Annotated in this window: 51 protein-coding genes and 3 pseudogenes (2 of these 54 cut by a window edge); 30 read left to right on the top strand and 24 right to left on the bottom strand. The window is 66.2% G+C overall.

All coding sequences use genetic code 11. The features are described 5' to 3' along the window. The 5 genes from AMYAL_RS0145000 to AMYAL_RS0144980 all read right to left on the bottom strand — a co-directional run. Positions 1–649, bottom strand: the beginning of a protein-coding gene (locus AMYAL_RS0145000) for a TrbL/VirB6 family protein (RefSeq protein ID WP_245193365.1). 1445 nt of this gene lie to the left of the window's left edge; only the first 649 of its 2094 coding nucleotides appear in the window; it begins with the start codon at positions 647–649; the stop codon falls past the left edge of the window. A gap of 89 nt (positions 650–738) precedes the next feature. Continuing rightward, complete coding sequence (locus tag AMYAL_RS49750; protein WP_020637884.1) at positions 739–894, bottom strand: hypothetical protein; 156 nt, start codon at positions 892–894, stop codon at positions 739–741. Positions 895–934: 40 nt separating this feature from the next. Further along, the gene (locus tag AMYAL_RS0144990; RefSeq protein WP_020637883.1) at positions 935–1258 is read right to left on the bottom strand and encodes an Mbov_0395 family pilin-like conjugal transfer protein; all 324 of its coding nucleotides are present in this window, start codon (positions 1256–1258) and stop codon (positions 935–937) included. Positions 1259–1455: 197 nt separating this feature from the next. Further along, complete coding sequence (locus tag AMYAL_RS47615) at positions 1456–2397, bottom strand: hypothetical protein (RefSeq protein WP_020637882.1); 942 nt, start codon at positions 2395–2397, stop codon at positions 1456–1458. Positions 2398–3059: 662 nt separating this feature from the next. After that, positions 3060–3242, bottom strand: a complete 183-nt coding sequence (locus tag AMYAL_RS0144980) for a hypothetical protein (protein ID WP_093976660.1) — start codon at positions 3240–3242, stop codon at positions 3060–3062. A 1-nt stretch (position 3243) separates the two neighbouring features. Here AMYAL_RS0144980 and AMYAL_RS0144975 point away from each other — a divergent pair, with 1 nt between their 5' ends. The 11 genes and pseudogenes from AMYAL_RS0144975 to AMYAL_RS49045 all read left to right on the top strand — a co-directional run. After that, a complete protein-coding gene (locus tag AMYAL_RS0144975; RefSeq protein WP_020637880.1) occupies positions 3244–4035 on the top strand; it encodes a hypothetical protein in 792 nt (263 codons plus the stop codon). Between the two features lie 68 nt (positions 4036–4103). Next, the gene (locus AMYAL_RS47610; protein ID WP_020637879.1) at positions 4104–5171 is read left to right on the top strand and encodes a TRM11 family SAM-dependent methyltransferase; all 1068 of its coding nucleotides are present in this window, start codon (positions 4104–4106) and stop codon (positions 5169–5171) included. A 163-nt stretch (positions 5172–5334) separates the two neighbouring features. Beyond that, positions 5335–5874, top strand: a complete 540-nt coding sequence (locus AMYAL_RS47605; protein ID WP_051137620.1) for a VUT family protein — start codon at positions 5335–5337, stop codon at positions 5872–5874. Beyond that, positions 5871–6755, top strand: coding sequence for a deazapurine DNA modification protein DpdA family protein (locus AMYAL_RS47600; RefSeq protein WP_245193363.1), 885 nt, complete (start codon positions 5871–5873; stop codon positions 6753–6755). Before AMYAL_RS47605 ends, AMYAL_RS47600 begins: the two co-directional genes overlap by 4 nt. Further along, positions 6752–7717 carry a DNA cytosine methyltransferase gene (locus AMYAL_RS49060; RefSeq protein ID WP_245193362.1) on the top strand — a complete coding sequence of 322 codons (966 nt, stop codon included), beginning with the start codon at positions 6752–6754 and terminating at the stop codon, positions 7715–7717. Before AMYAL_RS47600 ends, AMYAL_RS49060 begins: the two co-directional genes overlap by 4 nt. Positions 7718–7962: 245 nt before the next feature. Next, positions 7963–8454 (top strand): hypothetical protein, encoded by a 492-nt coding sequence (locus AMYAL_RS50250; RefSeq protein WP_209447290.1) that lies wholly within the window; start codon positions 7963–7965, stop codon positions 8452–8454. 246 nt (positions 8455–8700) lie between these two features. Further along, entirely contained in the window at positions 8701–9237 is a 537-nt protein-coding gene (locus tag AMYAL_RS49055; RefSeq protein WP_167336203.1) for a recombinase family protein, read from the top strand. Positions 9238–9425: 188 nt separating this feature from the next. Further along, positions 9426–10235, top strand: coding sequence for a hypothetical protein (locus AMYAL_RS0144940; RefSeq protein ID WP_020637873.1), 810 nt, complete (start codon positions 9426–9428; stop codon positions 10233–10235). A 269-nt stretch (positions 10236–10504) separates the two neighbouring features. Continuing rightward, a complete protein-coding gene (locus AMYAL_RS50730) occupies positions 10505–10681 on the top strand; it encodes a helix-turn-helix domain-containing protein (protein ID WP_245193361.1) in 177 nt (58 codons plus the stop codon). Between the two features lie 188 nt (positions 10682–10869). Continuing rightward, the gene (locus AMYAL_RS0144930; RefSeq protein WP_245193360.1) at positions 10870–12246 is read left to right on the top strand and encodes a tyrosine-type recombinase/integrase; all 1377 of its coding nucleotides are present in this window, start codon (positions 10870–10872) and stop codon (positions 12244–12246) included. Between the two features lie 268 nt (positions 12247–12514). Continuing rightward, positions 12515–12682, top strand: a pseudogene (locus AMYAL_RS49045) (IS110 family transposase); the annotation flags it as partial. Between the two features lie 190 nt (positions 12683–12872). Here the strand turns inward: AMYAL_RS49045 and AMYAL_RS0144925 are convergent. The 4 genes from AMYAL_RS0144925 to AMYAL_RS0144910 all read right to left on the bottom strand — a co-directional run bounded on the left by AMYAL_RS0144925 (position 12873) and on the right by AMYAL_RS0144910 (position 20473). Further along, positions 12873–13985 carry a hypothetical protein gene (locus AMYAL_RS0144925; protein ID WP_020637870.1) on the bottom strand — a complete coding sequence of 371 codons (1113 nt, stop codon included), beginning with the start codon at positions 13983–13985 and terminating at the stop codon, positions 12873–12875. Between the two features lie 10 nt (positions 13986–13995). Continuing rightward, positions 13996–17514, bottom strand: coding sequence for an NB-ARC domain-containing protein (locus AMYAL_RS0144920; RefSeq protein ID WP_143267942.1), 3519 nt, complete (start codon positions 17512–17514; stop codon positions 13996–13998). Positions 17515–17524: 10 nt separating this feature from the next. After that, positions 17525–19627, bottom strand: a complete 2103-nt coding sequence (locus tag AMYAL_RS47585; RefSeq protein WP_020637868.1) for an ATP-binding protein — start codon at positions 19625–19627, stop codon at positions 17525–17527. A gap of 531 nt (positions 19628–20158) precedes the next feature. After that, positions 20159–20473: a CHAT domain-containing protein gene (locus AMYAL_RS0144910; protein ID WP_084702295.1), complete on the bottom strand. Its 315-nt coding sequence runs from the start codon at positions 20471–20473 to the stop codon at positions 20159–20161. Between the two features lie 568 nt (positions 20474–21041). Between AMYAL_RS0144910 and AMYAL_RS0144905 the strand changes: the two genes are divergently transcribed. After that, positions 21042–21275: a metallophosphoesterase family protein gene (locus tag AMYAL_RS0144905; RefSeq protein WP_020637866.1), complete on the top strand. Its 234-nt coding sequence runs from the start codon at positions 21042–21044 to the stop codon at positions 21273–21275. A gap of 821 nt (positions 21276–22096) precedes the next feature. On the opposite strand, the gene AMYAL_RS0144900 is transcribed toward AMYAL_RS0144905, so the two are convergent. Then, positions 22097–23353: a hypothetical protein gene (locus tag AMYAL_RS0144900; RefSeq protein WP_143267943.1), complete on the bottom strand. Its 1257-nt coding sequence runs from the start codon at positions 23351–23353 to the stop codon at positions 22097–22099. Beyond that, entirely contained in the window at positions 23271–23954 is a 684-nt protein-coding gene (locus AMYAL_RS0144895) for an AlbA family DNA-binding domain-containing protein (protein WP_020637864.1), read from the bottom strand. The genes AMYAL_RS0144900 and AMYAL_RS0144895 overlap by 83 nt, the downstream gene beginning before the upstream one ends. Positions 23955–24090: 136 nt before the next feature. Between AMYAL_RS0144895 and AMYAL_RS0144890 the strand changes: the two genes are divergently transcribed. The 3 genes from AMYAL_RS0144890 (at position 24091) to AMYAL_RS0144880 (ending at position 24928) form a co-directional block, all read left to right on the top strand. Next, on the top strand, positions 24091–24318 hold the full coding sequence (locus AMYAL_RS0144890) for a hypothetical protein (protein WP_020637863.1): 228 nt from the start codon (positions 24091–24093) through the stop codon (positions 24316–24318). Beyond that, positions 24315–24611: a hypothetical protein gene (locus AMYAL_RS0144885; RefSeq protein WP_020637862.1), complete on the top strand. Its 297-nt coding sequence runs from the start codon at positions 24315–24317 to the stop codon at positions 24609–24611. The genes AMYAL_RS0144890 and AMYAL_RS0144885 overlap by 4 nt, the downstream gene beginning before the upstream one ends. A 128-nt stretch (positions 24612–24739) precedes the next feature. Further along, entirely contained in the window at positions 24740–24928 is a 189-nt protein-coding gene (locus tag AMYAL_RS0144880; RefSeq protein ID WP_020637861.1) for a hypothetical protein, read from the top strand. A gap of 145 nt (positions 24929–25073) precedes the next feature. Here AMYAL_RS0144880 and AMYAL_RS0144875 read toward each other — a convergent pair whose 3' ends face one another. Further along, positions 25074–25493, bottom strand: coding sequence for a histone-like nucleoid-structuring protein Lsr2 (locus AMYAL_RS0144875; RefSeq protein ID WP_020637860.1), 420 nt, complete (start codon positions 25491–25493; stop codon positions 25074–25076). Between the two features lie 123 nt (positions 25494–25616). Here AMYAL_RS0144875 and AMYAL_RS0144870 point away from each other — a divergent pair, with 123 nt between their 5' ends. Beyond that, positions 25617–25889: a hypothetical protein gene (locus tag AMYAL_RS0144870; RefSeq protein ID WP_020637859.1), complete on the top strand. Its 273-nt coding sequence runs from the start codon at positions 25617–25619 to the stop codon at positions 25887–25889. Between the two features lie 199 nt (positions 25890–26088). On the opposite strand, the gene AMYAL_RS0144865 is transcribed toward AMYAL_RS0144870, so the two are convergent. From AMYAL_RS0144865 to AMYAL_RS0144855, 3 genes are all read right to left on the bottom strand, one after another. Next, a complete protein-coding gene (locus AMYAL_RS0144865; RefSeq protein WP_143267944.1) occupies positions 26089–27015 on the bottom strand; it encodes a hypothetical protein in 927 nt (308 codons plus the stop codon). A 2-nt stretch (positions 27016–27017) separates the two neighbouring features. Continuing rightward, a complete protein-coding gene (locus AMYAL_RS0144860; protein WP_084702294.1) occupies positions 27018–31376 on the bottom strand; it encodes an AAA domain-containing protein in 4359 nt (1452 codons plus the stop codon). Between the two features lie 274 nt (positions 31377–31650). Continuing rightward, entirely contained in the window at positions 31651–31986 is a 336-nt protein-coding gene (locus AMYAL_RS0144855) for a hypothetical protein (RefSeq protein ID WP_020637856.1), read from the bottom strand. A gap of 591 nt (positions 31987–32577) precedes the next feature. Between AMYAL_RS0144855 and AMYAL_RS49735 the strand changes: the two genes are divergently transcribed. After that, positions 32578–32841 carry a ribbon-helix-helix domain-containing protein gene (locus AMYAL_RS49735; RefSeq protein ID WP_143267945.1) on the top strand — a complete coding sequence of 88 codons (264 nt, stop codon included), beginning with the start codon at positions 32578–32580 and terminating at the stop codon, positions 32839–32841. Between the two features lie 1240 nt (positions 32842–34081). On the opposite strand, the gene AMYAL_RS0144845 is transcribed toward AMYAL_RS49735, so the two are convergent. After that, a complete protein-coding gene (locus AMYAL_RS0144845) occupies positions 34082–35575 on the bottom strand; it encodes an RNA-binding domain-containing protein (RefSeq protein WP_209447289.1) in 1494 nt (497 codons plus the stop codon). A gap of 347 nt (positions 35576–35922) precedes the next feature. On the opposite strand from AMYAL_RS0144845, the gene AMYAL_RS0144840 reads away from it, so the two are divergent. The 6 genes and pseudogenes from AMYAL_RS0144840 (at position 35923) to AMYAL_RS49035 (ending at position 43761) form a co-directional block, all read left to right on the top strand. After that, positions 35923–36327 (top strand): hypothetical protein, encoded by a 405-nt coding sequence (locus AMYAL_RS0144840; protein ID WP_020637853.1) that lies wholly within the window; start codon positions 35923–35925, stop codon positions 36325–36327. A 219-nt stretch (positions 36328–36546) separates the two neighbouring features. After that, positions 36547–37905 carry a 3'-5' exonuclease gene (locus AMYAL_RS0144835; protein WP_209447288.1) on the top strand — a complete coding sequence of 453 codons (1359 nt, stop codon included), beginning with the start codon at positions 36547–36549 and terminating at the stop codon, positions 37903–37905. Continuing rightward, positions 37902–38567 (top strand): DarT ssDNA thymidine ADP-ribosyltransferase family protein, encoded by a 666-nt coding sequence (locus AMYAL_RS0144830; RefSeq protein WP_020637851.1) that lies wholly within the window; start codon positions 37902–37904, stop codon positions 38565–38567. Before AMYAL_RS0144835 ends, AMYAL_RS0144830 begins: the two co-directional genes overlap by 4 nt. Beyond that, positions 38564–40318, top strand: a complete 1755-nt coding sequence (locus tag AMYAL_RS49040; protein WP_084702292.1) for an ADP-ribosylglycohydrolase family protein — start codon at positions 38564–38566, stop codon at positions 40316–40318. The genes AMYAL_RS0144830 and AMYAL_RS49040 overlap by 4 nt, the downstream gene beginning before the upstream one ends. Positions 40319–40541: 223 nt before the next feature. Beyond that, a complete protein-coding gene (locus AMYAL_RS0144820) occupies positions 40542–42701 on the top strand; it encodes a hypothetical protein (RefSeq protein ID WP_020637849.1) in 2160 nt (719 codons plus the stop codon). Positions 42702–42882: 181 nt separating this feature from the next. Next, positions 42883–43761: pseudogene (locus AMYAL_RS49035) on the top strand (IS5 family transposase). 470 nt (positions 43762–44231) lie between these two features. Here the strand turns inward: AMYAL_RS49035 and AMYAL_RS50725 are convergent. Next, positions 44232–44843 (bottom strand): TetR/AcrR family transcriptional regulator, encoded by a 612-nt coding sequence (locus AMYAL_RS50725; protein ID WP_245193359.1) that lies wholly within the window; start codon positions 44841–44843, stop codon positions 44232–44234. Positions 44844–45115: 272 nt separating this feature from the next. Between AMYAL_RS50725 and AMYAL_RS0144795 the strand changes: the two genes are divergently transcribed. Continuing rightward, positions 45116–45931: an SDR family NAD(P)-dependent oxidoreductase gene (locus AMYAL_RS0144795; RefSeq protein ID WP_026467980.1), complete on the top strand. Its 816-nt coding sequence runs from the start codon at positions 45116–45118 to the stop codon at positions 45929–45931. 24 nt (positions 45932–45955) lie between these two features. Further along, on the top strand, positions 45956–46582 hold the full coding sequence (locus AMYAL_RS0144790; RefSeq protein ID WP_020637847.1) for a TetR/AcrR family transcriptional regulator C-terminal domain-containing protein: 627 nt from the start codon (positions 45956–45958) through the stop codon (positions 46580–46582). Positions 46583–46985: 403 nt separating this feature from the next. Here the strand turns inward: AMYAL_RS0144790 and AMYAL_RS47565 are convergent, their stop codons facing one another. Further along, positions 46986–47264 carry a helix-turn-helix transcriptional regulator gene (locus AMYAL_RS47565; RefSeq protein ID WP_020637846.1) on the bottom strand — a complete coding sequence of 93 codons (279 nt, stop codon included), beginning with the start codon at positions 47262–47264 and terminating at the stop codon, positions 46986–46988. Positions 47265–47374: 110 nt separating this feature from the next. Here AMYAL_RS47565 and AMYAL_RS0144780 point away from each other — a divergent pair, with 110 nt between their 5' ends. From AMYAL_RS0144780 to AMYAL_RS0144760, 5 genes are all read left to right on the top strand, one after another. Further along, positions 47375–48073, top strand: coding sequence for a response regulator transcription factor (locus tag AMYAL_RS0144780; protein WP_143267930.1), 699 nt, complete (start codon positions 47375–47377; stop codon positions 48071–48073). Continuing rightward, complete coding sequence (locus AMYAL_RS0144775) at positions 48070–49317, top strand: sensor histidine kinase (protein WP_039795061.1); 1248 nt, start codon at positions 48070–48072, stop codon at positions 49315–49317. The genes AMYAL_RS0144780 and AMYAL_RS0144775 overlap by 4 nt, the downstream gene beginning before the upstream one ends. Positions 49318–49576: 259 nt before the next feature. Further along, positions 49577–50041, top strand: a complete 465-nt coding sequence (locus AMYAL_RS0144770) for a (2Fe-2S)-binding protein (protein WP_020637843.1) — start codon at positions 49577–49579, stop codon at positions 50039–50041. Next, positions 50038–51021, top strand: coding sequence for an FAD binding domain-containing protein (locus AMYAL_RS0144765; protein ID WP_020637842.1), 984 nt, complete (start codon positions 50038–50040; stop codon positions 51019–51021). Before AMYAL_RS0144770 ends, AMYAL_RS0144765 begins: the two co-directional genes overlap by 4 nt. Continuing rightward, positions 51018–53165, top strand: coding sequence for a xanthine dehydrogenase family protein molybdopterin-binding subunit (locus tag AMYAL_RS0144760; RefSeq protein WP_020637841.1), 2148 nt, complete (start codon positions 51018–51020; stop codon positions 53163–53165). Before AMYAL_RS0144765 ends, AMYAL_RS0144760 begins: the two co-directional genes overlap by 4 nt. 67 nt (positions 53166–53232) lie before the next feature. Here AMYAL_RS0144760 and AMYAL_RS0144755 read toward each other — a convergent pair whose 3' ends face one another. The 6 genes and pseudogenes from AMYAL_RS0144755 to AMYAL_RS51010 form a co-directional block, all read right to left on the bottom strand. Further along, entirely contained in the window at positions 53233–53493 is a 261-nt protein-coding gene (locus tag AMYAL_RS0144755; protein WP_020637840.1) for a hypothetical protein, read from the bottom strand. A 94-nt stretch (positions 53494–53587) separates the two neighbouring features. Next, positions 53588–54037, bottom strand: coding sequence for an ester cyclase (locus tag AMYAL_RS0144750; protein WP_020637839.1), 450 nt, complete (start codon positions 54035–54037; stop codon positions 53588–53590). A gap of 356 nt (positions 54038–54393) precedes the next feature. After that, a pseudogene (locus AMYAL_RS47560) lies at positions 54394–55038 on the bottom strand (alpha-ketoglutarate-dependent dioxygenase AlkB family protein). A gap of 35 nt (positions 55039–55073) precedes the next feature. Beyond that, positions 55074–55574 (bottom strand): methylated-DNA--[protein]-cysteine S-methyltransferase, encoded by a 501-nt coding sequence (locus AMYAL_RS0144740; RefSeq protein ID WP_020637836.1) that lies wholly within the window; start codon positions 55572–55574, stop codon positions 55074–55076. A 286-nt stretch (positions 55575–55860) separates the two neighbouring features. Further along, positions 55861–56604, bottom strand: a complete 744-nt coding sequence (locus tag AMYAL_RS0144730) for a 2OG-Fe(II) oxygenase (protein ID WP_020637834.1) — start codon at positions 56602–56604, stop codon at positions 55861–55863. Further along, on the bottom strand, positions 56604–57671 hold the 3' portion of the coding sequence (locus AMYAL_RS51010; protein WP_020637833.1) for an aldo/keto reductase. Its footprint extends 306 nt past the window's final position; 1068 of the gene's 1374 nt are visible here — the last part of the coding sequence; its start codon lies beyond the right edge, outside the window; its stop codon occupies positions 56604–56606. The genes AMYAL_RS0144730 and AMYAL_RS51010 overlap by 1 nt, the downstream gene beginning before the upstream one ends.

The raw sequence follows: 57671 nt of genomic DNA, 5'->3' as shown, positions 1-57671 counted from the left end.
GCGACAGCGTCCCGGCGAGGAACCCGATCGCGAGCCGGGGCGCGATCTCCTTGATCGTGTAGCGGGTCTGCAGGGTCTCGTAGGCCATCAGGATCAGGCCCGCGATCACGACGACGCTGCCGTAGAAGGCGAGCATCAGCTGCCACGATTCGTTCCAGGCCTGGCCGACGCCGGGCAGCATGCTCGGGTCCGGTGTGGACAGCACCGTCTTGCCCAGCAGCTCCAGCAACGGGTTCAGCGCACCGATCACCAGGCCGCGGAAGAAGGTGTCGATGGCCTCGGTGACACACGCGACCGGGTCGGTGAACCCGCACTCGCTTTCGTCATCGCCGGGATCACGGGGTACCGGCTGCGGGATGCAGTTCGGGCCGTCGCACTGCTGGCTCGTGGGTGGCTGGGTGGGGAGATTGCCGCACTCGGGCAGCACCGATCCGGGGAAACACGACACCGGCAGCGCCGACGGGCCGGGAACCAGTGGCGTACTCGGGAGCCCCGCCGGAGGCGCAGGTCGTGGAGACGACGGCGTCGGCAGAAGGCACGCCGGTTCGGCAGAACCCGGTACGCAGCTGGGATTGGGCGGAAGCGGCAGTACCGGTGGCTGCGCGGGCGCCGGCGGCGCCGCCGCTGCCACGTGTGCGGGCGTGGGCACGGGGGAAGCCGAGGCGGTCAGCGCGATTCCGATGACGGCCGCTAACAGCGGCACCAGCACCGCGAGTGCGCGGGCCCACCGCCGTTGGGTCAGCCGGCGGCGTCTGGCGAGAGCTGCCGGTGGTCCGAGCATGAGCCGGTCGGCGCGCCCCGGCCGAGTGTCGGTGCCATCACGGTGAGGACTGGGATCGGCAGCTCGGGCAGGGCGAAGGGGCAGCGCCGCCGGGCGACGCCGAGCAGGGTCACGCGGACAGCGGGAAGGTGTGTTGCGAGGGGTGGTCATCGTTCACACCCCGCCCACGATGCCCTTGAGGATCTCGACCACGAGCGGGGCGAGCGCGGCGAGCCCGAAGCCGATGCCGGCGGCCTTGAACGCGCCCTTGGCCTTCTCGATCTCGCCGGGATCGCCCGAGGCCATCAGGTAGCGCAGGCCACCGATGGTGATGAACACGACCGCGACCCCGGCCAGGATCCCCATGATCCAGTTCCGGATGTTGTTGAGGACCTGATCGACGGTCGCCGCCAGCGCGACGTAGTGGACGGTCTCCGCTTGCGCGGCCGAGGATGTCAGCAGCGTCCCGGCGGCGGCGAGCCATCCGAGAAGCAGCACGACACGGCGACGGGTCACCTCGTTGCGAAGTCGGGTCCGCGTGGTGACAGAACGAGCACGGTGGCGTAGCCCGCCGAGGGCGGCTCTCGTCCGGGGATGTGCTTCGCCGGTGCACACGGTGGTGCTCTGGGGTCCGCGGCGGCGGGATGCGATGCGGCGAATCGGGAGGCTGGCTGGACAGAACGGGCGGCGTGGTGTCAGTCGCATGAGCTCACCTCCCGGCCGGTCCGCGCGAGCCCTGCGGAGCCGATACGGCGAGTGTGTGAACGGGGTTCCGCGGGCAACGTGGTTCCGCGCGAAGCGAGGTCCGATCGCGGACCGGTTCGCGGCGCGGGAGCGTCGGCAAGTCGTGGAAGACAGCGGAGCCAGGCAGGGATCGATAGCGGTGCCTGGCGGACGCGCGGCACTGATCCAGCAGGGTTGTCCTCGTGACCGGTCAGGTCGGAAATCAGGCGCTGTTCAGCGCGGCTGCGTACCTTCCGGATCGCCCACTCGGCGCGGCCGAGAGGCCCTCCGGTGCCCTCGATCGGCACGTCGCCGAAGCGGGTATCCCAGATCAGGGTGGCCTCCTCGAGGGTGATGACACCGTCGCGGACAGCGGCCATCAGCAAGTCCTCGGGATGCCCGCCCAGTCGCTGAGGCGGTGCCGAGCGGAAACGAGCGGATCTCGCCGAGAGTTCGTCCAATTCCTCGGTCGGCAGCGGGCCGTCGAGCGCCTCGCGCAAGGCGAGATAGCCGCGGCGGAAAGCCGCCCACCGCAGACGCGCGAGGATCGCCGGCCGGTCCAGATCGACCTCGTTCAGCCACTGCAGGAACCCGGTCAAGACGTCGGCGTGGATGTCGTGCTTGTCGCCGCGGAACCCTTTGGTCAAGGGCGTCGCGACGGACAGCAGCACGGGCAGCGCCAGCCCGACACACGCGACCGTCCACGTGCCGCGTTCGGTTCGCGCGCGGGTGATCAGGTAGGTCCACGCCGCGTCCCGCACGGCCTGCGTGCACTCCTCGGCCACCAGCGTCGCACCCAGCTCATCCAGCGGTACCGGCCGAGCGGGCAAGCCCGCGATCTCGGCGCCGTTCACACACACCGGACGCGGGCCGGTCACCAGCCACGCAAAGCTGACCGCCGCGACATCGAACACCCCGCCCTCCACGCCTGTGCCATGGCGGACAGAGACAGAGTCCGGTTCGGGCTCGACGTTCGATAACGATGAGTCCATGTCGACCACGCTCCCTAAAGGCAAAATAAGGACGCCTCGAAGAAAGCCATAATCAGCGCCTCAAAAGCGCCTCAGAACCGCTCCGTATGCGCCTCAGAAGCGCCTCAAAACTCGGAGTGGCGAGCGATCGTCGACGTGCTAGCTGGCGCGAGAGCTCCATCGCGAGATGTCGCCTCAGAAGGAAGCAAAAGGGGCTTTGAACTGCATATGCAGGCGGGTCGATTCAGGTTTCGCGCGGCGGCGCCTCAAGCTTCCGGCCCCGAAAATGCGCAGCCTGGCGACACAAAGAATTCTCGGGCGTGCAATGAAATCCTGAAAACGTTGACGCATTCGGCGCGCCGCGTGCAGGTTCGGAAAACTAATCTGAAAATTTCCGATACCACATGTCCAAAATCGACGTTTTTCGCGGAGTTAGGGGGTGACAGCGCCACACACCGAATACGTGGTGGCAACTCGTGCTCGGAGGTCCTGATGTCCCCTCGCCCGCAGCCGTCGGATGGCCGCCCCGGTCGCCGCACAGACTCAACTCGCCCGCCGCGCACCCGGCGCGGCGGCGACCGCGCTCCCTACCCCGGAGCCCGCGTTCACAGCCCCACGGCAGGCGCTGGCGGGACCGGCGGCACCTCGCGTCCCGAGGGCACGCCGACCTCGTCACGCCGGTGCCCGTCGCCGTCGCCGTCGCCGTCGCCGACCCCGCCGACTCCGGCGACGGTGTGGACATGCGGGCCGGACCCGATCGACACGCACGCGGTGTGGCCGGTACCCATCGTGGAGTCCATCACGGCGTCGTTCACAGACCCCGCTGCGCACGTCGTCCTGGTCGACCTCGACCCCGCACCGGCCACCGGCACGCGCTCCGGCACGAATGGTTCGGCGACGACCGGCGAGGCGTCGGTGGCGGCGGCACGAGAGGCGGTGCGCGCGCTCGGCCGCACCACCGACACCGTCACCTTCCACAGCGGCGACGGTGGCTCCGCCGCGTCGTCGCGGCCGTTCTGGGCCGACCTCGTCACCGACGCGAGCGACCCGGCCGCGACGCTGGCCGGAACACCGTCAGCCCCGGCACGCACCGGCGCCCCCGCCAGCGCGGAAGGACCGGAGCGCGAGCGCGGCGCGCGAGCAGATCTCGTGATCGTGTCCCTTCCCGAGCACACCGCCGAGTCGGTGTCGCTGGATCGGCTCGCGCTCCTGGCGTCGAACCGCCTGCGCCAGGGCGGCATCCTCGCGGTGTACACGCACAGCGACTGGACGCGGGGGCGGCTGGTCGACCCGACCGGTGCGATCGTGGCCGCCGCCCAGCAAGCCGATCTGCTCTACCTGCAGCACATCGTCGTGCTGCACACACCCGTGGAGAAGGGGCGCCTGCGGCCTGCGCCGTACTCGGCGGTGGCCGCCGAGTACGACCGCGCCCGGCATCACGCGACGGTCCGCGGACTGCCCTCGCCGCACCTGCGCGCACATGGCGATGTTCTCGCGTTCGCGCAACCGTCCGACCCCGGTACACCGCCCTCCGAGGCCAGTTGGGCGCAGACTCAGCCCGGTGCTGGAGGTGACCAGTGACCTTGCCCCCGCCGCACCCGGCCGGGCCGTCCCCGGCCACTCCCGCACCTGCGAAAGGCAGCGCCCTCATGTCCCACCAGCACCCCGCGACATCGACCAACCATGGCAGCGACGACCCGACCGTGCCGATCTCCCGCGCGCTCATCGACGTCCTCGACACCAGCACCACACGGACGGACACCGCGACCGGGCACGACCCGGTCGGCCCGAGTGGTAAGACCGGTGGGTTCGACATCGGTGATCTGCCGCTATCGGTCTGGGCGACCGCGCAGACAGCCCCGGCCACCCAGCGCAAAGGCCGGTATGTGCCCGAGTCGACCGCGCACCCGGCGAAGATGCTCCCGGCCGTCGCGGCGCACGCCATCCGTGCCTACACCCGCCCCGGCCAGCTGGTGTTCGACCCGATGGCCGGATCCGGCACCACGCTCGTGGAGGCGATCGACGCTGGGCGCCGCGCGGTCGGCGTCGAGTACGAACCGCACTGGGTCAGCGTCGCCTGGGCGAACCTCGACCTGGCCCGCGAACGCGGCCACGACCACGACGGCGAGATCGTGCACGGCGACGCCCGGCAGCTACCGTCACTGCTGCCGGAGAAGTACCGGGGGCAGGTCGCGCTCGTGATTACCTCCCCGCCGTACGGGCCGTCCACGCACGGGCAGGTCGTCACCGCCAGCACCGACTCGCATGACGGGAAAGTGCACAAGTACCACCACCGCTATGGCTCCGCGTTGGATCGCGGCAACCTCGCCAACGTCGGCCACCACCGGCTGCTGGCCGGCTTCACTCGCATCCTCACCGGCTGCGCGGCCGTGCTGCGCCCCGGCGGGCACATCGCGATCACCGCGCGCCCCTGGCGCGAGCACTCCGAACTGATCGACCTCCCGTCGCAGATCATCGCCTGCGGTCTCGCGGCCGGACTGGTCCCGGTCGAACGCTGCGTCGCCCTGCTCGCCCGCGTCGCCGACCACGAGCTGATCGCCCGCGGGAGCTTCTTCCAGCGCGACTTCATCCGCAAACAGCGCGAGCAGGGCCTGCCCTTGCATCTGATCGCGCACGAGGACGTCATCGTGCTGCGCCGCCCGCTCGAGACCGCTGGTTCGCAGACAGCGCCTGACACGCGGAGGGGGCGGTCATGAGCGCTCGTGCCCGGTGTCAGAACTGCGGCTGGACCGTCCGGTACCCATGGCTGGATACCGCGCGGCGCGCCGCCGCCCGGCATCGCTGCCCAGTGCCTGACCCGCTCGTCCCGGAACCGCCTCGGCCTGGCGGGCGATCATGATCGCGGCAGGGGAGAGGACGATGTCCGTGCTCCCGGCGCCGGGGCGCTGGTGGCCGCCCCTCTCGGTAACGGGAGTGCTCGCTACAGGCTTCTACTTGACCGCGGTGGCTGGCGCGAATTGGGCCAGCGCGCACCACCTGATCACCCTGGACGGGCTGGCTGTTCCCGCAGGCGCCTGTATCGCGGGGATGGTCTTCATCGCCCGCGACGCCCTGCACGAGACGCTCGGCTCGCGAGGCGTGCTCGCGGCCATCGGCGGGGGCACAGCGCTGTCGGCGATCGTGGCCTCACCCTGGATCGCAGCGGCGAGCGCGGCGGCGTTCGCCGTCTCCGAACTCGCCGACTCGTGGCTGTACCGGCGGTGGCGCTCACGGGGACGGGCAGCCGCGATCACTGGATCGAATCTGGCCGGCCTGCTCGTGGACAGCGCTGTGTTCGTGTCCTTCGCGTTCGGCTCGTGGGCGCTGCTGCCCGGTCAGCTCGCGGGTAAAGCCGCCGCCACAGCGGTGGCCTGCCCGGTCCTGGCGCTGTGGTCGTGGCGGCGGGAGGTGGCGTCGTGAAGTTCTTTCTCGGCACCCACCAGCCCGCCTGGCTCGCCCGTGATCTCGGGGTTCCGCTGCTGGTCTCACACCGGCGCCTGGCCGGGCGCCGCAGCCTGCCTCGCGCGTCGGGGGAGTGGGCGCTGGACTCCGGCGGCTTCACCGAGCTCTCGCTGCACGGCCGCTGGCGCAGCGACGCCCGCGCCTATGCCGTCTCAGTACGCCGCTACGCCAGCGAGATCGGTCGGATGGCGTGGGCCGCGCCGCAGGACTGGATGGTCGAAGCGCACGTCCGAGCGCGCACCGGACTGAGCCTGCACACCCACCTGCAGCGGACCGTGCGCAACTACCTGCAGCTGCGGGAGCTGGCGCCGGACCTGCCGATCATCCCGGTGGTGCAGGGCGATGAGCTCGCCGACTACCACCGCTGCGCCGACGCCTACGAACGTCACGGTGTCGACCTCGCCGCGCTTCCGCTGGTCGGGCTCGGGTCGGTGTGCCGGCGCCAGCACAGTGGACAGGTCGAACGCATCGTGAGGTCCCTGCACGCTCGGGGCCTGCGGCTGCACTGCTTTGGTGTCAAGACGACCGGGCTGGCCCGCTACGGAGACGCGATCCGCTCCAGCGACTCCGCCGCGTGGAGTTACAGCGGCCGCTACCAGCCGGGCTGCACCCCGAGCCATCGCAGCGAATCCAACTGCCTGACCTACGCGATGGCCTGGCACTCCCGGCTCCGGCACACCCTGCGCCAGCCGAACCACCGACCCGCAATCCGGTTCGCCGCATCACGCCCCTCGTCGTGCTCGCCGGGCCGTGCCCGACCAGGACACAGCGGCGCACGCCGCACCCAAGGAACACGCCCGCCTGCGCGGCCGGGCATCACAACAGGGGAGCGGCGATGAGCACCATGGCTGAGCGCCGCGCCGACGCTGTGGATCCGCTGCGGTTCGTCGCGACCGACGGCCCGGTGATCGGGTCGCTGTGCACCGGCGTGGCCGGGCTCGACCTCGGCGTCGCCGCCGTGCTCGGCGGCCGCATCGCCTGGTACTGCGAGGTCGACCCGCACGCGGCCGCGATCCTCGCCGCACGCCTGCCCGGCGTGCCGAACCTGGGCGATCTGCGCGCGGTCGACTTCACCTCCGTCGCACCGGTCGAGGTGCTCACGGCGGGCTTCCCCTGTCAGGACATCTCCGCCGCCGGTCGGCGCGCGGGTATCGAGAAAGGCGCTCGTAGTGGACTGTGGCACACCATCCTGGACGCCATTCGCGTACTACGACCGAGGCTCGTTGTCGTGGAGAACGTCGCCGCCCTCCGCTGGAAAAACGGTGGCCTCGACCGAGTACTCGCGGGGCTGGCCGAAGCGGGGTATGACGCGGTCTGGCGTTGCGTACGAGCCAGCGACATCGGTGCCGCCCACCGCCGCGAACGCGTGTTCCTGTGTGCCGTCCCCGCCCTGGGACGGGATGCGGATGATGCCGACCCCGCAGGCCCGCGACGGAGAACCCCGCGGCCCGGTCGACCCGGCACGGCGGCGGGCGGGCGGGCATCAGGTCAACCTCAACGACGCGGTCGACTCGGTCGTCAGGCCAACGCAGCTGTTGCCGACTCCGACGGCGGCGGACTCGCGGTCGTCGGCGATCCAGACCGTGCGGAAGCCGGGTCGCCCGATCCCGGCGGGGTGCGTGACGCTGACCGACTCGGTGCGGCTGCTGCCGACTCCGACCGCCTCGGACGCGAAGAACTGCACCCACGGCACGCACGACGGCGGGCCGTCTCTTCCCGACCGCGCCCGCGCCCTGAGTACACCGATGCCGTCGGCGGACGGGCCGTGGTGCGCCGCGGCTCACAGCGGAGGGATCGATAGCTGCCTCTCCGCTGGTGCCTGGCGCACTGCCGCCTGAAACCACGGCCCCGCCCACCGGAACTCCAGGACAGGAGGCCCAGCCCGCATGGACACTCCACGACTTCTGCCTACCCCGAGAGCGACCGACGGCACCAAAGGCTGTCCCGCGCAGCGCGGCTCGAAGGGCGATCTGATGCTGCCCTCGATCGTCATCGCCGTCACCACACCCGCACCGAAGTCTTTAGCGCGCAAGGAGGTGAAGGACCGTGACGACCGCCCGCGCACCACGCGCCCACCGCACACCACCCGGTGAATCCGGGCCGGTGAACTGGGGTGAGTATGCCGCCGCCGTGCACCGGTGGGAAGTCATCACCGGCCGCGCGGCTCCGTACCCGACCCAGCCTGGCCGGCACGGACGTCCCGTGCTCGCGCCACCGTTCGTCGAGTGGCTCATGGGCCTGCCCCCAGGCTGGGTCACCGCCGAACACCTCGGCCTGCCCCGCACCGCGCAACTTCGCGCGCTGGGCAACGGGGTCATGCCCCAGCAAGCCGCGCACGCACTGCGTCACCTGCTCGACGACCTCACTTACCTAAACCGTCCGCCCTGCCTGTCGCCGGCCAGCGCGACGCGGCGGGACAGGCGCTCCCGAGTGAGTCGACCGCCCTGGGCGGACAGGGGCGTGACGCGTCCGCCGGGCACCGCCCAGGCGACGCCCGCCGCGCGCACCCGCCGCAGCGATCCCCGCACACGGCGCTGAACCCGTGGCGCTCCGGGGCGAGGACACCACCGAGCCCGCCCTGGAGCGCCACGCTCCACCCTGCTTCCACACCCCGATTTCTCGAAGGGTTTCTTCGTCATGCCCGTACACAGCTGGACACGCCACCCAGTGGCCCATCTGCGCCGCTGGGCCCGCACCGCCCGCCATCGCCTCCGCCTCCGGCGGCGACCGAACCGAGCACTCGCCAGCCACACGCCCTCCGGTGTTCGGCCCGCGCAGCATCCGGTGACGCGACGGTCGGCCGAGGCGATCGCAGTTCTGATCCGCGAGGGCTGGAACGTTCGCCACCCGCCCTACGGCTACGCCGCGATGACCGTGACTGGAGCACGAAGCCGCCACGGAACACCTCGCACCCGCCTGACACCGGATCCGCGCCGCGCTCTCGTGGTGCAAGACGTCTTCTACTGGCGCGCGATCACCGGCTTGTCGGTCGAGCACATCACCGCGCGGCTCGACGCCGACCCTGGCCGCTATCCACCGCCTGGGACACACACCGCCTGGCCACTTGCGGCGGTCGAGACGATGTTGACCGATGTCAAGTACACCGGCTACCAGGCCACCGGTACTCGCGACGAGAACGGCGCTTTTCGTCCCGTCGAGCAATGGGTGCTCTCCGATCAGCCCGCGCACCGCGCCCTAGTTACCCCCGCGCTGTTCTGGGCGGCCCAAGATCCCGTGACCAGCGTGCGGCGCATCCCGCACCGGCTTCTCGCCCCGGTCCACGGATCCACCGCCAGCGGTGACGAGAAGGAGGTGCGGTGATCATGACATCGCCTCCACCGTCCGCGGCGCGTGCCGCCACCTCGCACCCGCCGACACGATCGTCAGCGCGCCGCGGTCCGTCCGCGACACCGGCGGACCGCCGAACGGGCACGCCGCGCCGCGAGCGTTATCCCGGCCGACCACGCGGCCGATACCTGAGCCTTGGCGCCGGCGTGCAGAGTCTGTGCGTGTTCCTGCTCGCCTGCGACGGTGAGATCCCGCCCTTCGACGCAGCCCTGTTCGCTGACACCGGCTGGGAACCCCGGCAGGTCTACCAGCAGCTCGACGCCGCACGCCGCATCGGCGCGCAGGCTGGAATTCCCGTCCTGACCGTGTCGAACGGCAACATCCGCCACGACGCCCTCAAACCCGAGTCCCGGTTCGTCACCATGCCGCTGTTCGTGAAGAACCCCGACGGCACAAGGGGGATGGTTCGCCGGCAGTGCACCGGCGAGTACAAGATCAAGCCGCTCAAGAAAGCCATCCGCCAGATCCTCGGCTACCCGCATCCCATACGCGTGCCTCGTGGTGTGTTCGTCGACCAGGCCATCGGCATCTCCACTGACGAGTTCCACCGCGCCAAGGACTCCGACGTCAACTACACGCGCAACATCTTCCCGCTCCTCGACCTTGGGCTGTCGCGCACTGACTGCCTGACGCTCCTGCGTGAGCGCGGTATGGGGACGGTCGTGAAAAGCTCGTGCATCGGCTGCCCTTACTCGGGAAACTCGCGGCTGCGGTTCATCCGGGACACCGATCCTCACGCGTGGACCGACCTGGTCGAGTTCGACAAAGCGATCCGTCACGGCAGCCCCCGCGCCAACGCCAACGGCAAACCCTTACGCGGCCAGTTCTTCATCCACCGCTCGCTCCTGCCGCTCGACCAAGTCGACCTCGACGCCACACGCGGCACCATTAACGCCGAAGAAGACGACCCGGACGGATGCAGCCCGTTCTCCTGCCGAAGCGGTCCCGAAGCGACCGCGTCGATTCCGTAGGACTAGCCGCGCGCCAACACAGACACCGTCCCAGGGGCCTGCGCGGGTCACTGCGCAGTACCGACACCCGGCGACCTCAGCCACGCTGGGCGCCCGTCGATAGCGGTCACCGCCCGCGCCCGAGAACCCCTTGCCTACCAACAAACCCACCTCACAGCGAGGAGGTTGCTGTGCACAATCTCGACCGACACCCCTCCGCCGCACCTGACTCGGTATTCACGACTGCGTCATCACCGGCGTGGTCGCGAGAATGGCTCGGCGCTCTCGGAGTGACTACCGACCTGATGACCGCCGCCCGCATGCTCGGCATCGGCCGGACAACCGCCTACAAACTCGCCCGCAACGGAACCCTCCCAGTACCTGCGGTTCGCGTCGGCCGCAGCTACCGCATCGCTGTCGCACCGCTGATCGAGCTACTTGGGCTCGGCAAAGAGCCTCGTGCCTGACGCTTCCCCTCTGTACGTATTGGAGCGTCCATGGCCGGTGTCCGAACGCGACGACCCCACGGATTGCGGGAAAGGAAAAATCCGCGATGACGTTCAAAGGCAGCACATTCAAACGCTGTACCTGCACCGATCCCGGCACCAGGAAGCAACTCGGGACTCAATGCCCGAAACTCAAGCGTGGCAACGGTATGTGGAGCTCCAATCACGGGACCTGGTCGTTTCAAGCTGAACTTCCCAAGCGTCCCGACGGGACTCGCCGCACCCGCAGGCGGCACGGGTTCGCCTCGCAGACCGCTGCGCAAGACCAGCTCGACCAGATCGCCGACCTCCTCACGCTCGGCGAACGACGCGGCGAGGCCGCGCTCGCCACGATCGGTGACCTCATCGACGACCGGCTGCGTACCGGAGAACCGTTTCCCACGCCCGAGGCGGTGGGCAAGCAGCTGGACGCAGGTAACGCCAGCCTCGACGCGATCCCGACAGTCGGTCACTGGCTGACCAGCTGGATCGCGACACGCAAAAAGATCCGGGAAGGAACCCGGTTGTCCTACCAGCGCCACATTACCAACTGGCTGCTCCCGCATCTGGGTCACTACCGACTCGACACGCTCACCGTCGAGCACATCTCCCGCATGTTCGATGCCATGGCCGAACGCAACGACACCATCACGGCCGCCAAGAGCAGCGACGACCCAGAGGTCCGGAAGAGCGCGCACGGCATGCGAGTCATGGGCGCGGCCACCATGCAGCGCTATCGCGCCACTCTGCGTGCCGCGCTGAACGCCGCCATCCGCGCCCAGAAGATCACCTTCAACCCGGCCTCCTACGTTGAGCTGCCCTCCGGGCGACGCCCGAAGGCTCTGGTGTGGACCCCGGACCGGGTCGAGCGGTGGCAGCGCACCGGACAGAAGCCCTCACGGGTCATGGTGTGGACACCCGAGCAGATCGGCCGATTCCTCGACCAGGCCGAGGGCCACCCTTATTACGCGCTGTTCCACGTCATCGCCTATCGGGGATTGCGACGCGGTGAAGCCTGCGGGCTACCGTGGTGGAACATCGACCTGGCCAGCCGATCGATCACCATCTCCACCGCGATCGTGCAGTTGGGATGGAGGGCCGAGTTCGGCGAACCCAAGAGCGAAGCCTCCGGCCGCGTCATCGCCCTCGACGAGGCCACCACACTGGTGCTGCGAAGGCAGAAGAAACACCAGCACGAACTGCGCGTGGCGGCCGGGACAGACTGGGTCGAGCACGAGCTGGTGTGCACCGAACGCGACGGCAGCCCGCTGCACCCAGCCAAGCTCACCGACGCCTTCCACAGCATCGCCGACGCCGCCGAACTCCCACCCGTACGCCTGCACGACCTACGCCACGGCGCGGCCACCCTCATGATCGCCGCCGGAGCAGACCTCAAAATCGTGCAAGAGTTACTCGGACACTCCTCCATCGCGGTCACCGCAGACACCTACGCCCACGTCCTACCGGAACTCGCCCGCGACACCGCCGAAGCCGTCGCCGCCATCGTCCCGCGCGACCAACGACACAACCGCCGCCACACCGCCTGATCCGGCTACAGGAACACTTTGAAACAAGAAGCCGGGCACGTCGTGCCCCGCTTCTTTGCGCGGGTAAGGGTGAGCAGGCGGGCGATGGCGACGCCGAAGGCTGAGACAGCGGTCACCGGCAGATCCGGGGCCGGGGTCGGCGCCGCGAGCGATGTCGGGTTCGATGACGAAACGCGGCTCACGCAGCACCCGGCTTGACCTCGACCGGCAAATCAAGGGCCCCGTGCCGGCGTGACCAAAATGCGGAGGGCCAGCTGGCCGCGCAGACCCACAGCAGCCCGAGGCGCTGCCGGTCGCGGTGGCCTGTGCCTGCGGCCACGACGTGGCCTACCTGCCTGGGCTGGCGATGCGCCGCATCTCTGACCCCTACCCAGGCAACGCTGAAACCGACGCCCGCGACGCCTATGTCATCGCTGACGCCGCCCGGACCCTGCCGTGCGGTCAACCGCACCAAACCGCAGGTCAACGGCACTGAACGGCTCCGCGGCGAGGTGCGCAAGTAGTGAGCGCTTCGTAATTCTGAGCACACCAGCTTCGACGGGCAACCTGTCACCGCACCGAGCCCACGCCGGTGTGCTGGTGATGCCTGCGGTCACCCGTTATCGCAGGCCCCAACACTGTAATCATTATCGAACTTGACGCTCGACGGTCTCGATGATTCGATCCCACAACTTCTGAAAGAATTCTTCTTTCGATATGACTTCGTCAGATCTGCCGAAGTTCGAGAGTAGCGACAGGTCGAACACCTTCACAGCCGAACGCTGCGCTTCTATGTTGTAGACCACCTCTAGTCGGGCGTTGTAACCGCTGCCGCCGTTGAAGCTGAACGTCAGTTGGTCATTACGGCCCAGCCCACTGCCAAACATAATGTCGAGCGCGTAAACGATGCTTCCCAAGCGTTCGACGCGCAGCGTGATCCGCTCGTCCGTTCGCCGCACCGACGTCGGAAAACCCGATCTGGCGAGCAGGTCGCCAGCATCTCGCAGGCTGGTCGCCAGGTACTCGTAGACGTTCAGAAGCTCCTGGAACTTACTGAAGGTCTCGGGCTGCACCTTAGGCAGCCGAACCTGCAGGGCTTCTTTCACTACCTGCCCGACGTCGTGCGGCTCCTGTCCAGATCGGCGCTGCGCACGCTGCTCGTTCAACAAATCAGCCCTGTCGGCAGGTATGCCGAAAGCCGGACCATCCTTACGGGATCCGCTGCCAGGCTGGTACGGGGGCAAGTCGGGCCGGATCTTCTCGTCGGCCTGCACGTGCAGCGGCTCGCCGAGCAACCTGCGCAGCAAGGTCTCGACACCGGCCAGATCGATGCTGGTGACTTTGAACCACGCAACGCGGTGCAGTTCGTTCGGGATGAGCGCGTCCAATTCCTCTGGCAGCAGCACGATCACAGCCTTGCGCTGAAACTCCTGCTGATCGCGGTTGAAGATGCCTTTCAGCGCGTCCATCTCGCGCACCGCACCGGCACCCTCGTCCGGCCGGTTCTCTCCCTTCCAGCGCTCCCAGAAGGCCTTGCTGCTGATCATCAGGACAGTGCCGGCCGCCTCAACGGCACGCGGACCGTACTCCGTCCAGTTCATCCCGGCATCCGTGTAGTGGAAAAGGTCCGCGTCTACATGGACGTAGTTCCCGAGCAGGTGCGCGAAGTCGTACACCATCGTCTTCCACGCCTGCGTTTGCAGGGCGGACGCTCGGTAGTCGGCGTGCGCCCATGTGATGAACACCGGCAGCTGGTCCATGTCTCGCTTCCTACGTCCAAAGTGGATCTATGAGCACCGCTCGCAACTGCTCGGTGTCGCCGACGACAACGGCCGCGGTCGCCCTCCGCAGCAGGGTCCACGGGTGATATCGGCCGTACAACGCCGCGCTTCCCGACGCGGCTTCTCGAAGGGGGATCTCCGCGTCCGGCAGCTTCGCGAGAGCAGCCAGCCTGCCGACGTTGGCCTGCCAGCAGAGCCGTTCGCCCGCGTCGAGATCGACGACTTCGTCTGCGAGCAGGTGTGTGAGCCTGCCCGCCTCCCAGCCGGGTCGTGCCGGATCCACAGGTGGCTGGCCATGCCTCGCCAGATCAGCGTCGAAACCGCCGGACTCCGCGCCGCACAAAGAGTCGAGGCTGTCGAGCAGCGGCCGAACCCCGCTGGCCCGCAACGGCCGGCCTGTCGTGTTGGAACGCAGGAGCGCGTGCCGCGCGCGGGCAAGCGAGGTGGTCGGGTGCGTGGCGCCGACGGCGGCTTCGCGCACGCGCACGGCGCGCGCCGCCACGCGAACGTCGTTCTCGTCTGATTCACCGCTACCGGCCAGTGCCCACGCGGTGTGGAAGTCCATTGAGAGAGCAGCGTGCACTCCGCGATCTCCGAAGGTCGCTGCGAGCTCCTGGGCCAGTTTTCGAGCGCTGCCAGGTGGAAGAGCGGCCACACCCGTAACCCACGCCGACTGCACTCGGCGCAGTGGAATCCACACCGACTCCGTATCGCCGTTCGCCGGGGTGAGGCGGAGGTCGGCGAGCACCGCGTCGTTGGCGGCCGCGAATTCACCGCGAAAGACCTGCAGATCGGCGAGCATCATCCGGCGAATCATCGTCTCGCGGTCGTCCTCGCCGAGCCGGTCCGCCGCGGTTTTCCAGCTGCCGTGCACCAGCTCGAACCCTTCACCGGTAAAGCCCAGGTCGTAGGCGACCAACCCCAGGTTGCACTGCTGGATCAGGACGCTGCTGTCCTGAGGCGAGTGCCGATCCAGAAGGAAGTCGAGTCCGCGACGGAGGCGTTCGTGCGCGGCTCGGAGAAACCAGGTGAGGTGCTCGGTTCTGGCGACATTGTTCCCGATGTTGTGCTCGACACTGGGATCGAGGTGGTCGAGCGAAGTCTCCAAGGCACGAGTGAACTCGGTCCTCGCGTCGACGTAGTGCCCGTTCTCCATAAGCACGAGTGCCCGGTCGTTGACGAGCTCAGTGTACTTGCCGCAGTTTTTCCCGTCCGGAAAGGACAGTTGCAACCGCAGCCCGGCGTCGAAGATTCGCAACGCCTCCTGACGCCGCGGTCCCAGCGACACCAGGAAACCGAGGTTGTCGAGGATCTCGACGCGAACGCGCTCGCGCCACGGGACATCGTCCGCCGTTTCGGGAGCGGGACCTGGCGCTCGTCGCGGCATGATCTCCAAGGCGCGGCGGCCGTACGCCTCGGCGGCGGGCATGTCCACGTCAGAGATCAGGATCGAATTCTCGTTGAGCCAGCGCGCCACTGACTGACTGCGAAGCCCGCGGGCGACCTGGCCCAGCTCCGCAGCCGGCACGATCTCCGCCGACTCGAGGTCGGTAAACGTGTCCGACACATCGCCGGACCAGTCACGTACCGCAGCGGCCGCAGCCTCGTCACCGTGCAGGGCGATTCCGAGCAGACGCGCCCGATACGCACCGCGTGCGTTTCCGCGCTCTTGGAGGTAGGCGGCTGGAAGCCACAACGCGTGGTTCGCGTACCGCTGTGCGCGATCTGCGGAGAGCAGGCGTGGCTCGCGTTCACGTTCACGCTGGACGAGCCGGGACGCTGCGACCGCCGCACTGCTCAGCCCCAGCACGCGGGACCACTGAGTTGTGTCGTCGACATCAAGTTCGCGGATAAGGTCGCCCGCCGCAGCGCCGACCTTCAGCGCGGCGTACCCGACATCGAACTCGGGATCGTCCCTGACCAGTTCGGCGAGCAGCGGGTGCACGAGCAGCGTTTCCTCGTCGGCACCGGTGCGAACCAGGTTTTGTGCACGCAGTTCGGTGACGGCGGCGTCACGTCGCGCCGTGTCCCTGCACAACAGGGTGACCTCGTCATCGGGATCTTCGCGAAGCCCGGCGAGGAGTTCGGCGGGCACCGCGCCTTTGCCCGCGCACGAAAGAATCTGCAACACGGCCAGCGCGTCGACACGGCGTTCTCGCAGGAGGCCGATGCGCACCTCCCAGGCCGAGCGCGGCGCGGACACGCGCTCATGATGGCGTTCCAACCACCCGCGCAGGGAGATCCCGTCGACGACAGCGGCAGCGGTCTGCTCCAGTGCGAACGGATGGCCGCTCACCCTCTCCGCAACGGCGCGTGCCAGGTCCTCGTCCTCCGCGTCGGTGCGCGCCAGCAGGTAATCGACGGACTCACCAATGGTGAGCGGATCCAGCTCCACGACATGGGCGGCCGACCTCCAGCGCGCCGACTGCGAGGTGACGAGCACGTGCAGCCCCGGCCTCGACGGCAGCGACGTGGCGAACAGCGCGGGCTCCGGGGCGTCGTCCACCACGATCAGGGCCGGGCCGCGCTCGACCAGCGCGTCTAAGACGTGCGCGGGGTCGTCCTCCGCCAAACCGAGCCGTTCGGCGAGCAGTGCGACGGACGTCCGCCACGCGGTGGCGTCGTCGGCGGAGAGCCAGCCGACGACGCGGTAGTTCTCCTCCAGTAGGTGACACAGCCGGACGGCCAGCGCGGACTTGCCCATACCCGATGTGGCGACGATCGCCGCGTGCACCGAACCGCGGGTGTCGGCGAAGCGCGCTACCAGGCCTTCCACCACGGATCGTCGCGTCACGTTCTCGGCGGGGCTACCCAGCTGTGGCACTACGAACACGCGCTCGATGCGGCGTGTCTCCTCGCGGGCCTCGGCGGAGAGGTCTGCGGGGCGAGGCCACTCTCGAACGATCTCGTCGACCAGCCGGCTGACCTTGGCGGTCTGGTCTGGCTGCCCTTGCCGGACCCTGAAGTGGTCCTCGAATTCCACCGGCCGCGGAATCCACATGCGGCGGAACTTCGCGTACAGAAGGCGACGCTGGTGATCAGTGGAGGCCTTACCATTGAGGACGCTGAGAACTTGCTGCGCTGACGATCTTCGATCCGCGCGCAGTATAGCGCCGACGAATTCATCTACGGTTTCCGTTGTACGTGCCGTACGCACCAACAAGCGCAGGGCTTTGATCATGGATCTCGGCACGTCCGAAGGCCCTTCGCCCACCACGGCCAGCACGGTCGCCAGGTCCAGCGGCGCGGAGTCCATCAGCTCGGCAATCACGTCGTCATCCACTTCGGCGGGCAGGACGCGCACGTTGAGCCTGCCAGGACCTGGTTTGCCTCCAGCGACGTCGATGCCGATCAATGTGCCCCCGCCCGCCGGTTCGACACACAGCCGGGCCACCGACCCTGCGAGACCAAGGACTGGGTGGCCCGTGACGAGGCTGGTGAGCGCCGCGCGCACAACGCCCAACGCGGGTTCTGGCAGCTGACCGTTCTTGGCTTTCATGCTTTCCATCGAGGTCAATCTAACCCTTTCGCGGAGCCTGCCTGGACAATCGCACCTGTACGCGATCCGCATCGTCGATTCGGTGCTGCGAGAGGAAGAGATCGTACGCCACGCGCAGCATTCGGTGTGCTTTCTCCGCGTCTCCCTGGTACGCGAGGACGTCGGCCAGATGCTCGGTGTACTCGGCCTCAGCGAAGACGTTTCCGAGCTGGTTCGCCTGTCGCACGGCTGCCGCAAAGTGCTCCACGGCCTGATCCAGGCGGCCGTCCCGGCAAGCGATGTATCCCAACGCGTCCAACGTGCTCGCTTGGCCGCTGACGTTGCCGTGCGCGCTGTGTAGCGCCAAGGCGTGTTCACAGCACTCACGGGCAAGAACAAAGTTCTCAAGCTGTGCATGCTGCCAGCCCTGCGCGTTGAGGGCGTGCGCCTCGCCGACGGGATTGCTCTCCGCCCTGTACAACTCCATCGCGGAGATGGCGTGCTGCAACGCCTGTTCGTGCTCACCCCGCAATGACAGGACCCGTTGCAGATCGTGGTGGGTGTGCGCCTGCCCCATCGCGAACCCGACTTCTTCTTCGAGGTTCAAGGCCTGCGTGAGGCATCGCCCGGCCTCGTCAAGATCGCCCGCGCGAGTGCAAGCGCGTCCGAGTTGACGCAACGACGACGCGCGCAACCGCACGGAGCCGATTGCTATGGCCGCCTCCAGTCCGAGACGCGACGACGCCACATTCTCCGCCAGTAGACCGAGCCGGTATTGGTAGGTGTCCAGGCCATGGGCGATGTGCCACATCGCCTCATACCACTTGCGGTCGGCCGCGATCCGGTGCACGACGGCAATCAACGCGTGCTCCGCACCAAACCAAGCGATCGCTGAGGGTTCATCGGTCAGGCGCAAAGGGTGGCACCCGTCAGGCAGGGCAGGAACTTCGAAGGCGTGCCGGTGCGGATACAGTAGGATATCGGCGGTCCGGACGGTGTACGCATAAAACGCCACCAACCTCTGCACTGCCCACGCCGACTCCGCCCCAGACGGCAGTTCGGCGGCGTGCAGGCGCACCAGGTCGTGCATCTGGAACCTCTGGGGTACGTGCTGGCGTACCAGATTCGCCGCCTCCAGGGAGCGAAACATCGCGGCCGCTTCGCGGGGCGGCACCGCCCACAGGCACGCCGCCGCAGCGATGCTGATCTCCCCCAGCGGCGCGACACCGAGCAGTCCGAATGCTCGCCCCAGCCGGTCGTTCAGCGACGCGGACGACCAGGACAGTACCGCCCTCAGGCTCGCCGACTCGTCGTCGGCGTCGAAGGCGCTCAGTCTCGTCGTCTCGTCTTCCAGTTCGTCGGCGAGGACCGACATCGGGAATTCGGGGTGCGCCGCAACTCTGGCCGAGGCGATCGCCAGCGCGAGCGGTAGCCCACCGCACCTGTGCGCGATCGCCGACACTGCTTCGGACTCTCTCTCGGCGGCATGGGCCGGCAACAGCCGGCTGAGCAGCGCCGAGGCGTCAGACTCGTCCATCGCCTCAAGCCGCATGAGGTGGGCGCCCCGGACGCGCAATGAGGACAGCCGCATTCTCGTCGTCACCAGCACCGCGCAGGACGGCGTTCCAGGCAGCAGCGGTGCCACCTGATCGGTGTCTCTTGCGTTGTCCAGCACGATCATCATCCGCCGATCCGCCACCGCGCTACGAAATAGCGCCGCTGCGGCGTCCGGGTCTGCGGGGATCGCGGCGGGCTCGACTCCGAGCACGGTGAGGAACCCCCGCAATACCGTGGCAGGCTTGGCTGGAGCGGCTTGCGGGTCGAAACCCCTGAGGTTGGCGAAGAGTTGTCCGTCCGGGAACCGATCTTTGCGGGAATGCGCCCAGTGAAGCACCAGCGTCGTCTTGCCAACACCTCCGGCGCCCTCGATGACGACCAGCGGTGGTCGTCCCTCCTCCAACACAGCCGTCAGTTTGCCGAGCTCACGCTCGCGTGCCACGTGCCAGCGCGGCGCCATTGGCAGTTGTCTCGGAGTCCTGAGCGGCTGTGCACCGGTCACATGCAGATCCCCATGCACGAGCCCCGCCTGAATCGCTGTGCCGATCTGGTCCGACCGAACCAGGTTGCGTATGTCATCCGCCATGTTTCTCCAGACAAGTGGCCCCAACCGTGCCTGACGAACTCCATCGTCGCGCCAGGTCGGGCGCGCCGCTTCGGCCTTTCAGGTCCCGTTCACCTCACATGGCTGGTCGACGTCCCTCCGTGACCATTTCATGGATCTCGTTAACCATTTCTGGACACTCGACTTCATGGTCTCCAACGCGACAACGCCGGCCAGCGAGGGGTTGTACGTACGGGCCTCTTCCTCAGTTATTCCATGCCTCCGGCCGAGGCAGTTGCGACGCACGGATGGCTACTGTGTGGAGACCACATGTGGCACAAGGAGATCGTCCGGCACGAAAAGATCGCCGGTCGGGCTACGGCTGGCGACCCCACGATCAGGGCGGCGTGCCGATCGCCGCTCCCTGGCTTACCGCAAGTGTGCGACGACGGCGCGAAGGATCCCGTTAGCTGCCCTCAGAGCATCCCGGTGGCCTTTGACCTACCAAGCAATCGAACGCTGCCGCGGAGCCGACATCGCAGGCTGATAGTGCGCGCGCCGACGGTCCGCCGGTCAGTGTCCGACGTGGACGTGTCCTGCCCAGTGGCTCGGAACGCCCGGCATCGAGTCCCTGACGTCGACAACGGCCGCCTGCAGGGCCGACGCAGAGATGGTGGTGTCCAGGCTGCCGGAGTCGGACAGCAAGCGGCTGTAGAAGGTCACGGCGATCGTGCGGGCCGACCCGTCGTCCACCGCCCACAGGGTGCCGATGACGTGGCGGTACCCGATCAGCTGAACCGCAGACGTGATGTGCAAGGCCTGGTCGGCCAGCTGTGGCGCAGCGTCCCCAGCTGTTCGGCGTCCAGGCCTGCGTGGCGAAGTCCTCACTCGGCACCAGCCACGCCATCATCAACCGCGCCTGGACGATCTCCACCGCGCAGGATTCGTTGACCCGAAAGGGAAGGGGCGTAGACGCCTCGATGCCCCTGCTACGCCGGTGCCCGTTCCGTGAACCAGGATACCCTCGATCGAGTGATGCTCGCCATCTATCACCTGGGCGTACGTCTTAGCAGGAAAGAATTGACGTCGCGAAAACTGCGGGTGCTTTTTGTATTATCTTCTGTATTAATCGGGCATCCTGTATACCATGACCGCCAAGACGCCCCCGTCAAAAAGGACGCAGGGTGCTACCCTCGACGCCCCGCCCGTGTGGCGATGGCTTTTCCACCTCGTGCCTGGCCCCGGCTGGGCGCTGGTCTTTCTGCTCGTGGGCATAACGGGGATTGTCGTCGTGGCAGTAGTCGCTGATCCGGTAGTAACACTTTCCGTACTCGGCGCGGCGACTGGCACTACATGGGTGAAAGCCGCGGCATCCCGGCGGCGTCAACGTTGAACACCCCGGCGACTGGCCGATAGGAACTGAGCATCCTCCTGACTTCTCGCAGACGTCCTGACTTTGACCGTCCGCGTCACATCCGACGTCCACATCGGACACCGCAAGGTCGCCGAGATCCGAGGCTTCGCCTCCGTCGACGAGCATGACGATCACCCGGCCGCGGACTGGCGGGCTGGCCTCAGGCCCGGCGATCAGGCCGGGGTCCACGGCGACGTCGTCGTCAGCATGCTGAACCGTGCTCTTTCGGTGCTCGCCGACCTGTCCGGCGGGTTCGGTACTGGTGTGGGTACGTAGGGTTGCGTGGCGGCCGTGGATGGGTGCGTGGCCATGCTGGTCATGCCGGGCCCTGGCAGCGTGGTTGGAACAGGCTCGTCGCAGGGATCTATTGCGCCGTTGCCTGGGTGGTGCCGAGCTTGGTGACCGTGCAGCGGGCGATCCACCGGGATCTGACCCGTGGTGATCGTGCTGGGCTTGAAAGCTCGCCCGCCTGGTTTGCACCTACGGTCGGCCGTGCGAGCCGTAGGGAGGCTCGCCTTCCAACGCAGGGCGCCGGTTCTCGCTTTGCTCGAGCTCCTGACACACGCCTCAGTCAGTCAGGTCCAAGCAGGCGCTGACCCGTGATGTTCGAGACTCTGCTGGTCGGCTGGAGCAAGCTGCGGTCTTGTTGATGCGGTCCGACATAGTCGAGCACTGGTACAACCGATGTTGTGCTCCAGGTTTGCAGTTCGCGGTGCTCTTGGAAGCCGCCTACCTCAGGATCTTCACATGTAAACCGAAGCAGATTGGTCTGAGGGTGCGCTATCATCCCAGGTCAGTAAGTGTGCTCCCCGCAGGCACGGGGATGATCCGATGGCCGCGCAGGGACAGGACTGGCGAACCAAGTGCTCCCCGCAGTCGCGGGGATGATCCGACGTGTACCGACGCGCCACCACCGAAACCGAAGTGCTCCCCGCAGGCGGCGTTCCTCCGCCTGCTGATGAAGGCGTGGGCTTGTGCCTTGCTCGGACACGCTGCTCAGGCCCGGCCTCTCGTCGTCCCGGCTGGCCGCCGAGCGTCGCCGTGGCCCTCCAGGTGGAGGGCCAAGCCCGATTCCCACACGCGTTTGGCGTCGCTGGTCAGAACGTGTTTTCCCGAACCTGCATGAACCCAAAACGGTGCGCCATCTCCACCAACGCCAGCCGGATCAGGCGACGTCGCGACTCCGCGTCCATTCCCGGCACCGAGGACACTGAAACGAACAGCTCGGTCAGCTGATCGGGGCGATCGGTCGGCCCCAAGGCGGCAAGGTCGAGGACGTCGGCCAGCACCAGCTGGTACGTGGCCTGCTGGTCGTGTCGCGACTCAACGCCGATCGACAGCTCGACCTGCGGAACACCGGCCCAGTGAAACCTCGTCGAGGCGCCGTTCGTGACGCCGTCGATCAGCTGCGGTAGCAGGTCGGTTGCGATGTCCCAGGCCGCCACGAAGAACTCGATCAGCTCGTCCATCGGCCAGCGCAAATCCTGCTCGGGATAACCTATGGCCTTGTCCCAAGCGCCGAAGTTCTCGACCCGCACCTCGGTGCAGGTGATGACCGCGGAACTCCGCGACGCCGGCGGCAGCGTCATCATCATCTCAGCCGACAACGCCAGCTCTCCGTCCGGCCCGGTGATCTCGAAGGTGTGGCTGAGTCGGTCGCTGGCATTGCCGTTGCCGCCCGCCCGCCACACGCCCCAGGGCAACTTGCTGCCGCGCCGGCGCGACAGGTTCGTGACGAACTCGGCCAGCGCACTGGACGGCACCCTTGGGAGCACCTCGGCCAATCGGTCGGGGGTGATCCTGGAGGTATCGGCGTCGGCGAACGGCAGGATCGCCAGCACGCGCGCCCGCAGCTGCGGCGGGTTCGGCGAACCTGTCCAGTTACGCGAGGCAGCCGACATCGTCGTGCTAACGACCGGGTCGGGTTCCCACCGCCAGTCCCGCCCACCCGAGTCGGGGTCGCGCACCAGCCGACCGCGACCCCAGCGGCCGCCTGCCAAGGGCACCGCCGTGACGTCCTGGTCGACGACAGTCGTGGCTGCGGGATCTCCAACGGGAAATCCTAGCGCGCCGAGCACGTCGCCGTCCGGAGCGCCACAGCCTTGCTCGCGCAGCGCCTGCCAGATGTCCTCGGCGACCGCGACGGGCTGGTACCGGGGCTGGGCGCACAGCACCCAGCCGGACTGCCGCCCCGGTGCCTGGAAGTGCTGGGCCACGCCGGGGCCGATCAGGTCGGTCTCGGAGACCGGGTCGCCGAGTGTCACGCCTTGCTCAGCGAAATCGTTGACGGCCTGCTTGAGAATTCCGGTCCAGCCGCGCTCCTCCGCCGACGATGTACTTCGGCTGTTCTTCACGGGGGGCCTGGATGGCCGCGAGCGCGGCGGCCAGCTTGTCGGCCCCGTCTCCGGAGTTGGCGTAGCCCAGCCCGATGAAGTGCTGGATCTCGTGCGGCCGCAGCCATGTCGTGCCGTCGCCGCGGCGGACCGGGACACCGACAGCGCTCTTGCTCACCTCGGTGTTCCCGGTCGGCGCAGGCACGGCGAACAGCTGGCTCGAGCGAGGCTGGGCCGGGATGTAGATGACCAGCACGCCCGTGTCGTTTCCGCAGTCGATCCAGTCAACGGTCACATCGCGCAGCGCGGGCAGCACCCGCGTGGCGATGACCTGGCGGTACTGGTCGAGGTTGACCAGCGCGCGTGGAATCGGGTGGAGGGCGTCGACGATCTCTTCGCCGTGTTCCTTCCTCGCGGCGAACCCCACCACCAGCAGGCCGCCGTGCGGAGTGTTCGCGAACGCTGCGACGTCCTTGGCGAGCTCTTCGGAACCTTTGGGCTTGTCGAGCAGATAGATGCGCTCTTTCACGTCGAGCCAGGCGCATTCCCGCTCGCCAAGCAGCGCCTCGGCGTCGCCCCGCTGAAGAGCCTGCCGTGCGCGTTGCAGGCCGGAAGCTGTCACGCGCGTCATCATCCCGCGCGCCCCCAGGGCCAGGCTCGCCGGGGCACCGTCGGCGCGAATCGCCGGGTCAGCTGATCGCGGCGAGAAGCTGCTGGGGTTCAACGACTACCTCGCCGGCGCAGAGCGCCTCGGCCTGGTGCAGTCCGCGCCCGAGCCGGGCGCCGACGATGCACCGCAGATCCTGCTCACCGACGCCGGGCGCGCCTTCGTCGAGCAGTTCCAGCTGGCCGAGTTGCCGGCGGGGCGCGTGAACTACTGGGCCTTATGCCACGCCTCGCTGACCGAGCCGGCCACCGCCGAGCTCGCCCGACGGTGGAGCGCCCTCCATGTCGAGCGTTCAGCCACGCAGAACGGAGCACTATGACCTCGACCGAGCACGCCTTGTCCGAGCTGCTGCGTCACGCGGCCAGCCGAGTTCGCAACGACGGCCACTTCGAGCTGCAGACCGCAGTCGACAGTGCGCAGCCCCGTGCCGTCAACGTCGGCCCGATCGCCGACCTGCTCGCCGCCGCCGCGGCCAACCTCGCACGGTACGAAGTCCGCGGCTGGGACGCGGCCAAGATTCTCGGCCGGGTCTCCGAGATGGACAGGGCCGCCGTCGCACTGGCCTGGGCGATCGTCGACCCAGACCAGTTCCGCAGGAACCACATTCAGTGAGACCAACCGCCAGCGCTGGTCTTAATCAAACTGAGTCCACGCAGGTCGCGCGAGGAAGCAGGCATCAGATGCAACGAGACAGGACAGGGGTGTCCCGGCCGGGAAAACGAGCGGTGTAAATCCCGATCATGGAAGAAGTGCACCTGATGACCGACATGATGTCCGGCGTGGAGAACGCTGAGGAGCCGAAGCCCTTGACCGGTCTGGACGGCCAGGACGAGCTGCTCATCAGGCCGTCCAGGCCGATCGCCGACGCGGTCGTGAGTGGTTTCGTCCGAGTGCGCGAAGTCCTGGGCCATTTGTCGCCGCAGGGGTAGGCCGTGTGCGCCACGTCCAAGAGGGAGCCGGATGTGTTCGACGACCCTGTGCGCGGCGCACCGATTTCTGCGACGGTTTGCGCGCCCTTGACGTCCCTGTCCGCGTGAATCGAGGGGAGGGACGTCAAGGTCGCGATCGGGCGGTTCAGGACTTCTTGCGTGGTGCACGCTTACGCTTGACAGGGGCTTCTTCGGTGACCGGTTCGGCGAGGGCAGATTCGGCGTTGTCGAACGCTTCGTAGATCTCGTTGGGAATGCGGCCGCGTTCGGCGATCGCGTAACCGTTGGCCGATGCCCAGGCGCGGACCTGTTGGTTGCGTTCGCGGTCGGTTGTCTTCGCCGTACCATCGGCTGCGGTGGACTGTCCGGTTGCAACCTTCACCTTGCGTCCGCCGACTCGCCTGCTGGCGTCGATGAAGCGCTCGAGCTCGTCGCGCAGGGCACCGGCGTTGTCGTCGGAGAGGTCGATCTCGTAGGTGACGCCGTCGAGTGCGAAGGGCACGGTCTGGGTGGCTTCGCCACCGTCGATGTCGTCGACGATCTGGACGGATACCTTTTGTGCCATCGAAAGTGCCTTCCGCTAGGTCAATGCCACGCCGCCTCGGATTGGCGCAGTGTCAATAATTCTAGGTGTATGAAGTGTCCGTCATGGAGACGGCATCGGTGCGGTGGTGTTGCGTGGCGTCAGATGGCAACCGTTGAGCAGCTTTCATGGTCGCGCGAGCAGGCTGCGGAGACTGCGTCGTCGATTGCTGGGCTCGTCTTCGAGTTCGACGAAGGTGTATCCGCCGACGGTTCTGAGTCGCTGCCGGAAAGTGACTGCGCCGTCGGCCCGCATCCGCGTTTCGTCGCCGACATCGATCACAGTGGTGGTCGGTCTCGCACCGAGCGTGGCGAACTGGGCGCACGGGTTCCCAGGGTGGTCATTGAAGACGTCCGGAAGCTCACCGGCTTGCAGTGATCACGGCGCGATCATGACAATGGTTCCCGGAGACGGCTTCAGCGCAACCCACCGGGGGAAGCATGACCGAGATGCTCACCGAGGTCGCTGAACGACTGGACGCCTACGCCCGCTAAACCGAACTTCCCTACGGCGAGAAGCGCCCGGCAGCCAATGACGAGGGGATGCTCCAATGGTCGTGAGGGAAGGGTGGCTTGTCTCAGCGTTTGCGGCGTGCCCACGGCCCTGCCGAATCCACGGCCGGCCTCGCTTGACGTGCGCTGGACTCGCCGGGCCTCGTGCGTCCCAGATCGTTGACTGTTCCGATGAAGACTGGCCAATACATGTCCACGGTATCCTCATCAGGTACGTCGCCCGGCGACTTGCGTTGCGCGTGCGGGTGCACCAGGTTGCGGATACTGCGTAATCCGCCCACGATCCGGTAGACGTCGGTGTCGATCCACCGGAGCCGGTGTGCGGCGTATATCAGTGAGTGCAGTGTGAGCTTGTCCGCAGGCGCGCGGCGCACTCGCTCGGCTTTCGCCTCGGGTTCGTCCCAGATCGAGTCCGGAATCGGACGGCTCACTGCGGCGTCCATGAGCAGTCCTTCCACCAGGCCGCCGAGGTGGATCATCGCGGCGAGGTAGCAGCCGTTCGCGCGGCACTTCTCGATCTCGATGATGCGTTGGTTGAGCAAAGGCACGAGTGCTTGGTCCGTGACGATCTCTTCGATGGAGTACTGCAACTTCTGGCGGCTGATGTCTTCGGGTATGGATTTCGGTGCGGCGCGGCCTGCCTTGATGACCGGGCGAAGGTCGTCGTCGAGTTCGACATGGAGGTTCTCGACTTCGAGCAGAAGGTTCAGGCGGTCTCGGACCTCATTCGCGGACTCGCGGTCGTGGGGGTAGTCACGGGGGTCCGCTAGCCGGGTAAGTATCCGCTCGATGGCGTTGGGCTCGTCCTGTCGGCGCAGCAGATGGGTCACTGTCCAGGATTTTCGGGTGTCCCCGTCGTACGCGGTGATCTCTTTCCATCCTGCACGGCGGAAGAACTCGGCCAGTTCGTTGCCCTTACGGTAGAACATGGTGCCGTCGCCACAGATCAGGTCCGCGACCGCCACCAAGGTCTGTTCGTCGATGGTGTCCACGTTCACGCCTCCGCCAGCTCGATCTTTTCCTTGTTCAGGGCTTGCCAGACGACGTCCAGCGCCGCTTCGGGGTCCAGGATGAAGTGGCTGTGCACGACTCGGCAGAATGGCCATCCCGCCCGGCTCAGCTCGCGCAGTGAGTCGTCATCACGGCGTCGATGGTCGGCATCCCGCCTCCGGTACTCATCACACATGACGACCAACGACCGGTCCTGACCGCGTACTACGATGTCCAGCATACGACCGCCGATGTCCACATACGGCTCCGCTGCGTAGCCACGGCGGCGAATCGCGAGGTAGACCTGCTGGACGAACAATGACCGGAACGGAGCCGCGAGCTGTTCCGATGGCATGCGTGTAACGTCCAGGAGTTCTCGGAGCGGGCCCTCCCGTTCCTGGTAGTGGCTCAGCATCCGGTGTCGGATGTCCTCACTGTCGAGGTTGTCGCCGAGCGAGGTCACAAGCAGCAGTTGGTCCTTTGCCCGGCTGGCCGCGACGTTCAGGCGCCGGTCGTATCGCGTGTCGTTGCGCATGGCCTTTGCCCGGCCCGCCGCGACGGTCGATACGATCATGATGTCGCGTTCGTCGCCCTGGAAGCTCTGTGCGGCTCCAACGCGGATGTTTCGAAGCTCGATCTCTGACGCGGGTATCCGCTTCTGGATCAGCTGATCGATCACCTTGACCTGCTTGGCGCTTTGCATCGCGATCACGCCGAAAGACTTTCCCTCGTAGGCCGGATCATCCAGGCATTCGCTCAGCAGATCGACAACCTGGACGGCTTCGGCTCTGTTGGTGAGAGTTTCGGAGCTACCGGTCGTCTGGCCATCCGGAACGAAACGGATCTCCACCGGTTCGAGCCGGTCTGCCCCGTGCTGGCGCAAGGGTACGAGGTCGTTGTCATAGAACTCTTTTGACGACCAGGAGATGATCTCGGGCATGCACCGGAAGTGCTCGCGGAGTCGGACTACTGCGGGGAAGGCGGTGCTCAGGACGTCGTAGAGGTTTCCGGTTGGCAGCAGGATCTCTCGGACATGGTCAGGGAGGTCTGGAAAGTCTGCCTTCAAGCGCGCGATCACCGGGTCCAGTCCGCGCGGGGTGATGTACGGGGTGCACTGCTTGTCGTCGCCCACTACGATGACCCGGTGTGCGAGCCAGAGCAGAAACAGTGATGTCGGCTCAGCTTGGCTGGCCTCGTCGACGATCACGACGTCGAAGCTGTTCTGCTCGGCGGGGAACAGATCTGCCACTTCGTCGACCGTCATGATCCAGGCTGGGACTGCGGACTTCGCTCCGGTGATCGCAGAGCGGGCCGATCGCTGATTCCGCGCTGCGGGTTTCCCTCTGCCGCCCAGCCGTTGCGCGAAATGCGAGTACGACCGAAGCGCGCGCCGCGCCGACAGGTCCATAGTGGACAGGCAGTTTGACCAGGCCTGCGCCGCCGCAAGCTCTTCCGTCGCGCCGCGCAGGGTCTCTTTCGCGGCTGCCAGTTCCGATTCACCCTGCGCATCCCGTCCGGGGTGGTACTGGGTGTGAACGAACCGCTCTGCCACTGCCCAGTCCCACGCGTCAGCCACGACCACGAAGCGTTCTGCCCACGCCTCATCTCCGCTGGTTTTCTCCAGAGCGGAGAGCAGATCCGGGTGTGCTTCACCTAACTGCGAGCGAAGATCGCGCAGCCGGCGGTGTCTGCTGATCGTTTCCCGGGCCTGACCGATTGTCTCGACGGCGACTCGGAACGCGGCGCTGTCTCTCGTGCGCAGCGCTTTCGCGACAGCGGTCAGCTCCGGTGCGGCTTGTGCAGTTGCAGCCATGTGCTCCCACCACGTCAGTAGCTGTCCGTGGTACTTCATGTACTTCGCGACGTCCAGTCGGTGCTTGGCCAGGCGGGCCCCGCTGCGGAACGTGGCCCAGGAGTCGCGACTCGTCAGAACCACGAGTAACTGTGTCTCGGCCAAACTGCCCCGCAGGCGAACGGCGGTGTTCCCTAGTTCGGCTAGCATTGGAAGTACCGCTTCCGCGGCTGCGAGCCAGCGAAGCCGGTTGGTCGGATCTCCAGCCGAGTTCTCCAGCCACACCACGAAACTCCACGCATGCTCGAGATCGGTCAGCGTCGCGAGAATGTCCAGCACCTCGTAGGCAGCAACCGCCGCTTCCGTCGTCCGCAGCTCGCGCTGCCGGTAACTGCATGTCTCTCGGACCAGCGCCGTGTCACGGCCGAACACCGTCAGACGGCGGAAGAGCCGAGTTCGCACCGTTCGGTGGTTCTGAAGGCCTTGCACTAAGATTTGCGCTTGCTCGTGTAGTTCCCGGAGGAGCGTGGGATCGGTCTCATGACATTGCACATCCCGGAGAACCGGATTGCGTGACCGCGAGAAGAGCTGCTCGGCGGCAGGGGGACGGTTGATGAGGTCCAGCCAGGCGTTCAGGTTGTTCCCGGCGAGCATGTCCCTGACCGCGCCATCGAGCCAGCTCTCGGGTTCCGAAGTGGCGCGTTGGTCGAGATGCCGGACGATCTCGGCTACGCGGTCGAGGTCGACGAGCCACTGGTCGAGTGTGGCTGGGGCGACACACACGCATCTGTCGGCGATCTCGCGGACCTGCGGGTCAGCGGCCGGGAGTTCGAGGTTCCTGAACAACTGAGCGATCTCGTCCGGAGATTGGACGTCCTCCGGTGGTGGCACCGACTCGTCCGCTCGATGAGGACCTTCGGGGTGTGCCTCAAGAAGATTTTGCAGCTCGGCGAGCTCATCAGGAAGCAGCGGGCAGATCGTCGGCGCGGCTGCGGGCAGCGGTGGCACCCAGCCAAACCGGTTGCGCCCTGCCTGGACCGAGGACGCGATCTCCGCCAATCGGCCCTGGTATCCTGGGGCGATCGGAGGATGCTCGATGTGTTCCGACTCCCGCGATCCGGAGAGATCGACCTCTGCGGCGAGTACCTGCCTCTGAGCCACATTCCACTGCTCGCGGCAGGCAACGACACGGGCCGCGGCCTGAGACTCGGTGGTGCTCGCCACGAACTCCGACAGTGCTCGTACACATGCTTCCAGCGCGCTGGTGCGGCCGCGCTTGTCGCCGGCGAGGGAGACGCACATGCTCTGCAGCTCTGGCGGAAGCATGTTGCGGAGTACGCTGAGCGGCTGCTCTCGCTGGCTGACTACCAGGACTCGCAGGCCTTCCGCCAGCATCGCCACCAGGAGATTGGCGATAGTGTGGGTTTTCCCGGTCCCTGGCGGCCCTTGAACAACGGCGCCGTTGTCCTGTCGTACCCTGTCCAGCACAAGCCGCTGCTCCTGGTTGTACGGCTTGACGAAGAGCGGGTTCTCTCCGAGAAGCTTCGGAGTTCCGGACGCCGCGGCCCACTCTTCCTGTTCTTCCGGAGTCAAGTCGTGAAGGATCTGGACCAGGGTCTGCGGAACCGGCGTGCGCAAGTCACGAAGCTTCTCCAGCATCTGGTCCAGAAAGCCGGCGACACTGGAACGGTCACGCTGGCGGAAGACCAGCGCCGGGGACGCCGACACAGAGAGCCTGTCGTCGCAATCGGCCGGTGGTGGCTCGGCGGACTCGTGATAGGGCGGCGCGGCTGGCAGCAGCCATCCGCTCCACTCCGCGAGCCACTTGCCCACTCCTTCGTCGATCGGCAGCAGATCCGAGGTTTCGATCTCTTTCCGGATATCGTCTGCTCTGCCCAGCCTGTCGCCGAGCACTGGCGCGAGGAATCTGCGATCCTCCATCGTCAACGGTGCCTCCGCGATTGGACCGATCACCACGCTGGAGTGGCCGCGTTCGATCCGGGCGAACATCCGTTTGACTATCAGGTGCCGGTACACGCGGCTGTCGGCGTCGTCGACGCCCGCCACCAGCCCACTGCATAGCAACAGCTCGAACTCGTCATCCCTGGTCGCCAGCCGCCCAGCGACGTCGAGCAACTGCTCGTAGAGCTGACGCTGAGGGCGGTCCCGTTCCACCGCCGCTAGCCAACTGTCACGAGCTGCCAGAGCTACGCGGCAAGCCGCCCCTAGACCCGTTCTTTCATCGAGATCGGATACCTGGGCGGCCAACTCATCGGAAAGGCCGACCTCCGCAACATCTTGGTCCTGCCACTGACGGCGATCGATATAGCTATGGAGCTCCTGCGGCAACGCAGGCGGAGGCGGCAGCGGCACCTGGTCCACAGCCAGGAGCACGCCCTCCGAATCCGGTTCGGAGCGAACCCGCACGCCCTGAGGCAGTTCGGCCAACCACCACGAGGCCTCGAAGCTACTCAGATCGCGGCTGTCCGCTCTGGTAGAAGCTGCAATGTCCCGTAAATACTCCACCAGCGTGCTCGTCTTATCGCGAGCGGTCGGGTCATTCGGACGCATGAAGTCCCTATCGCCACGCTCACCCCCTCTCGGTGAGCAGTAGGACAGAATCAGCTAGGCGCGGTCCGTGGGACAAGTCAGGAGTCGGGATGGTGCCGGAATGTCGTACTGGTTCTCACTCCCAGTAACGACATCGTGGTGGTAAATCACCGCACCGGACGACTTGTCCGCGTCCGGCGCAATCGTGGCGGCGAGCTGTGTCCGGCGGCCTGAGGGCGCGCGAATGGTGTGGCAATTGGTGGCCCCGACTGCAAGCGGAGCCACCAATCGACTGTCAGGTTTCGTCGCGACCACGGCTGATGAAAAGAGCACCGACGATCGTGCCACCGGAGCCTAGGGCGGCCGGCAAGATCAGCCGGACGATCTCGAGTGCGAAGTTCTCGGTGATGCCGTGGAACGACACGGCCAGCACGATGATCAAGAGGCTGATGAGCAGCAGGGCGAAAACGCCAGCGAGTACGCGCTTCTGCATGGACGCCTTGTGGGCGTGACGCTGTGCGGCCAGTTCGCTGACCTTGACCACCGGAGCCCGGCTGGGCGGCGTCTGGTGGGTACGACCAGACGCCGGGTCGTCGTCGCTCCAGGTTTCCTCGTCCAGGGGGCTCGTCACCTGCGCCCACCCGTCGAAGTGATCTCTTCGTCCGTGAAGACGAGAACCACTGGATCGGTGGATAGCTGCTCGTTCGGGGTGAGGCCTACCCATGTGTCGTCTTCGGGGTCACGACGAGCTTTGGCGGTGCTGAGGCGGCTTCCCTGGAAGGTCGGGGGATTGGGTTGCTCGGGGTGGGTCGTCATGCGGGGCTGTACCTGTTCCTCGTAACGGGACACGTAGTTGGGGCACGGACACCTGTCGGGGGCAGGTGCGAGCCGGCGACCGGTCTCTAAGTAACACTGAGAGTACCTCAGCCGACACTGGTACGTGTTCAGGGTGTGGTCCTGAAGTGGTGATCACATGTCACGACAGTGTGACCGATGCGTCATATGGGTGGTGGTCCCGTGGAAAAAGTGCTTGAGTATGGTTTGTGAGCCATAACGCGCAAGCCGTGTCCTGGGAGTGTCGTACCCCTGCCAGGGCACGTGGTTACGGGCGCATCGCTCGACCAGGTGTCCTCGTGGGTGGGGCCTGGTCGGCGAAGACCGAGATCCACAGGTGCCGGTATCGGGTGAGGGACCGACGCACTGACCCTGTCGAGGAGACAACATGTCCGCTGCTGCAACAAATGCGCCTCAACAGCGCGCCAACCCTGAGAAGGAGAAGACACCGCCCAAGCGCATCAATGTCGCTGTCGGCCCGGAGACCATTCAAGCACTGGAAGCAGTGATCGAACGTGAAGGCGTGAGTCTCACCGAAGCTGTCCGTCGCCTCATAGGCTATGGCGAGGTTGTCTACCAAGCCGTTAAGCAAGATGGCGCCGAGGTCTTTCTTAAAACGGGTGACTCGACCAAGCAGGTCATCATCCTCTGATAATCGCTCTACTGGAAGTGGCAGTTGCCTATCTGCGGGGAGGGGCAACAACTTAAGCCCCCTGGAGTCGCCAGGACAATGGTTCCAGGGGGCAAGTTTTGCCACGTGGAAGGCTCGGACGCAGACGCGGTCCGAGCCTTTTCGTGTACCCCAGATCAGCCGAAGTTCTCCCGATATGCGGCGGCTTCATTGCGCTACTCATGATGCCTGCTTCCTCGTCTTGTGAAGTCATGCAGTGCAATTTGCAATTGATTGGGATCGTGATGTAAAGGCGTGTTCCTGATAGTCCTCTTGTTGTCGAGGTCATTGCTTGTTCCCTCCACTTCACTTTGCCCCGGCGGACGAGTTCCGTCTAGTGTCCTGGTCGCCTATGCTTCCAGTGGTAGATCATCTTATGTCTCGCTAGTCACTGGGTCGCCGCTCGTCGCAACTGACTAGTCGGGCCGATATTTCGGATTCGCGTAGACGGTCGATTTTTTGAGGTGAGCGGTCAAATTGATGTTTTGTGCCGGACTATAAGGGGCTTGTCAACACCGGAAATGCGGATAGGGGGTTCGTTCGACGTGGATTGCTCGGAATGAGATGTGTCCGTTAGTCGCGAGCGTTGCTACTTGGAGAGAACGGGCTGCCCAGGACGACTCTTGACTGGCGTCGGCGGTGTGAACGAGTGGGAAGTTTGGCGCGGGGAGCAGTTGTCGGACCTCGGCCGGTGATCGCTGGTTCGTCGTCGCTCACGTGCTCGCCCGCGTCGCTGGTTGCGGGCCGCGGAGCATGGCGTGAAGAGCATGGACCGACACCTGGCGGCGCGCCGAGCGCTGACAAGTTCCTGTATTCATCAAGAGCGCGGTCGCAACTGTCTGACGTGGAGCAGTTCGCTTGCTTCGGTCGCCCATCCGGTGGGCAGGCTGCGGTGGCAGCGCCTCCGTCAACCACTGTTGGCGACGACCAGTGCGGCATATCCGACCCTGGGTCGCCTGGGCAGCTAGATCACAGCGGGGATATGCACCCCTTGGCGGGAGTTGTCAATAGAGATCACGTGAAGTTACTTAATAGTTATTGAATGATGCAGGCTGGATCACGCTGACGATGTGAGGGCGACCGGCATGCGGCGAGTTGTGCTGGCTGATGCATGCGGGATCATGCGGGACCGGCGCAAAGACGCCTTGCGGTGTTTGCGCCGGTCAGGGCGTCGAGACACCCGTTTGGGGGATATTAGGCATGGGGGTCGATCAAATGGCCATCAAAAGGGCGAGTCGGTGTCTGCTGCCCAGTACGGCAGGTACTGCATGAAGCGGCGCCCGGCTGCGGCGTCGAAGGGAACGATCAGGTTGGCGGCGACGGCGTCGCTGATGAGCCTGCTGGCGATCGCGGCGTTCTGCTGACTGATCCCGAAGCGTTCCCGCAGGGACGAGTTGGTGAGTGTCTCGTGGTTGACCCGGCGGAGGCAGGCGTGCAGGTAGACCGCACGGACTTTTTCGTCGCGGCTCATGCTGGTGAGGGGCTTGGGTGCGAACAGCACGACCCGTGTGTTGTCCTCAGGCAGCTCGACCAGCGGCGCGGGGAGCTGGTGGAGTTCTGTCTCGGATACGACCTTGTCCCAGCCGCTGCCGCGTTCCTCGCACATCCCGGCGCGGCGCATCAGCGCGCCGATCGCCTCGTTGCGTGATTTAGGTGGGGCGTCGACGAACCGCAGGGGGTCGACGAGGGGCCGGCCGGGGCTGGTGATCTCCAGACGGGTGTCGAAGATCTCGATCATCGGCCCGTTGCCGGTCTGGGAGAAGTCTTGGTGGATGATCGCGTTGGCGATGAGCTCCCGGACGGCCAGTTCGGGGTAAGCGCGCTCGTCGCCGCGGATCGCTTCGCCGATCACCTCGACCGAGGGCAGCATGTTGTTGACGAAGTTGACCAGGCCGGCGAACGCGGGTGCGTAGCCGTGGACGCCGGATTGCTCACGGATAGTCGATACACGGCTGTCTCCGCGGTAGCGGATGACGCGGACGGCCTTCCGTTTGAGCGATGTGAAGTCATTGATGTTCTTGGCGAACAGGACGGCGCCGAGGTTGGTGATGTCCCAGTCGCCGTGCTGGTTGCGGCGTACCAGCTCTTCCATCTCCAGGGCATCGAGGATGCCCTTCCGGTTGTCCGGCAGTGGCATCCCCATCAGGTCGAAGTACCCAGGATAGTCCAGGCGCCGCAGAACCGCGGTGGTGTCCAGGCCGGACGCGGCGGAGAGCGTCTCGAACGGCCGGGAGTCGAACGACTGCCACAGCCGCCGCGCGTGATCCGGATGGTCACGCAGCTTCTTCTTGTACGACCCGACCCGGATCCACTCGTCGCTCTGGAACCGCACCGGGCTCGCCGTCGCCGGCGAGACCTCGAGCAGCACGACTCGCTTGTCTTCCACCTTGAACTCGAGGAATTCGAAGTGGATCTGAGGTGTCAGCAGCCGGGTGAGCCAGTTGAGGAAGTCTTCGTTGCCGACCTTGCTGTGCGGGTCCATGGTGGTACCGACGATCGTGTGGTCGGTGTCGCTGACGCCCCAGACCATGTAGCCCTTGTCCTGGCTACCGAGCGCGGCGGAGTTCGCCAGCGCCGAGATGTACTGACCGATGTCCTCGGCTTTGAAGAAGTTCTCCTTGAACTCCACCCACTCGGTCTCCCGTGGCAGCGCGATCAACCGGTGCACCAGCGCGACCAGGCGAGCGTCATGTCCTGGACGCGGTTTGTCAGACACCTCGGTCCCCTCTGCTTAGCCAGCCGTTCGAGGACACAGAGTGTAGTCCCAGCGCGACCCTGACCATGGCCGCGTCAGGCGCACGACCCTCCATCCTTCAGCGGTGGGTTCGAAACCAGAAGGGCTCGATGTCGTCCCGCCGATTGAGGCGTCTCGCCACCGCGCTTGAACGCGCGAACCCTGCGGGCGCGGTTCGGACAGCCGCGGGGTCTCGCGGGGCAGGGTAGGTCGAGAGGCTGCGTTTACCCAGCGGGTCGTCGGGCTTGCTCGTCGCACCTGGTGCTCCGTCTGAGTGGTGTTGGTTCAGGTGTCCGCGGAGCTGCTGGGATATAGCCAGACTTGTTGGTGTGGCTGACGAGGAGAGCGCGCAACATGCGGTCTGCGGCGTGGCGAGCGGCTTGCTGCCGGTGCCGCGGCAACTCCCGCCAGTATTGCGAGACTTCACCGGCCGGGGCGAGCAGCTTGCCATGTTGGATGCGCTCCTGCCGACAGTCGAGAACGTCGTGGAGGGCGTGACGGTCGCTGCGGTAGACGGTACCGGCGGTTGTGGCAAGACCAGTCTCGTCGTGCATTGGGCGCACCGGAGCCAGGACAGGTTTCCCGATGGGACCTTGTACGCCAATTTACGGGGCTACGGGCCGAGTCAGGCCCTGGGCCCCAGTGCCGTGCTGGCGGCCTTCCTGCATGCGCTGGGAGCGCCGGAGGCTCAGATACCGGTCGATGTGAAGCCGTCCGGTTGCCTATTGAGGTAGACGAGCCAGTCGAGGCGTGTCGTCGTGGACTTTGCGTTGCAAAGTGCCTAATCGGGGGAGCTGATGATCGTCTTGCGGCCGTGCAGTTGCATTTCGTTTGCGCGGACTGTCGGGGTGCCGAGTACGGTGGTCGGCATGTGAGCCCGGCACACTGGGCCCCGACCCTCCGCGGAGGCGGTTATGCGGATTCTCCCGTCCGTCACACCCACCCCTGAGCAGTTGACCATCCTCGCCGACAACACCCCAGGCTTCCTGCTGATCAAGGGTGCGGCCGGTAGCGGCAAAACAACGACCGCTTTGCTGCGGCTCCGGCAGCTGTGTGCATCCTGGCTTTCCCGGCGCGACCGCCTTGGTCTGGTTGACCCGGTCCGCGTGCTGGTACTCACCTACAACCGGACCCTCGAGGGGTACATCGCCGAGTTGGCCCGTCAGCAGGTGCCGGGCAGTGAAGGTCTCCAGGTGCAGGTGCTGACCTTCGGAAAGTGGGCGCACGATGTCATCGGGAATGTCGACATCCTTGACCGCGATAAGTCCTCGGCGATGCTGCTCCCCCTGCTCAAGGACCTGCCTGGGGATCGTGCGTTCCTGTTGGAAGAGGTGGAGTATCTCCTGGGTCGCTACCCAGTCGACAGGCTGGATGAATATTTGATCAAACCGCGCACGGGCCGCGGGATCAATCCGCGGGTAGAGAGCCTGCTAAAACGACGGTTGCTGGCCGACGTCGTCGAACCGTTCGCCGCGCTCAAGGCTGAGCGTGGCGCGATGGACTGGAATGACATTGCGATCGCCGCAGGCGCCGCTGACGGTATACCGCCATGGGACGTCGTGATCGTTGACGAAGCCCAGGACTTCACAGCCAACCAGGTTCGGGCGTTGCTGCCGCATCTGGCTCCTTCACACTCCGTGACCTTTGTGATGGACGCGGCGCAACGGATCTACCCCAGACACTTCACCTGGAAAGAAGTCGGAGTGAACTGGAGCAAGATCTACACGCTTAAGCACAACTACCGAAACACCGAGCAGATCGCCGCCTTCGCCCGCACTCTGGTGACTGGAGTGCCACTGGAGGACGATGGCGAGCTACCTGACTTCACGGCATGTGACAAGGCCGGTCCGCTACCGACTGTGGTGGCCGGATCCTTCAGCGCCCAGGTGGACTACATCCTCGGCACGCTGGCGCGAAATGTGGATCTTGCCAATGAGTCGGTAGCCTTCCTGCACCCACGCGGCGGTGAGTGGTTCTCCTATCTCAAGAAGCGGCTACGTCAGGCTGGGCTGCCTTTCGTGACATTGACCCGCGCCAGCACCTGGCCCGAGGGAACTGAGCAAATCGCCTTGTGCACCCTTCACTCAGCGAAGGGACTCGAGTTCGACCACGTCATCATTCCGGGGCTTAACCAGCAGGTGACACCGCACGGAAATGAGCAAGGTGACGGCCAGCTAGACGCCCTGCGGCGCCTGATCGCCATGGGAGTTGGCCGAGCCAAGAAGTCTGTCCACATAGGCTTCAAACCAACCGACCCATCAACGATCCTCCGGCTACTGCAGCCGGGTACCTACCAGCTGGTGCGGCCGTGAACGCCGCCGCGCCGCATGAGCCGGCGCTGTCCATTCCCGACCTTGCTCGCGGGTTCGGGATCGAGGAGGTTCTCCACTTCACGACCAACCGTGGCCTGGTAGGCATCGGGGCGACCGGAGCCGTGAAGTCGCGCGACGGCCTGACGGCCGACGCATACCTGGAGCACATCTACCTGCCGAACTGTCGTAGCCGAACTGGGGACGCGGGGTGGACCGGATACGTGAACCTGTCGCTGACTCAGGTGAACGGAACTCTGTTGGGCATCTCGAAGGACCGCTGGCACGTGGCCGACGAAGTGTGGTGGTGCGTGCTGGCCTTCGACCCGGCGCTGCTGTCGCACGACGGGGTCTACTTCACAACGACCAACAACATCTACCCAGCGGTTAAACGCGGCCAGGGCGGGGCTGGCCTGTCCGCGCTGTACGCAGACAAGGTGCCGGGCCGATACGGGAACCTGAGCTGTCGCACCGCACATACGCCGAGAAACCTGCCGACTGACCCTCAGGCGGAGGTGCTCTATCCCGATCAGGTGGAGCTCGGCCTGCTGCGACGCATCTATGTGCCTGAGGACGACTACATTGACGCTGTCAAGGGGCTTGCGGCTACATTGCCGAGCCTGTCGGGCATCCCGATCGAGTGCAAACCGGAGGTGTTTGGATGAGCGCGCACGCTGGCTCGGCCGCACGCCGCGATCGCATCGTGGGCTCGATGCTGTGGTCAGCCTGGGCCGATGCGCTTGGCTTCATCAGCGAACTCACTGATGAAAGGGGCCTCCAACGCCGGCTACATGGACACAGGCTTGAAGCGCCGATCGAGTGGAGCAGACGAGTCGGCGGCCGATACGGCGTCACGATGACGCTGCCAGCCGGCAGCTACTCCGACGACACCCAGCTGCGGCTGGCCACCGCTCGCGCACTATCGTCCCGCAGGTTTGACGTCGAAGCGTTCGCCAAGGTCGAAGTGCCCATCTGGCCCTCCTACGCGCTCGGCGGCGGCCGGGCCAGCAAGGCGGCTGCCGCAAACCTCGCGAAGACCGCGACGCCATGGTTTGCCAACTTTTACGAAGGCTGGACCAATGCGGGGGGCAACGGTGTGGCTATGCGCATCCAGCCGCACGTGTGGGCTGCTGATTCCGTAGCATCAGCACGATGTCTCGAGAACATCATCGTAGACGCGGTCACGACTCATGGGCATCCTAGGGCCATTGCCGGTGCGGTGCTGCACGCGGCCGCTCTCGGCATGACCTTGGCCGAGGGGACGTTGCCTCCGGTTTCGGCGTGGAGCGACTTCGTAGGCCTAGTCGAAGCCACATATCAGCTGATGGAGAACAATTCACAGCTTGGGTCTGTGTGGTTGCCAAGGTGGGAGCACGAGATCGGCTCAAGCTTCCAAGCCGCGTGGAGCCAGACAGTCAAAGAGATATATTGGCTGATGAAGCGCGCCCGACCAGTCGTCAAAGAGCTGCGGAGGTGCCCGGATGCGGAATCTGCCGAGGCAGCCTATCGACGACTTGTCGATGAGCTCGACCTGAGTGAGCCTGCCACCAGAGGCAGCGGCACGGCTACCTCCGTGGCGGCTATGGCTCTTGCTACGGCATTGCCGGATCGGCCAGCGCTCGTCTCGCAAATCGCAGCTAGGGCATTAGGCACGGACACAGACACAATCGCAACGATGGCTGCGGCATTATGCGGCGCCGCCACTTCTGGAGATTTTCCCAAAGAAGTTCAGGATGCCGACTATCTCGTTGAGCAGGCCCTCCGTTTGGCCGATATCGCCGATGGCGCTGAAGTGGCACCATTCCCTTATCCGGACTTGCTTCATTGGAGTGCGCCGACGACCCAACTTGATGCGGTTGGCTTCGATGGCGAAAGTCTTGCGCTAGCGGGATTTGGGCACCTGAAACCTTTTGTCGATGGTGAGACGAAAACCGTGCGCTCGGAAGCGTGGGAGTGGGTTCGAGTCGATTTTGGGCAATCACTTCTTGTGAAAAGGCGAATTCAGCCGCGGTTGCTAACTGTAGGAAATATGCCGGTCCGGCTGCCTGGTGAGTCCTCTGGCGAGGTCGGCCAACAGCGAAATGGTTACCGCAAGTGGTGGACGGCTAGATCGCAGAGTAATGCCGATAAAATCGGCGATACCAAGGGAAATGCCGGTACCCTCAGCTTGAGTCCTCAGGCGGATGCGCGCCCCGTCCATGATGAGAAGAACCAGGCAAAGAAGGTCGATGTCGATCAAATGCTAGCATGGGTAAAATCTGAGGGTTATACAGATCGTGCCGTGGCCTACGCGATTCGCCGAGTCGCGCTGCTGGGAACGCAGGAACAGTATGAGTCGTTTGCGGATGGCTTGCGCCGTACACTGCGCAGTGCCGCCGCCTCGTCTTCTTCTGAAGTAGATCGGAAAGAGGGGTAGTTGTTGTCAGTTGCTTTAGGCTTCCGGAGCGTGGAAAGTTCAGTCTAATCAGGTGGCTGGCTCCGTGAAAGGTGTAGTGCGGGGTGATCCGCGTCGACGCAAATACATGCATATCGACGTAAGGCCTCAGTGCGGCCTTGCGGTGTCCGGAGCAGCTCTCGACCCGAGACAAGTGACGGGGTGAAGTGGTGGCTGTAGGTTTCGTGTGTTCTAGGGGGAATGCATGCGGGAGAAGGAAGTACAAGATCTTGTCGAGGGTCTGGTCGCTCGACAGATGCTGCTGGACCGTATCGATGGCTGGAACGAGGTGGAGCATGTCGCGCTTGATCGGCACCAGGGCGAGGATCGCCTCCTCATCTTGGACAATCTTGTTCTTCATCGCGCCGCGGACGCCGCGTTGCTGGTTCGTGACCGGCTGGTCGGCCTGATTCCGGTGTCGAGCAGCGGGAGCTCGATCTCGTTGAACCGGTCCGAGAAGCTGTTCGCTGACCTTCTCTACGAGTCGCCTGATACGGGCACTATCGTGGTGTTTGAGATCAAACGTGCCCGGGCGACAGCACGCGAGACGGTCACCGAGCTGCTGGCCTACGAACAGGAAGTGCGGAACCATCTGCCTTTCGCGGCACGTACTGATATTTGCTTCGTGGTCGTGTCCACGGACTACTCGCCCTTGCTTGATCACTCGCTGGTGTCGCTGATCGCTTGGCACGGCCTGAAGGTCTTATGTCTCCACGTCGACGAGACGCAGCGGATCACGGCGCGGCTACCTTCCGCGTGGAGCAGCCTCGGCCAGGATCTGATCCCTTCCCAGCACATCGACACCACAAGCTTGACCTTCACGCCGCATGATTTCAGCAATCCTGTCCAGATTGGCGTTCTGCTGAATAGCGCGCTCGACATGATCGCTCGGGAAGCCGACCGCTCCGGCATCACGGGATTCGGGTTCGTCTTCGAGGATGTTCGCTTCATGTACGAGAATCTGCGGCCATGCGGGCTCATAGTGGCACGTGTCAATCCGGCCGGGTTCCTCAGCGAAGCGAAAGTAGAGCACTACCTGGACGGTGGGGAACGCTCGCCGCTGCACCGGCGCATCGCGGAGCACGGCCGAACCGGCAGCTGGCGTCCCGCGTCGCCGGAGCTCGACTCGGCGACACGTTTTCTGTCGCGTTACGGTACCGTCGAGTGGTGTAGCTCGGGGACGTGGCAGGAGAAGCGCCTGGACGTGCGCCATCGCACTCCCGATGTCAGCATGGATCACTATGCTCGGCCGGTCGTGTTCAATACATGGGGGCTGATCGGCGACTACACACGTGAGCTGCTCATCTGCCCCGATCGGATGGCCACCGCGGCCAAAGAGTTCGGTGACCAGGTGGTCGAGACACGAAACCCGGAATTCGGCTTCAAGGTCGTCGATACGATCGCACCCGATGCGAAGGTGCCGGCCTATGGCGCGCAGTGGTTTACCAGGCTGGGATTCCGCCTCGCCCGGCTCTGGACCTATGTCACGGCCTACCAGCTGAACAAGGATTTCCTGACGCGGGACCGGCTACGATCCCTGCTCGCGTGGGCACGCGCGGACTTGTGCGTTCCCCTCACTGAACTGGGCATCGCGACCTCGCTCGCCGATGTCCGCGAGCCGCCACCCGCGATCATCACTGGTGCGGCCGGAGATGGCCGGCCACTCGAAGACCCTGACACTATCGGTTTACTCGTTCGCTGGGTCATTGATCACCTCATCGGTGACAGAAGCAACCGCCACGGAGTCGTGTTCGAGGCGGCATTCCACACTGGCCAGGCATTCGATGAAGGAATTTTCGGTATCGAACTTGGCATTGACCTGGAAGATATCGTCGCCCGAGCGGTGACCAATGTCTACACACTGCTGGACCTGGCGATCGCGCAGGCACCACGGAGAAACGGTGCGTATCCCGCGCTGACCGCGCACTTCGCCGCTTCGTTCGGACTTGACTGTACCTCGGACACCACCCCAACCGAGCTCGCCGCGCTCATCTGGAAGATTCCGATCGAGACGCTCTTCGACGAGTACGTCCGAGCAGTTCCAGCGGCGCTAGACATAGCTTTCCCCGCGCTCCACTTCGGCGCCGGGCACGCACCCCCAACCCTCCCCAGCGGCGCGGTCGCCGTGCTACGGCGCCGGATCCTGGAGCACCGCGCCGCAGGACGAGACCCTGGGATCTACTTTGACCCCGGTGGCGGATACGGCATCGACATGCTCGACGAGCACGCGAAAACGATGTTCCGGCGTCCCGCCGACGACGAAGTCGTCGTCAGGGACCGCTACACCACCCGCGGCGAGGTCCACCGGCTGACGACCTGGACCAGGCTCACGGACCATGACACCAACCAAAGCGGTCAGCAATGAGCAAACAGACGGGTGAAGTCTTTCGGGGTGAACGGCGCCACAGAGACGACGGGTTTCTCACCAGTATCCTTGTGCGACGTCGTGTAGTCCATGCGGGTACGACGGCAGACGACCGCCGCAGCTGTACTGACTAGGGCATGTCCTGCGGATCTTTTTCATGATCGTGTGCGGATGATGGATCGTGGTGGGTCGTGGTGAGCTGACGGATAGGGCTTGGGCAGCGATTGCGCCGTTGCTGCCTGTGGCAGACGGGTCGCAGGGGTGGGCGGTGGCGTAGTCATCGGCAGGTGATCGACGTGATCTTGTGGCATGAGCGGACGGGTGCGCCGTGGCGTGATCTGCCGGAACGCTATGGGCCGTGGAAGACCGCGCATGAGCGGTTGCGGAAGTGGGCCTCGGACGGAACCTGGGACCGGATCCTGGAGCACGTCATCGTCAAAGACGACTCGCTGGGCACGCTGGAGGACAACGTCGAGTTCGTGATCAGCGTCGATTCCACGAGTGTCCGGGCGCATCAGCACGCGGCCGGCGCCCGGAGAAAAGGGGCTGCGCGGACTGGATCGAGGACCTCGCCGTCGACGGGGAATGCCTCGGGCGCTCGCGGGGCGGATTGACCACCAAACTCCACCTGGCCGTCGACTCCGCGGGTTTGCCGTTGGCGGTGATCCTCACGCCGGGACAGGCCGGGGACAACCCGCAGCTGCTTCCGCTGCTGGATGACATCCGTGACATCGAGGTGGACGGACAGAAAATACGGGTCGGGCGGGTGCTCGCCGACAAGGCCTACACCCACCCGAGCACCCGGATAGCGCTGCGGGAGCGCGGGATCAAGGCCACCATTCCCGAACGCGCCGACCAGATCGCCCGCCGCGAAGCCAAGGGCAGCGCGGGTGGCAGGCCACCGGCCTTCGACCCCGACCTCTGCAAGCTCCGCAACGTGGTCGAGCGCTGCTTCAACAGGCTCAAACAATTCCGTGGCCTGGCAACACGATACGCCAAACGAGCCGCCTACCACCGCGCCGAGATCATCCTCGCCTGCATCGTCCTCCACCTCCGATGAAGATCCCCAGGACACGTCCTAGTCCCACAGGTCGGGTGGGCCGAGACAGGTTCCAGGCCAGCAGTCGAGCACTGAGCGTCACGAATGCTGATCTCGGAGCAGTGCAATTGTCCGCCCTCGTCGGCGACGAACTCGAGGAGCGGGTGGCGGACGCCGAGCACTGGGGGCGCTACCCGTCGCCCTATCTCCGCAGAGACGTTGCGGAAGCAGTTACGGGTCGGTGCGACGACCTCGCGGACTCTGGTGGCAGTGGTCCGCCCTGAAATGGCGCCGGATAAGTCACCCTTGCTGGCTGCCCCTTGACTCCCGACCAGGAGGTCGGGTCTCTTGGACCAGATCGACGATGCGGATGCCGGGAACTCTGTACACGGGGCTGGAGTTCCAGCGCACCCAGACTGCGATTGCTCCCACCTCGGACGCGAACTGTTTTTTCTCTCGGCTGCGTGGCCTGTTCTGGGAGTCGATCTCGATCACGAGGTCTGGCCATCCGGCCTTGGTGAGAACGAGGTCGATGAATCCGCACAGGTAGCCGTCAGATGGAATGAACGGCGGTACCAGCTCCGGAAAGGGCGTCCAAGGGCCAGTGAGATCGTGCTCCCCCCCCAAGTGCAGATCAGGCGGGTGATGGCTGAGGTCGTCGCGGCGGTACCGGCGCTGCCGCTCGCGCGTCCGGCCACCGCTGTGTCGATCGAGTCCTTCAGGTGTTTGCGCAGCGACGCCACTGTGGCGTGGATCTGCACGGTGGACACGCGCCGCGGGTTCGGCAGGTCGAGAATGTGCAGCAGTCCTTGAGTCCAGCAGCATCGGTCCCTGAACTGGGTCGGCTCGCCTGCTCTGCGGGCCCGGCGAAGCTGTAGGACCCGCTGAGCAATTCGCGGAACCCCCGATCCGGGGCGAGCGTCGTGACCGACTTCTCGAGAAACCCGGCGATAACCCGCCCACGGATCCGGATCCTGGGCGGCGTCGAGCGCTTGCTGTTCCGCGGCGGCGAACCGGGGCTCGTACACGTCGTGGATCAGGTCATCCTTCGTCGCGAACTTGCGGTACACCGTGGCGACGCCCACTTCGGCTGCTTTGGCCACGTCGGCCAGCGTGGCGTTGCACCCGTGAGTGGCGAAGACGTCGGCCGCCGCCGTGAGGATCCGGGCGAGGTTCGCCTTCGCGTCTCGTCGTGACGGGCCCCGGAGCCGGAGACTCGTCGGATCGGAGGCACGCGACTGGGGCATTGGCCGGATTTACCGGTCACCGGTGAGTCCGCTCATCGACGACTCGGCGGTCGGCCTTGACAATTTGGTCAGTGAACAAGTCTACTCGAAAGGGAGTTGGTCGCTGACCAAAATTCAAGGAGGGTGCGATATCCGGTAAGACCTGGCTCATCACGGGTGCGTCCGCGGGCTTCGGCCGGGAATGGACCGAAGCCGCACTCGAACGCGGCGACCGGGTGGCGGCGTTCAGCCGCTCGGCCGACGCGTTCGACGGCCTCGCCGAGACCCACGGCGAAGCGATCCTGCCTCTGCGGGTCGACATCACCGACCGCGCCGAAGTCCTCGACGCGGTGCGGCGCGTGACCGAGCACTTCGGCGGGATCGACATCGTGATCAACAACGCCGATTACGGCCTCTTCGGCATGGTCGAGGAGGTGACCGAACTGCAAGCGCGCGATCAGCTCGAGGTCAACCTGTTCGGCTCATTGTGGGTCACCCAGGCGGTGCTGCCGTACCTGCGGGGCCGCGGCAGTGGGCATCTCATCCAGGTGTCGTCCATCGCCGGGGTCTACTCACTGCCAGGCTTGGGGCTCTACCACGCCTCCAAGTTCGCCGTGGAGGGCTTCACCGCCAGTCTTGCGGCCGAAGTGGAGGACTTCGGCGTCAAGGTCACGCTGATCGAACCGGCCGGGTATGCCACCGATTGGGCGGGCTCGTCGGCGGTGCAGGCCGAGCGATCCTCCGTCTACGACGATTTCCGCGCGGCGATGACCCGTCCGGCCGCGAAACGAGGGGAGCCCGGCGCCACCCGCGCCGCCATCCTGCAGATCGTCGACGCCGACGAGCCGCCGCTGAGGATCTTCTTCGGGCAGGGGCCGCTGCCGTTGATCAAGAAGGAGTACGCCGCCCGGATCGAGGAATGGGAACGCTGGGACGAGGTGTCCCAGGCGGCGTTCGGCGGCTGAAGTCGTGCTCGCCGGACTTGTACGATGACCAAAACGCTTGGCGGTGAGGAGGCCGTGACCGCGATGCGCTGGACACAGGAAGACGTGATCGAAGCTGCCTTCACGACGCTGGAAGCCGAAGGGCTCGAAAAGCTGTCGCTGCGCGGTGTCGCTCGCACACTGGGCGCCCACCTCAACTCGGTCAGCTGGTACGTCAAGACCAAGCAGACACTGATCGAGACCATGGCCGACACCATCGTCGGCACGGTGCGTACCGACGACCTCCCGGCCGATCCCGTCGAGCGCGTCCGGATCGTGGCAGGCCGTTACCGGTTGGCGATGCTCGCGCACCGCGACGGCGGCCGCCTCGTCGCAGGCACCCACACCGGCACCGGTAACACTTTCCGCGTCGCCGAGACGATCGTCGGCGCTTTGCTCGAAGCCGGCCACACCGAGGCGGGCGCCGCCCGGTTGTGCTGGGCGATCGTCTACTTCAGCCTCGGCTTGACCCAGGAGCAGCAGACCCCCGCTGCCGCGTCGGCGCGCGAATTCGGGCGGCTGCTCGAAACCGGCGCCTATCCGGCACTGGCGAAAGTCGGCGAGCACCTCATGATCGCCGACTCCTTCGACGCCCGTTTCGACCACGGCATCGGTCGGCTCCTGGCCGGGTGACAGCGAGACCCAGGAGCTCGATCGACGTGAGGTGGTCACCTGAGGTCCCTCACTATGTGGACTTTGGGGCGTTGGATGACCCAAATTCCGCACCCGTTACTCGACGTCGCATTTCCCTTGCCCCTCATAACATCCACCCGGCGACCGGTCGTGAGTGTGGGTGCATCCAGGTGACATGTACGCCTCAAGTGGAGAAAGGACGTGACCGTCGCGCCCAGCCTGGTCGCTCACTGTACGAGCGACTGGAGGCCGATTCCTTCCGTCGTCGCGACCGCGGGTCAGTACGGGATGCCCGCGTCGACGTCGTCCCTGATCCGCTGGGCCAGCCGCACCAGTGTCGTCAGTTCCTCGGCGGTGGCGCGGTTCAGCAGGTGCCTTCGGACCGAGTCGGCGTGCGCCGGAGCTACGGCGTCGATGACCCGGTGCTCGGGGAGCGGGTCACCAGGCCGCGGGCTTCCATTCTGGTCGGCTGATTCGACATGCGGCTCTTCGACCAGTACGTGGCCGAGGCGAGATCTTGCTGCAGCATCGGGCCGGTGTCGGCTTCGGCGAGATGCAACAGCACGCTGTGATCCGCGGAGGACAGATCCGACACTTCCCGTACGTCGGAGGCGAAGCGGTAGCGGAGCAGCGACCGCCAGACATGGTTCTCGTCGGCGGAAAGGGCGGTGTGATCGGCCATGTCGTCAAGCTGCCCATTCAGCAGGCGCCCGCCCTCCGGAGCCGGATCACGCCGAAAGCGGACCGAAAGCGGAAGTCGCGCTTTCGTGGAACCCGGATACCATGACCGGGGTGCGGATCTTGATCGTGGAGGACGAGACGGGGCTGGTCAGCGCCTTGCGGATCGCTCTGGAGCGTGAGGGTTACGCGGTTGACTGCGCGCACACCGTGGCGTCCGCAGGGGAGAAGCTCGCCGTCACGGCCTACGACCTCGTACTGCTCGACGTGAACCTGCCGGACGGCTCGGGGTTCGACCTCGCGACCGATATCCGCCGCGGCAGGCTCGCCTCGGCCCCGAAGATCCTGATGCTCACCGCGCGTGGCGGGTTGAACGACCGGGTCCGCGGCCTTGACCGTGGCGCGGACGACTACCTGGTGAAGCCCTTCGCGATCGCCGAGCTCAGCGCCCGGGTCCGGGCCCTGCTGCGACGGGATCACAGCGAGGGGACCGCCGTGCTCACGCACGGGCCGGTCCGGCTGGACGCGGCACGGCATCTGGCGTGGCGTGGCGGCCGGGAGCTGCCGCTGACGCTGAAGGAGTTCTCCATTCTGCGTTATCTACTGGCCCGTCCCGGTTACGTGGTCAGCGCCGAAGAATTGCTGGAGCATGTCTGGGACGAGAATGCCGACCCGCTCTCCCAGACGGTTCGCGTCACCGTCGGCACCCTGCGCCGCAAGCTGACCGTGGACGGTGAGGATCCTCTCCTGGAGACGGTGACTGGGCGCGGCTACCGGCTCCGTATTCTCGCTGCCACAGAACAGCCGGTATGACACGCGGCCGGTGGGCATGGGTGCGCCCGCCGTGGCCGCGCACGATCCGCATGCGGCTCACCCTCACCTACTCGGCCCTGCTGTTCGGGATCACCGTGGTCCTGCTGTTCGGGGCCTACGTGGCGTTGTCTTGGTCGATCATCGCCGCCCCGCTGGATTCGGTACTGGTGCGAAAGTTCCAGCGGATGGGGGACGGCACCGTCGTCTACAAGCCGGGGGAGACGTTCGAGCTCTCCGACCTCGGCAGTGTGCAGCGGGCTGTCAACTTCACCGCCTTGCAGAACCTGCGGGACTACTCGTTGCTGGCGCTGGCGGTGATGTTCGTGCTCAGCATCGCCATCGGCTGGTGGGTGGCCGGGCGGGCATTGCGCCCGGTCGGCGCGATCACCGCCACCACACAGGACATCACCGCCACGGATCTCTCCCGGCGGATCAACGCGTCGGGCCCGAACGACGAGCTCCGGACGCTCGCGGACACCATCGACGGCATGCTCGAACGGCTCGACCGCGCGTTCCGGGCGGAACGCATGCTCGTCGAGGACATGTCGCACGAGCTGCGTAATCCCGTCTCGATCGTGCAGGCCAACGTCGAGGCCGTCCTCGGCAACGAGTCGTCGACCGCGCTCGAAAGACAGGAGGCCAGTGCCGTCGTCCTCGAGGCCACCCGGCGGATGCGCCGTCTGCTCGAAGACCTGCTCGCCACCGCGCGGCTGCGCTCGGAGACCTTCGTCGACCGCGACATAGACCTGGCCGCCGTCGCCGCCGCCGCGGCGCGGGAACACCGCCTCGTCTCCGCACGGCGCGGGCTGCGCATCCACGAGGCGTTGCACCCCGGCCCGATCGTGTACGGCGACGCCGACGCCCTCAACCGGGCCTTGGGCAACCTGCTGTCCAACGCGATCCGGCTGGCGCCGGAAGGCAGCACGATCACCGTCGGCACCGGCAGCCGGGACGGCTGGGCATGGGCGGCGGTGGGCGACGAGGGCCCCGGGGTTCCGGTGGAGGCGCAGGACCGGGTGTTCGACCGGTTCTCCCGCGCCGACGAGACCAGCAGGCGCAGTGCGGACAGCACGGGGCTCGGGCTCGCGATCGCACGGCAGATCGCGGAAAGCCAGGAAGGGAAGCTCGTGCTCGGCCGCAGCGGCCCCGACGGCAGCACCTTCGTGCTCTGGTTGCCCGACCGGGCGCTCGACGGAAGCCGTCCGCGCTCGGCCGTTCCGCCGGCCGGGGACCCGCTGCGGTAGTCCGGCGCACGTGTCCGAAAACGATCGGAAAACCGATCGAAAGCGCACCGAAAGACCATTTGCCGAGGCCTATTCGCGGGGTTAGCGTGATCGAATCCGGACCAAAATGGAGGTCATTGTGAGCGCTCCGATCGCCTGGGAACCCAAACGGCGAACTGTGCTCCAGGTGACTGGTGGCGCCGCGGCGATGATAGGTATCTCGCAGGTCACGGAAGCTTCTTCGGCGGCCGTTGCCGCGGTTGACGCCGCATCGTCCACAGTGGACGTCAGGCTGAAGGTGAACGGCGCCGAGTATCGGCTGGCCGTGGAACCCAGGGTCACGCTGCTCGACGCGTTACGGGAGCGATTGGACCTCACCGGTACCAAGAAGGGCTGCGATCGAGGCGAATGCGGGGCGTGCACGGTGCTCATCGGTGATCGCCGCGTCAAGTCCTGCCTCACGCTGGCGGTGATGCGCCAGAACGAGGCGATCACCACGATCGAAGGCCTGGCCGACGGCGACAAGCTGCATCCGGTACAGACGGCCTTCCTTCGGCGTGACGCTTTCCAGTGCGGTGGCTGCACTTCCGGGCAGATCATGTCTGCGGTCGGATGTATCGAAGAAGGGCACACGGGATCCGCGGACGAGATTCGGGAGTGGATGAGCGGCAACCTCTGCCGTTGTGCCTGCTACGCCAACATCGTCACCGCTGTCCAGGACGCCGCGCAGGAGATCCGCCGATGAAAGCCTTCGAATACGCCAGACCGTCCACAGTGGCCGACGCCGTCCGGCTGGTCGGAGAACGCCCGCGGGCCGGGTTCATCGCCGGCGGCACCGATCTGCTCAACCTGATGAAGGACGGTGCCCGCGCCCACGACCGGATCGTGGACATCAACGAACTGCCACTCGGTGACGTGGTACAGGCGGGCGGGGTTCTCCGCATCGGCGCGCTGGCCAGGATGGCCGACGTGGCCGCGCACCCGGCTGTCCGGAGCGCACTGCCGGCGGTATCCCAGGCACTGCTGGCATCGGCGTCGCCGCAGGTCCGGAACATGGCCGCGATCGGCGGGAACGTCTTGCAGCGCACGCGATGCGGCTATTTCCGCGACTCGGGATCGCCGTGCAACAAACGGGCTCCAGGCAGCGGCTGCCCTGCTTTGGAGGGTAGGAATCGTGGCCACGCCGTCCTTGGCGGCAGTGACCATTGCATCGCCGTCCATCCGTCCGATCTCGCGGTCGCGCTGCTGGCGGTCGACGCGGTCGTGCTGACTCAGGGGCCCGCCGGTCCGCGCAGGATTCCCGTGGGCGACTTCCATTTACTGCCTGGGACGACGCCGGACCGCGAGACGGTGCTGGCGCACGGGGAACTGATCTTGGGTATCGAAGTGCCGCTGACGCCGATGGCGGCCAAGTCCGGTTATCTGAAACTGCGGGACCGGACGACTTTCGAATTCGCCGTCGTCGCTGTCGCCGCGGCACTGGACCTGCGCGGCAACGTCGTTCGCGACGTCCGGCTCACCTTCGGCGGTGTCGCCACCAAACCTTGGCGCTCGCCGGAAGCCGAAGCCGCGCTGCGCGGAAAGCGCATCACCGACGCGACCCTCACGGCGGCGGGACAGGCACTCGTTCGCGGGGCCGTACCGCGGGCGGAGAACGCGTTCAAAGTCGATCTGGTGCAACGGGCCTTGGCCGGCCACCTGCGCGAACTGGGAGGAGTGCGATGAGTCAGCCGGTAGGGCAGGCACTCGAACGTGTCGACGGTGTGGCGAAGGTGACCGGGGGCGCTCGCTACGCCGCCGACCACACGTTCCCCGGCATGCTGCACGGATGCCTTGTGCTGAGCACCGTCGCTCGCGGCACGATCGCGTCGATGGACCTGTCGGCCGCGCGGGCCGCTCCCGGCGTCGTGGCCGTCTACAACCACGAGAACGCGCCTCGGCTCGGCACCGGCACTCCTCCGATGCAGAACGCGACCATCAACACGAACGGGCAGATCATCGGCTACGTCGTGGCGGAGACCGTCGAGCAGGCACAGGACGCGGCCACGATGGTGACAGTGACCTACGAGGACCAGCAGGCCCCGCAGGCGGGTATCGACGATGTGCTCGGCGAGGTGTTCCTGTTGCCGAACCAGGGCGAACTGATCGTCGGTGATCCGCGAGCCGGGCTCGCGCAGGCGGACGTGACTCTCACCGGCCGTTACTCCAGCCCGACCCACCACCACAATGCGATCGAGCCGCACGCGATCGTGGCCGTCTGGGATGGTGACCGGTTCACCGCGTACCTCAGCACACAGGGCGTCGGTGGTTCCCTGCGCAGCTTGACCGGCGCGGTGGGAGTTCCTCCGGCCAACGGCCACGTGCTCTGCGAGTATCTCGGTGGGGGATTCGGCGGGAAGACGTCCGCGGCCGCGGGGCCGTATGCGCAGTTCACCGTGGCCATCGCCCGCTCGCTGGGCAGGCCGCTCAAGCTGGTGCTGACCCAGGCGCAGTTGTACTCGGTCATCGGGCAGCGCGCGGAATACCGGGCCGACGTCACGCTCGGAGCCAAGAGCAGCGGTCAGCTGACGTCGTTGATCCATATCGGCACTCAGCAGGTTTCACGGAACAGCCAGCAGAGCTTCAACCCGAACCGCTCGATCCAGCGGCTCTACGCGGTGCCCAACCTGCACACCCGCGCCCAGGGTGCCCGGCTCGACCTCCCGACCGGGCAGTTCATGCGGGCACCAGAGTTCCCGGCGCATTTCGCCCTCGAGACCGCCCTGGACGAACTCAGCTACAAGCTCGGCATGGACCCGGTGGAGCTGCGGATCCGGAACTACACCGACATCAGCCCCTCGACCGGTCTGCGCTTCAGCAGCAAGTACCTCCTCGATGCTTATGCCATGGCGCGCAAAGCTTTCGGGTGGGCCCGGCGTAATCCGCGTCCCGGCGCCACGCGTTCGGGCAACGAGTACGTCGGCTGGGGCATGGCCACCGAAATGCACGCCTACGAGGGCGGTCCGGCGTCCGCGCTGGTCAGGGTCGGACTCGACGGGATCGCGGTCGCGCAGTGCGCTACCCAGGACATCGGCACCGGCACGTACACGGTGATGACGCAGGTGGCGGGCCAGGCGTTGGGAATTCCGGTGGCACAGGTCAAATTCCAGCTCGGCGACTCCAGCTACCCGGCCGCAGGAACGTCGGCGTCCTCATCGACCGTGCCCACCGTGACCGGCGCGGTGGACAAGGCGGCCAAGGCCGTACGCGCCACGGTGATCCAGCTCGCGATCGACGACCCCGCGTCCCCGTTGCACGGCTTGACCGCCGACCAGATCGTCACCGAACACGGATACCTGTTCGCCGCAGCCGATCGATCCCGGCGTGTCAGCTACCGTGATGTCATCTCAAAGCACGGCTCACCCGTGGAGAACACCGCGACCAGCACGAACGAACCGGGCAACAGCTGCGGCGCCGTTTTCGTCGAAGTCAAGGTCGATGCCCGCTACGGCCGGGTTCGGGTGACGCGAATGGTCGGTGCCTACGACTGCGGGCGAGTGCTCAACCGGCAGACCGCGCGCAGCCAGGTGATCGGCGGAATGACCTGGGGTATCGGCACCGCGCTGATGGAGCACACCACCTACGACCACCGCACGGCGCGGGTGACCAATCCGAATCTGTCGACGTACCTGCTGGCGGTCAACGCGGACGTGCCCGATCTCGACGTGATGTTCGTGGACAAGCCAGATCCCGTGAGCACAGCCTTGGGTGCACGGGGTTTCGGTGAATGCCCGATGACGGGCGTCCCGGCGGCGATCGGCAACGCCATCTACCACGCCACCGGCCGCCGAATCCGCGATCTGCCCATCACACAGGACAAGCTGCTCTAAGCCCGAGAACGGATGATGGGGAACTGTCAAGACGAGCTCCCCCCGTCGGTTCGTGTCCTGGTCTTGATCAACGATTCCCGCCTCGGGGGCTGCCGGAGTCCGCGTCCTTGCCGTTGTCGCGGCAGGGGCCGCAGTACGGTCTGTCGGTGCCGAAGCAGGTGATGCTGTCGGTGGGCATGAGGAACCAGTGCCGTTCGATGCAGCGCACTTTCACGTGGAGGAGGCCGGCGAGCCGAGACTCCCATTCGATCGTGGCGACGTTCCCGCACTCGGGGCAGGCCACCAGCGCGATCTCCGAGTGCTTGCCGTGGCCGTCATGGGCTGTCATCGGGAGATGCCTCCTGTCGCGTTCGGTCGTGGGCGCGGCGGCCGGGCTGCGAGACCGACCGCCGCGCCTTCGCCGCGAGGCGTCGGCACCCGGCTCACGCGCTGGGGATGATCCCGAGCTGCTGGAGGACCGTCACGCCGTCGTCGAGCCCGAGTTCTTCGACGATGAGACCGTTCTGGACCTTGAGGACGGTCGTGCCGGTGAAGCGGAGGGTCTTGCCGGACGCCGCCGGCGTTGATCCGATGGGGAGGTCGTCGAAGACGATCGGTCCGGTGTGCGTGCCTCCGCCTTCCCACTGGCCCACGACGTAGTCGCCCTCGGCGATGAGGTCAGCGGTGCCCCCGAAACCGAGGTCCGGGAACGCGGTGCGGAACCTGGTCGCGAATTCACGCACCTCGTCGCGGCCTCGCATGGGTTTGTGCAGCGAGTACTCGAACCGGATGTCGGGAGCGGCGAGGTCGTCGATCACACCGGGGTTGAAGGGGTTACCCCAGAATTCCGTGAACCATCGGCTGACGACGTCTTTGTTCTCCTGCAATGACATTCTTTGTCTCCTTCTGTGTACGGGTGGCTGTCGAGACTTTCCGATGCCTGGGGACATAAGGAAGACGTTGGCCGCGGCTCAGACGTGAGATCTGGCCCGAGAAATGTGTGCGCGGAGGCCGGATTTGTCGTCAACGCCCGCACTCCGAGATTCGACGAGCCGTCGTGCGCTGGTGTCGGCCCCGCGCGTGTGGGCGATCGCGTGCGGTTGCATGACGGCCGAGAGGCCGCTGCAGGGCACAACGTCATCGTTCTGGTCGCGAGCGGCGTGCACGAGCGAAGGCCGGTCGTCCGAGCCCTCTGGGGCGCGACGGGGAACGCTGGCAGGCCGCGAAGCCAGGTCCTCCAGGGCCTGGGTCAGGTCATTCCGGTGACGCGCATGGTGATGTTGATGCGTCCGGCGGTGAGCCCGGTGGCTGGATCACCGGTGCCGGAGTGGGTCTTCGGTACTCCGTGGTAGGCGTAGCGGCTGGGGCCACCGAAGACGAACGCGTCGCCGCCGGCGAGTTCGATGTCGGTGTAGGGCTGTCCGCGGTCGGTGGTGTTGCCGAATCGGAAACGGCAGGCGTCGCCGATGCTGAGTGACACCACGGGTTCGTCGGAGTGTTCGTCCTTGTCCTGGTGCATACCGAGTTTCGAATCGCGATGGTAGAAGTTCACCAGGGCGGTGTCGGGCTAGTAGCGGATCGCGGAGTCGGGATCGCGGTAGGCGTCGGCAAGAGCTTGGCGGCCGAGGTCGGCAAGCCAGTCGGGAAGCGGGAGGACGGTGGCGCCGTTGACGTCGCCGGCGGCGCGGGTGTAGCGGTAGGGCTGCCAGTGCCAGCCGAGGCAGACCGTTTCGACCGACATCCGGTGTCCACTGGGCAGCGCCGCCGCCCGAATGGGGACCGGACCGCGGCTCCAGGTGCGGAACGCGCCGACGAGACGCCGTTGCTGTTCGAGGTTCAGCCAGCCGGGCAGATGTACCGCCCCAGGCGCGATGTCGCGGCGTGGACGCGGCAGGTCGAAGAGGGTGTGGTCGACCGGTCGTGGTGGTGTCACCAGAGTTGCCCTCGTTCCTCGACCGCGGGCTTTTCCAGTTCCAGCAGGAACTGTTTGCGTGTGAGGCCGCCGGCGTAGCCCGTGAGTGTGCCGTTCTTTCCGACCACGCGGTGGCACGGGATCAGGATGCACAGCGGGTTGCGCCCGACGGCGGCGCCGACGTCACGGGCCAGTCGCGGATCGCCGAGGGCGGTCGCGATGTCGCCGTAGGTGGTCGTGGCGCCGTAGGGGATCGTCGCGACGTGGGCCCAGACGGCGTGGTGGAAGTCGTCGCCGTCGGCGTGGATCGGCAGGTCGAAGTCGGTGCGGTCGCCAGCGAAGTAGCTCGTGAGCTGGCGGGAGGCGTTCTCGAACCGGTGATCGTCGCGCGGACCGAACGCGGACCGGTCGGGGTTGCCCCAATGGTGCGGGAAGTACAGGCGGGTCAGGTTGTCGTCGTCGGTGACCATGGTGAGGTCGCCGATCGGGGAGTCGATGATCGTGTGGACGGTGGACATGGTTCAGTTCCTCACGGGAGAGCTGGCTGGCGGGGCGGCCTGCTGTCGAGATCGAGCAGGTGTGACCTGGTCAGCGAGCGTCGACGTGGACGGGTGAGCCGTCCGTCGCCATCGAGCACGCGGCGACGGAGAACTCGAGGACACGCAGCGGGTTGCGGCACTCGGGGTTCCGGCTCACGCGTGGAGACGCGTAAGCCGCCGGTTTCGTGAGGTGGTTCGCGGAACGGCTCGGGCCCACACCGGGGTATCAACCTCGGCCGGGAATGCCGCAGCCTGCGACCCGTCCTCATCGGGCGTTGTGGAAGATGATGCCGAGCACGGTGCGGGTGCCGGTGTGGACTGTGCCGGTGCCGTGGCGCATCGCGTGGCGGCGGTAGCCGTGCGCGCCGAGGACCGGCCGGTGCCGGACGGGGAACACGAGTCCGTGCCCGCGCTGGGGGCGCAGGACGAGCACGCGGGACTGGGAGCGGGGGCGTTGTTCGACGAACACGCTTTCCCCGCCGGTGAAGTCGCGGTCGGGCTGGTTGAGCATGATCGCGGCCTGCAGTGGGAAGACGATGTCGCCGTAGAGGTCCTGGTGCAGGGTGGCGTGGTCGCCGGGCCCGTAGCGCAGGAGCAGCGGAGTGGGTTTGTACTGGCCCGCTTCAGCGCATTCGGTAGCCAAATCCCGGTGCGCCAGCGGGAACCGGCGCTCCTTCAGCAGGGGTGCCCAGTCGTTGGCGATGCCGGCCAGCGGAGGGTATAGGCGCTCACGCAGTCGCTGGACGAGGCCGGGCAGCGGGTCGGCGAGATAGCGGTAGGTGCCGCGCCCGAACCCGTGCCGCTGCATGACCACCGTGCTGCGGAATCGCGCGGGCTCGTCCCACCAGGAGAGGGCCTCCGCGCACTCCTCTGCCGACAGGAGCGGGTCGGTGAGCGCGACCCCGTCGGTGTCGAGCGCGTCGCGTACCGCGGTCCAGGACGTGCCCGCCGGAGCGTCGGGCTCTGGCGCAGACGACTGGGCGAACAAATCCAAGGTGTGCTGTGCCATCACGATCTCCTGGGGTCCTTGTGGCTGGGTGGGGTGACGCGGGTCGGGTATCCGCCGGACCCCGGGACACTTGGCGCTGCGGGGTCAGCCACGAAGGGGACGTCGGAGTCTCTGGCCAGGGTGCGGCCTAGCAGGTCCAGCTCACCGAATTCGTGCGTGGTGAGCTCGACGCCTGCGGCCGAGGTGTTCTCTTCGAGGTGGGTGATCGAGCCGGCTTCGGGGATCGGCAGGATCGCCGGAGAGCGGTGCAGCAGCCACGCCAGCGAAAGCTGCGCGGTACTGACGCCGTGGCACGCGGCGAGATCAGCGAACGGGTTTCCCTGCTCGGCAAGAATCCCCTGGGCGATCGGGGACGCCGAGATGAACACGATCCCGGTGGCCTGACAGTGATCGATGACCGGGTCGCTGTCCCGGACGATGAGGTTGTAGCGATTCCGCACGCTGGCCACGTTCGCCCCGGCCGCCCGCGCTCGCTTCAGCGTATCGATGTCTACTTTGGACAGTCCGATGTGGCGGATCTTGCCCTCGTCCTGCAAGGCCTTGAGGGCGCCGAACTGGTCGTCCGCGGGGATGGCGGGGTCGAGGCGGGGCAGTTGCCACAGGTCGATCCGCTCCACCCGCAGGCGCCGTAGCGAGGTTTCGGCCTGACGGCGCAGATAGTCGGGGCGGCCGCAGGGCTTCCCCTGGCCGGGGCGGGCGCGCAGCGGTCCGGCCGTGGTGGCGATCACCAGGTCCTCGGGGTAGGGGTGCAGGGCCTCGGCGATGAGGTCTTCGGTGAGGTTCGGGGTGCCGCTGTCAGCGGTGTCGATGAAGGTGATCCCCAGTTCCACGGCCCGCCGCAGCACCTGTTTCGTGGTCTCGGTGCCGTCGGGCAGGCCGCCGGTGCCAGGGCCGGTCAGGCGTGTCGGGCCGTGGCCGATCCGGGCGACGGTCAGTTCCCGGCCGAGCGTGATAGTGCCAGCGCGGGTGGCCTGCACGGTTCTGCCGGGCGACGACCGTGTCTCGGCCGCCTGGGCGAACGAACTGGCCAGCAGGAACGTGTCGAACAGGGCGCGGCCCTGGTCGTT

The sequence above is a fragment of the Amycolatopsis alba DSM 44262 genome (assembly GCF_000384215.1).
GTDB classification, from domain to species: Bacteria; Actinomycetota; Actinomycetes; order Mycobacteriales; family Pseudonocardiaceae; genus Amycolatopsis; species Amycolatopsis alba.
The sequence above is the reverse complement of the archived record's forward strand: the minus strand, read 5'-3'. Positions and strand labels throughout refer to the sequence as shown.

Excerpts from the sequence above, each read along its gene's own strand:
- AMYAL_RS0144980 (WP_093976660.1), bottom strand. The coding sequence starts at position 3,242 with ATGGGTACCGGCCACACCGCGTGCGTGTCGATCGGGTCCGGCCCGCAT.
- AMYAL_RS47610 (WP_020637879.1), top strand. The coding sequence starts at position 4,104 with ATGTCCCACCAGCACCCCGCGACATCGACCAACCATGGCAGCGACGAC.
- AMYAL_RS47605 (WP_051137620.1), top strand. The coding sequence starts at position 5,335 with ATGTCCGTGCTCCCGGCGCCGGGGCGCTGGTGGCCGCCCCTCTCGGTA.
- AMYAL_RS49060 (WP_245193362.1), top strand. The coding sequence starts at position 6,752 with ATGAGCACCATGGCTGAGCGCCGCGCCGACGCTGTGGATCCGCTGCGG.
- AMYAL_RS0144930 (WP_245193360.1), top strand. The coding sequence starts at position 10,870 with ATGTGGAGCTCCAATCACGGGACCTGGTCGTTTCAAGCTGAACTTCCC.
- AMYAL_RS0144925 (WP_020637870.1), bottom strand. The coding sequence starts at position 13,985 with ATGGACCAGCTGCCGGTGTTCATCACATGGGCGCACGCCGACTACCGA.
- AMYAL_RS0144920 (WP_143267942.1), bottom strand. The coding sequence starts at position 17,514 with ATGGAAAGCATGAAAGCCAAGAACGGTCAGCTGCCAGAACCCGCGTTG.
- AMYAL_RS47585 (WP_020637868.1), bottom strand. The coding sequence starts at position 19,627 with ATGGCGGATGACATACGCAACCTGGTTCGGTCGGACCAGATCGGCACA.
- AMYAL_RS0144885 (WP_020637862.1), top strand. The coding sequence starts at position 24,315 with ATGACCTCGACCGAGCACGCCTTGTCCGAGCTGCTGCGTCACGCGGCC.
- AMYAL_RS0144880 (WP_020637861.1), top strand. The coding sequence starts at position 24,740 with ATGGAAGAAGTGCACCTGATGACCGACATGATGTCCGGCGTGGAGAAC.
- AMYAL_RS0144875 (WP_020637860.1), bottom strand. The coding sequence starts at position 25,493 with ATGGCACAAAAGGTATCCGTCCAGATCGTCGACGACATCGACGGTGGC.
- AMYAL_RS0144870 (WP_020637859.1), top strand. The coding sequence starts at position 25,617 with ATGGCAACCGTTGAGCAGCTTTCATGGTCGCGCGAGCAGGCTGCGGAG.
- AMYAL_RS0144860 (WP_084702294.1), bottom strand. The coding sequence starts at position 31,376 with ATGCGTCCGAATGACCCGACCGCTCGCGATAAGACGAGCACGCTGGTG.
- AMYAL_RS49735 (WP_143267945.1), top strand. The coding sequence starts at position 32,578 with ATGTCCGCTGCTGCAACAAATGCGCCTCAACAGCGCGCCAACCCTGAG.
- AMYAL_RS49040 (WP_084702292.1), top strand. The coding sequence starts at position 38,564 with ATGAGCGCGCACGCTGGCTCGGCCGCACGCCGCGATCGCATCGTGGGC.
- AMYAL_RS0144820 (WP_020637849.1), top strand. The coding sequence starts at position 40,542 with ATGCGGGAGAAGGAAGTACAAGATCTTGTCGAGGGTCTGGTCGCTCGA.
- AMYAL_RS0144790 (WP_020637847.1), top strand. The coding sequence starts at position 45,956 with ATGACCAAAACGCTTGGCGGTGAGGAGGCCGTGACCGCGATGCGCTGG.
- AMYAL_RS47565 (WP_020637846.1), bottom strand. The coding sequence starts at position 47,264 with ATGGCCGATCACACCGCCCTTTCCGCCGACGAGAACCATGTCTGGCGG.
- AMYAL_RS0144775 (WP_039795061.1), top strand. The coding sequence starts at position 48,070 with ATGACACGCGGCCGGTGGGCATGGGTGCGCCCGCCGTGGCCGCGCACG.
- AMYAL_RS0144765 (WP_020637842.1), top strand. The coding sequence starts at position 50,038 with ATGAAAGCCTTCGAATACGCCAGACCGTCCACAGTGGCCGACGCCGTC.
- AMYAL_RS0144760 (WP_020637841.1), top strand. The coding sequence starts at position 51,018 with ATGAGTCAGCCGGTAGGGCAGGCACTCGAACGTGTCGACGGTGTGGCG.
- AMYAL_RS0144755 (WP_020637840.1), bottom strand. The coding sequence starts at position 53,493 with ATGACAGCCCATGACGGCCACGGCAAGCACTCGGAGATCGCGCTGGTG.
- AMYAL_RS0144750 (WP_020637839.1), bottom strand. The coding sequence starts at position 54,037 with ATGTCATTGCAGGAGAACAAAGACGTCGTCAGCCGATGGTTCACGGAA.
- AMYAL_RS0144740 (WP_020637836.1), bottom strand. The coding sequence starts at position 55,574 with ATGTCCACCGTCCACACGATCATCGACTCCCCGATCGGCGACCTCACC.
- AMYAL_RS0144730 (WP_020637834.1), bottom strand. The coding sequence starts at position 56,604 with ATGGCACAGCACACCTTGGATTTGTTCGCCCAGTCGTCTGCGCCAGAG.